51 protein-coding genes, 1 tRNA gene and 1 pseudogene (2 of these 53 running past the window's edge) are annotated in these 57,671 nt (G+C 42.8%); 30 read left to right on the plus strand and 23 right to left on the minus strand.

Features of this window, described 5'->3' with window-relative positions; all coding sequences use genetic code 11:
• From hisC to AY605_RS12050, 5 genes are all read left to right on the plus strand, one after another.
• A protein-coding gene (hisC, locus tag AY605_RS12030) for a histidinol-phosphate transaminase (protein WP_064096621.1) crosses the window boundary here: on the plus strand, positions 1-570 show its 3' portion. The gene continues 522 nt to the left of window position 1, outside the view; 570 of the gene's 1,092 nt are visible here — the last part of the coding sequence; the start codon falls outside the window, past its left edge; the stop codon is at positions 568-570.
• A 3-nt stretch (positions 571-573) separates the two neighbouring features.
• Positions 574-2,820 (plus strand): bifunctional prephenate dehydrogenase/3-phosphoshikimate 1-carboxyvinyltransferase, encoded by a 2,247-nt coding sequence (locus AY605_RS12035; RefSeq protein ID WP_064096622.1) that lies wholly within the window; start codon positions 574-576, stop codon positions 2,818-2,820.
• A 99-nt stretch (positions 2,821-2,919) separates the two neighbouring features.
• Positions 2,920-3,282, plus strand: a complete 363-nt coding sequence (locus AY605_RS12040; protein ID WP_064096623.1) for a hypothetical protein — start codon at positions 2,920-2,922, stop codon at positions 3,280-3,282.
• 871 nt (positions 3,283-4,153) lie between these two features.
• Positions 4,154-6,973, plus strand: coding sequence for an autotransporter domain-containing protein (locus AY605_RS12045; protein WP_064096624.1), 2,820 nt, complete (start codon positions 4,154-4,156; stop codon positions 6,971-6,973).
• 151 nt (positions 6,974-7,124) lie between these two features.
• The gene (locus tag AY605_RS12050; RefSeq protein WP_064096676.1) at positions 7,125-7,658 is read left to right on the plus strand and encodes a GNAT family N-acetyltransferase; all 534 of its coding nucleotides are present in this window, start codon (positions 7,125-7,127) and stop codon (positions 7,656-7,658) included.
• A gap of 30 nt (positions 7,659-7,688) precedes the next feature.
• Here the strand turns inward: AY605_RS12050 and AY605_RS12055 are convergent, their stop codons facing one another.
• Positions 7,689-8,321 (minus strand): alpha/beta hydrolase, encoded by a 633-nt coding sequence (locus tag AY605_RS12055; protein ID WP_064096625.1) that lies wholly within the window; start codon positions 8,319-8,321, stop codon positions 7,689-7,691.
• Positions 8,322-8,444: 123 nt separating this feature from the next.
• Between AY605_RS12055 and yaaA the strand changes: the two genes are divergently transcribed.
• From yaaA to AY605_RS12075, 4 genes are all read left to right on the plus strand, one after another.
• On the plus strand, positions 8,445-9,227 hold the full coding sequence (yaaA, locus tag AY605_RS12060; protein ID WP_064096626.1) for a peroxide stress protein YaaA: 783 nt from the start codon (positions 8,445-8,447) through the stop codon (positions 9,225-9,227).
• Between the two features lie 1,199 nt (positions 9,228-10,426).
• Positions 10,427-11,749 (plus strand): NCS2 family permease, encoded by a 1,323-nt coding sequence (locus tag AY605_RS12065; RefSeq protein WP_064096627.1) that lies wholly within the window; start codon positions 10,427-10,429, stop codon positions 11,747-11,749.
• 77 nt (positions 11,750-11,826) lie between these two features.
• Complete coding sequence (locus tag AY605_RS12070) at positions 11,827-12,828, plus strand: adenosine deaminase (protein ID WP_064096628.1); 1,002 nt, start codon at positions 11,827-11,829, stop codon at positions 12,826-12,828.
• 45 nt (positions 12,829-12,873) lie between these two features.
• Entirely contained in the window at positions 12,874-13,227 is a 354-nt protein-coding gene (locus AY605_RS12075) for a hypothetical protein (RefSeq protein ID WP_081406371.1), read from the plus strand.
• A gap of 43 nt (positions 13,228-13,270) precedes the next feature.
• Here the strand turns inward: AY605_RS12075 and AY605_RS12080 are convergent.
• Positions 13,271-13,835: pseudogene (locus AY605_RS12080) on the minus strand (cytochrome b).
• Positions 13,836-14,052: 217 nt separating this feature from the next.
• Here AY605_RS12080 and AY605_RS12085 point away from each other — a divergent pair.
• On the plus strand, positions 14,053-14,424 hold the full coding sequence (locus AY605_RS12085) for a hypothetical protein (protein ID WP_064096629.1): 372 nt from the start codon (positions 14,053-14,055) through the stop codon (positions 14,422-14,424).
• 22 nt (positions 14,425-14,446) lie between these two features.
• Complete coding sequence (gene rnhB / locus AY605_RS12090; RefSeq protein WP_265732886.1) at positions 14,447-15,070, plus strand: ribonuclease HII; 624 nt, start codon at positions 14,447-14,449, stop codon at positions 15,068-15,070.
• A 94-nt stretch (positions 15,071-15,164) separates the two neighbouring features.
• Here rnhB and csrA read toward each other — a convergent pair whose 3' ends face one another.
• From csrA to alaS, 3 genes are all read right to left on the minus strand, one after another.
• Positions 15,165-15,419: a carbon storage regulator CsrA gene (gene csrA / locus AY605_RS12095; protein ID WP_064096631.1), complete on the minus strand. Its 255-nt coding sequence runs from the start codon at positions 15,417-15,419 to the stop codon at positions 15,165-15,167.
• A gap of 250 nt (positions 15,420-15,669) precedes the next feature.
• Positions 15,670-16,950: an aspartate kinase gene (locus AY605_RS12100; protein ID WP_064096632.1), complete on the minus strand. Its 1,281-nt coding sequence runs from the start codon at positions 16,948-16,950 to the stop codon at positions 15,670-15,672.
• A gap of 64 nt (positions 16,951-17,014) precedes the next feature.
• Entirely contained in the window at positions 17,015-19,708 is a 2,694-nt protein-coding gene (gene alaS, locus AY605_RS12105) for an alanine--tRNA ligase (RefSeq protein ID WP_171254969.1), read from the minus strand.
• Positions 19,709-20,097: 389 nt separating this feature from the next.
• On the opposite strand from alaS, the gene AY605_RS12110 reads away from it, so the two are divergent.
• The 6 genes from AY605_RS12110 to AY605_RS12135 all read left to right on the plus strand — a co-directional run bounded on the left by AY605_RS12110 (position 20,098) and on the right by AY605_RS12135 (position 26,012).
• Entirely contained in the window at positions 20,098-21,120 is a 1,023-nt protein-coding gene (locus AY605_RS12110) for a type I glyceraldehyde-3-phosphate dehydrogenase (protein WP_064096634.1), read from the plus strand.
• A 192-nt stretch (positions 21,121-21,312) separates the two neighbouring features.
• Positions 21,313-21,624, plus strand: a complete 312-nt coding sequence (locus AY605_RS12115; protein WP_064096635.1) for a hypothetical protein — start codon at positions 21,313-21,315, stop codon at positions 21,622-21,624.
• A 483-nt stretch (positions 21,625-22,107) separates the two neighbouring features.
• Positions 22,108-23,274, plus strand: coding sequence for an ATP phosphoribosyltransferase regulatory subunit (locus tag AY605_RS12120; protein WP_064096636.1), 1,167 nt, complete (start codon positions 22,108-22,110; stop codon positions 23,272-23,274).
• A 70-nt stretch (positions 23,275-23,344) separates the two neighbouring features.
• Positions 23,345-24,664, plus strand: coding sequence for an adenylosuccinate synthase (locus tag AY605_RS12125; protein WP_064096637.1), 1,320 nt, complete (start codon positions 23,345-23,347; stop codon positions 24,662-24,664).
• 153 nt (positions 24,665-24,817) lie between these two features.
• The gene (locus tag AY605_RS12130; RefSeq protein ID WP_064096638.1) at positions 24,818-25,126 is read left to right on the plus strand and encodes a hypothetical protein; all 309 of its coding nucleotides are present in this window, start codon (positions 24,818-24,820) and stop codon (positions 25,124-25,126) included.
• Positions 25,127-25,238: 112 nt separating this feature from the next.
• Complete coding sequence (locus tag AY605_RS12135) at positions 25,239-26,012, plus strand: M48 family metallopeptidase (RefSeq protein ID WP_064096639.1); 774 nt, start codon at positions 25,239-25,241, stop codon at positions 26,010-26,012.
• A 170-nt stretch (positions 26,013-26,182) separates the two neighbouring features.
• Here the strand turns inward: AY605_RS12135 and slyD are convergent, their stop codons facing one another.
• The 3 genes from slyD to AY605_RS12150 form a co-directional block, all read right to left on the minus strand.
• On the minus strand, positions 26,183-26,665 hold the full coding sequence (gene slyD / locus AY605_RS12140) for a peptidylprolyl isomerase (RefSeq protein WP_064096640.1): 483 nt from the start codon (positions 26,663-26,665) through the stop codon (positions 26,183-26,185).
• Positions 26,666-26,801: 136 nt separating this feature from the next.
• Positions 26,802-28,088, minus strand: coding sequence for an NAD(P)/FAD-dependent oxidoreductase (locus AY605_RS12145; protein WP_064096641.1), 1,287 nt, complete (start codon positions 28,086-28,088; stop codon positions 26,802-26,804).
• Between the two features lie 243 nt (positions 28,089-28,331).
• Entirely contained in the window at positions 28,332-29,645 is a 1,314-nt protein-coding gene (locus tag AY605_RS12150; protein ID WP_064096642.1) for a D-alanyl-D-alanine carboxypeptidase family protein, read from the minus strand.
• Positions 29,646-29,820: 175 nt separating this feature from the next.
• Here AY605_RS12150 and AY605_RS12155 point away from each other — a divergent pair, with 175 nt between their 5' ends.
• On the plus strand, positions 29,821-31,524 hold the full coding sequence (locus AY605_RS12155) for a M61 family metallopeptidase (RefSeq protein ID WP_064096643.1): 1,704 nt from the start codon (positions 29,821-29,823) through the stop codon (positions 31,522-31,524).
• Between the two features lie 383 nt (positions 31,525-31,907).
• On the opposite strand, the gene uraH is transcribed toward AY605_RS12155, so the two are convergent.
• Together uraH and AY605_RS12165 are read right to left on the minus strand one after the other, a co-directional pair.
• Positions 31,908-32,306 carry a hydroxyisourate hydrolase gene (gene uraH, locus AY605_RS12160; RefSeq protein WP_064096644.1) on the minus strand — a complete coding sequence of 133 codons (399 nt, stop codon included), beginning with the start codon at positions 32,304-32,306 and terminating at the stop codon, positions 31,908-31,910.
• A gap of 71 nt (positions 32,307-32,377) precedes the next feature.
• On the minus strand, positions 32,378-32,875 hold the full coding sequence (locus AY605_RS12165) for a GlcG/HbpS family heme-binding protein (protein ID WP_064096645.1): 498 nt from the start codon (positions 32,873-32,875) through the stop codon (positions 32,378-32,380).
• A 120-nt stretch (positions 32,876-32,995) separates the two neighbouring features.
• On the opposite strand from AY605_RS12165, the gene AY605_RS12170 reads away from it, so the two are divergent.
• Complete coding sequence (locus AY605_RS12170) at positions 32,996-33,667, plus strand: heavy metal response regulator transcription factor (protein ID WP_064096646.1); 672 nt, start codon at positions 32,996-32,998, stop codon at positions 33,665-33,667.
• The gene (locus tag AY605_RS12175; protein ID WP_064096647.1) at positions 33,664-35,037 is read left to right on the plus strand and encodes a heavy metal sensor histidine kinase; all 1,374 of its coding nucleotides are present in this window, start codon (positions 33,664-33,666) and stop codon (positions 35,035-35,037) included. Before AY605_RS12170 ends, AY605_RS12175 begins: the two co-directional genes overlap by 4 nt.
• 8 nt (positions 35,038-35,045) lie before the next feature.
• Here AY605_RS12175 and AY605_RS12180 read toward each other — a convergent pair whose 3' ends face one another.
• Positions 35,046-35,834 (minus strand): rRNA large subunit pseudouridine synthase E, encoded by a 789-nt coding sequence (locus tag AY605_RS12180; protein WP_064096648.1) that lies wholly within the window; start codon positions 35,832-35,834, stop codon positions 35,046-35,048.
• 194 nt (positions 35,835-36,028) lie between these two features.
• Between AY605_RS12180 and icd the strand changes: the two genes are divergently transcribed.
• The 3 genes from icd (at position 36,029) to AY605_RS12190 (ending at position 38,404) form a co-directional block, all read left to right on the plus strand.
• Complete coding sequence (gene icd / locus AY605_RS12185) at positions 36,029-37,285, plus strand: NADP-dependent isocitrate dehydrogenase (protein ID WP_064096649.1); 1,257 nt, start codon at positions 36,029-36,031, stop codon at positions 37,283-37,285.
• 292 nt (positions 37,286-37,577) lie between these two features.
• Complete coding sequence (locus AY605_RS15345) at positions 37,578-37,703, plus strand: hypothetical protein (protein ID WP_263600643.1); 126 nt, start codon at positions 37,578-37,580, stop codon at positions 37,701-37,703.
• Between the two features lie 143 nt (positions 37,704-37,846).
• The gene (locus tag AY605_RS12190; RefSeq protein ID WP_064096650.1) at positions 37,847-38,404 is read left to right on the plus strand and encodes a M23 family metallopeptidase; all 558 of its coding nucleotides are present in this window, start codon (positions 37,847-37,849) and stop codon (positions 38,402-38,404) included.
• Here AY605_RS12190 and AY605_RS12195 read toward each other — a convergent pair.
• Positions 38,383-39,594: a YbfB/YjiJ family MFS transporter gene (locus AY605_RS12195; RefSeq protein WP_064096651.1), complete on the minus strand. Its 1,212-nt coding sequence runs from the start codon at positions 39,592-39,594 to the stop codon at positions 38,383-38,385. The genes AY605_RS12190 and AY605_RS12195 overlap by 22 nt on opposite strands.
• 213 nt (positions 39,595-39,807) lie before the next feature.
• On the minus strand, positions 39,808-41,238 hold the full coding sequence (locus AY605_RS12200; protein ID WP_064096652.1) for a pyridoxal phosphate-dependent aminotransferase: 1,431 nt from the start codon (positions 41,236-41,238) through the stop codon (positions 39,808-39,810).
• Positions 41,239-41,466: 228 nt separating this feature from the next.
• Between AY605_RS12200 and msrB the strand changes: the two genes are divergently transcribed.
• Both msrB and AY605_RS12210 read left to right on the plus strand, forming a co-directional pair.
• The gene (gene msrB / locus AY605_RS12205) at positions 41,467-41,886 is read left to right on the plus strand and encodes a peptide-methionine (R)-S-oxide reductase MsrB (protein WP_064096653.1); all 420 of its coding nucleotides are present in this window, start codon (positions 41,467-41,469) and stop codon (positions 41,884-41,886) included.
• A complete protein-coding gene (locus tag AY605_RS12210; protein WP_064096654.1) occupies positions 41,883-42,359 on the plus strand; it encodes a glutathione peroxidase in 477 nt (158 codons plus the stop codon). The genes msrB and AY605_RS12210 overlap by 4 nt, the downstream gene beginning before the upstream one ends.
• 102 nt (positions 42,360-42,461) lie before the next feature.
• Here AY605_RS12210 and dapC read toward each other — a convergent pair whose 3' ends face one another.
• From dapC to AY605_RS12240, 6 genes are all read right to left on the minus strand, one after another.
• Positions 42,462-43,631: a succinyldiaminopimelate transaminase gene (dapC, locus tag AY605_RS12215; RefSeq protein WP_064096655.1), complete on the minus strand. Its 1,170-nt coding sequence runs from the start codon at positions 43,629-43,631 to the stop codon at positions 42,462-42,464.
• A 22-nt stretch (positions 43,632-43,653) separates the two neighbouring features.
• The gene (glnD, locus tag AY605_RS12220) at positions 43,654-46,320 is read right to left on the minus strand and encodes a [protein-PII] uridylyltransferase (RefSeq protein ID WP_064096656.1); all 2,667 of its coding nucleotides are present in this window, start codon (positions 46,318-46,320) and stop codon (positions 43,654-43,656) included.
• A gap of 26 nt (positions 46,321-46,346) precedes the next feature.
• Complete coding sequence (purT, locus tag AY605_RS12225) at positions 46,347-47,561, minus strand: formate-dependent phosphoribosylglycinamide formyltransferase (RefSeq protein ID WP_171254970.1); 1,215 nt, start codon at positions 47,559-47,561, stop codon at positions 46,347-46,349.
• A 91-nt stretch (positions 47,562-47,652) separates the two neighbouring features.
• Positions 47,653-48,303, minus strand: a complete 651-nt coding sequence (locus AY605_RS12230) for a hypothetical protein (RefSeq protein WP_064096658.1) — start codon at positions 48,301-48,303, stop codon at positions 47,653-47,655.
• Between the two features lie 93 nt (positions 48,304-48,396).
• Entirely contained in the window at positions 48,397-48,744 is a 348-nt protein-coding gene (ygaH, locus tag AY605_RS12235) for an L-valine transporter subunit YgaH (protein ID WP_064096659.1), read from the minus strand.
• Complete coding sequence (locus tag AY605_RS12240) at positions 48,741-49,493, minus strand: AzlC family ABC transporter permease (protein ID WP_064096660.1); 753 nt, start codon at positions 49,491-49,493, stop codon at positions 48,741-48,743. The genes ygaH and AY605_RS12240 overlap by 4 nt, the downstream gene beginning before the upstream one ends.
• Before the next feature lie 102 nt (positions 49,494-49,595).
• Here AY605_RS12240 and AY605_RS12245 point away from each other — a divergent pair, with 102 nt between their 5' ends.
• Positions 49,596-50,093: a hypothetical protein gene (locus AY605_RS12245; protein ID WP_064096661.1), complete on the plus strand. Its 498-nt coding sequence runs from the start codon at positions 49,596-49,598 to the stop codon at positions 50,091-50,093.
• Positions 50,094-50,687: 594 nt separating this feature from the next.
• Here AY605_RS12245 and ychF read toward each other — a convergent pair.
• Positions 50,688-51,779 (minus strand): redox-regulated ATPase YchF, encoded by a 1,092-nt coding sequence (gene ychF, locus AY605_RS12250; protein WP_064096662.1) that lies wholly within the window; start codon positions 51,777-51,779, stop codon positions 50,688-50,690.
• 296 nt (positions 51,780-52,075) lie between these two features.
• On the opposite strand from ychF, the gene AY605_RS12255 reads away from it, so the two are divergent.
• Both AY605_RS12255 and AY605_RS12260 read left to right on the plus strand, forming a co-directional pair.
• Positions 52,076-52,840: a glutathione S-transferase family protein gene (locus AY605_RS12255; protein ID WP_064096663.1), complete on the plus strand. Its 765-nt coding sequence runs from the start codon at positions 52,076-52,078 to the stop codon at positions 52,838-52,840.
• A 553-nt stretch (positions 52,841-53,393) separates the two neighbouring features.
• A complete protein-coding gene (locus tag AY605_RS12260; RefSeq protein ID WP_004645518.1) occupies positions 53,394-53,864 on the plus strand; it encodes an Lrp/AsnC family transcriptional regulator in 471 nt (156 codons plus the stop codon).
• 68 nt (positions 53,865-53,932) lie between these two features.
• On the opposite strand, the gene AY605_RS12265 is transcribed toward AY605_RS12260, so the two are convergent.
• Positions 53,933-54,682, minus strand: a complete 750-nt coding sequence (locus tag AY605_RS12265) for a YebC/PmpR family DNA-binding transcriptional regulator (RefSeq protein ID WP_004731522.1) — start codon at positions 54,680-54,682, stop codon at positions 53,933-53,935.
• 248 nt (positions 54,683-54,930) lie between these two features.
• Positions 54,931-55,485 (minus strand): 1-acyl-sn-glycerol-3-phosphate acyltransferase, encoded by a 555-nt coding sequence (locus tag AY605_RS12270; RefSeq protein ID WP_064096678.1) that lies wholly within the window; start codon positions 55,483-55,485, stop codon positions 54,931-54,933.
• Positions 55,486-56,284: 799 nt separating this feature from the next.
• Here AY605_RS12270 and AY605_RS12275 point away from each other — a divergent pair.
• Positions 56,285-56,361: transfer RNA gene (locus tag AY605_RS12275), tRNA-Ile, on the plus strand.
• Between the two features lie 191 nt (positions 56,362-56,552).
• The gene (locus AY605_RS12280) at positions 56,553-57,209 is read left to right on the plus strand and encodes a tyrosine-type recombinase/integrase (protein ID WP_064096664.1); all 657 of its coding nucleotides are present in this window, start codon (positions 56,553-56,555) and stop codon (positions 57,207-57,209) included.
• Here the strand turns inward: AY605_RS12280 and AY605_RS12285 are convergent.
• Positions 57,196-57,671 (minus strand): IS3 family transposase gene (locus AY605_RS12285; protein WP_228138656.1) (it continues 675 nt past the right edge of the window). Within the gene, positions 57,196-57,671 belong to an annotated coding region that runs on past the window's edge; the region does not span the whole gene. The two genes, AY605_RS12280 and AY605_RS12285, sit on opposite strands and share 14 nt — an antisense overlap.

The following is a 57,671-nucleotide window of genomic DNA, read 5'->3' on the forward strand; positions in this document are numbered from 1 at the left end:
GAATTTGAAGCTTTCATGCAGAAAGTACCGGCCAATGTCATCGTGGTGCTAGATGAAGCTTATGTGGAATATTTCCCGGAAAACTTCAATAGCCTGAAATTCCTGAAGCAGTATCCAAACCTGATTGTCAGCCGTACATTATCTAAGTGTTATGGTCTGGCTGCACTGCGCGTTGGTTTCGCATTGTCGTCTGTTGAAGTGACTGATTACCTGAACCGTATCCGTCAGCCATTCAATGTGAACCATTTAGCGATGGTGGCTGCGGTTGCTGCACTGAAAGATGAAGCATTTATCGAGAAATCTCGTGAAGTGAACAAAGCGGGTATGGCTCAACTTGAAGCAGGCTTTAAAGCTTTAGGCCTGAACTATGTGCCTTCACGCGCCAACTTCATTCTGGTCGATGTACAGGCTGATCCGGCGGAAACATTTAACAAATTGCTGAAAGAAGGCGTAATTGTTCGTCCAGTGGGTATTCCGAACCATCTGCGCGTATCAATTGGTACTGAAGCTGAAAATGCCAAATTCCTTGCTGCACTCGGTAAAGTACTCGGCTTAGAGGCGAAAGCTTAAGTTATGTCGCAGCCACTGTTTGAAAAAGTTGCCTTCATCGGACTTGGGCTGATTGGTTCAAGTCTGGCACGTGTGATTAAGGCCGAGCATTTAGCCAATGACATCGTGGCATCGACACGCTCACAAAAAACGCTGGAAGATGCCAAAGCCTTGGGATTAATTTCCCGAGGCTATGCAGATCCTGTGGAAGCGGTCAAAGGTGCAGATCTGATTGTCCTGGCTTTGCCGGTACGTGCCACGCAAAAGGTATTGGAAACCATTAAGCCCTATCTGGCTGAAGGTACTATTATTACGGATGTCGGTAGTACCAAAGGCAATGTAGTGGATGCAGCCAAAGCAGTATTTGGTGATGCATTACCAGCAGGTTTTGTGCCCGGACATCCGATTGCTGGTGCCGAGCATACCGGGGTGCATGCCGGTAAGGTCGATCTATTCGCCAATCATAAGGTGATTTTGACGCCATTACCGACCAGTGCAGCATGGGCAGTCGATAAACTGATTCAACTGTGGCAGGCAGCAAAAGCGGAAGTGATCTGTATGGATGTAGAAAAGCACGATGAAGTGCTGGCCCATACCAGTCATCTTCCGCACTTGATGGCGTTTAACCTGGTCGAACAACTGGCCAAGCGCGAAGATAATCTGGATATTTTTCGTTATGCTGCCGGTGGCTTTCGTGACTTTTCGCGTATTGCGGCCAGTGATCCACAAATGTGGCATGACATCTTTTTTGCCAACAAAAAAGCAATTCTCAATGCCGTGGATGGCTTTGAGGCCCAGCTGGCAATTATCCGCAAACTGATTGAAGATGAAGATTCCCAAGCATTAATGGGCTTACTGGGACATGCACAGGCAGCACGCCAGCATTTCAACCATATGCTCGCCAAGAAACCTTTCATGGAGAAAAATAACGTGACACAACAATTTACCATTCAGCCGGGTGCCAAGAAATTCCAGGGCAAATTTACCGTGCCAGGTGACAAATCTGTGTCACACCGTTCCATCATGTTTGGTGCGATTGCTGAAGGCACTACACATGTCACCGGTTTCCTTGAAGGTGAAGATGCTTTAGCGACTCTGCAAGCTTTCCGTGATATGGGTGTTAGCATTGAAGGCCCTAAAAATGGTGAAGTGACTATTCACGGTGTTGGCATGCATGGTCTTAAAGCACCGCAGTCTGCGCTATATATGGGTAACTCGGGCACTTCGATGCGTTTGCTATCCGGTATGCTGGCAGCGCAGAAATTTGACTCAGTGATGACCGGTGATGCTTCATTGTCCAAGCGTCCAATGGAACGTATTGCCAAGCCTTTACGTGAAATGGGGGCACAGATTCAAACCACAGGTGAGCGTGGTACGCCACCGGTATCAATTACTGGAAATCAAAATTTAAAAGGAATCCAGTACGATTTGCCAATGGCATCTGCACAGGTAAAATCTGGTATTTTACTTGCAGGTTTATGGGCAGAAGGTGAAACTTCAGTGACCGAGCCTGAACCCACCCGTGACCATACCGAACGCATGTTACGTGCTTTTGGTTATGAGGTAAAAACTGAAGGCAACCGTATTTCACTGCAAGGTGGCGGTAAGTTAGTGGGTACCAATATTCAGGTTCCATCTGATATTTCATCTGCTGCTTTCTTTATGGTTGGGGCTGCGATTACCGAAAACTCGGATGTGACTTTAGAAGCTGTAGGTATCAACCCCACCCGTACCGGTGTGATCGAAATCCTGAAACAGATGGGTGCGGACATTACGGTTGAAAATGAGCGTATTGCAGGTGGTGAACCGATTGCAGACATTCGTATTCGCGGTACACGTACCTTAAAAGGCATTCATATGCCGGAAGATCAGGTGCCATTGGCGATTGATGAATTCCCGGCACTGTTCATTGCCGCTGCATGTGCGGAAGGTCAAACCATTCTGACCGGCGCGGCTGAACTGCGTGTCAAAGAATCTGACCGGATTCAGGTGATGGCTGATGGCCTGAAAACCATGGGCATTGATTGTACACCAACAGAAGATGGCATCATCATTGAAGGTAAAGGTAAAGCAGGTGACTGGTCACCAATCTTTAGCGGTGGTGAAATCGAGTCACATCATGATCACCGAATTGCCATGAGTTTCTCAATCGCAGGCTTACGTAATTCTGAAGAAATTCGTATTGTGGGAACGGAAACAGTAGCGACGAGCTTTCCAACCTTTACTGAACTGACTTCACAGGCCGGTCTGACGATTGAAGTCACAGAATAATTCTTAAATTTATGTGAAACAGCCAAGCTTTTGCTTGGCTGTTTTGTTTATATTGCTTATGCTAAACCCATATAAGAAAAAAGCCATTTGGAAGTAGCGATGCGAAAATTAAAATTCATGGCCAATACCCAAAGCCAGCAACCACGGGATGGTCAAGAAACTCAGGAATACGTAGCACATTTACTTGCTGAGGAATTAGGTAAATACGGTTTTCAGACCTTAAGTCAAAGTGGTGCACAAGTGGCAGTAAGCGTAGATGAGCATGAGCTGCCATTATCGGTAAGTTGTGAAACCAGAGATGAACAGGGCCATCTGGTCTGTGAAATTGCTTCATATCCGGATGAAGAACAGGACTGGCTGGATCGGATTACCGAGCAAAGCTTGTTAAACCAGCTGGCACAGGCTGTTGAAGCATCGCTTAAAAAACAGGAGAGTTTTAGTGAGTTTGAATGGAAGAATTAGGAACTGTTAATATTTCCTAATAGCCATCAGACAAAGTACAAGCTGGAGCATATGAACTTCAAAAGTTCTACTCTAGCTTGTTAGCTTATATTGCAATACTGCAAGGTTATTTCATCCATGCACATATATTTTCAGCTAAGTGACTGACCTTCCATCAGTGCCAGTTCACACGTGTATCGTGGGATTTTGAATGATGTTTTTTGGAAATATCAACTTGAGTTTGGTTCTCCTCTATTCTTCTTTGGGTGATTCTAAATCCTGGCTTTTATCCATATACAATACCTTCGTTCCAGCCAAGTTCGAGTGATTAAGTCAATCACCTCAGATCCCGCAAATTTTACCTTCATTAATCACAGAGCCCCAATGGTTTTTATGTGACTGATTTGCTATGTGTATTTAGTACTATTTCGAGCTATCCACTGCGAAATTGCTTGAATCTTAATTGTTATCATATCTTGATGTGCCACGTATGGCTGAGAAGAGTATGGTTTTACTCAAGACCAGTTTCATTCATTAACAATTTAAATATATTTACTCACTTACTAAACTTAAATTTTCGATTAAATTTTTTGATCAGAGAGTCTGATTTTTCAAAATATTTTTGGTAAACCCAGTCAAAGGCGGTGAAGTCGAATTTAGTAGAAAATAACCCAATAAAAATTCTTAAATTAGGTTCGAACTAAATATCAAAATTATAAAAAATAGTTTTTAGCTTTGCGTAATGTTGACCTGTGAGTAATAGATAAAACTTTGCGGAGAAGGAAAGAAGTCTGGAGACTAAATTCTACTTTATCTTCATTTTTAGGCAGCAAATTTCGACATACTCTCATCAATCTATAAGACCATAATAAATATAATAATAGGCGTAAGTATGTACATCAAAACAGTTCCAACGGCTCTTGCATTCGCCGTCGTTAGCCTCATACTAACTGGATGTGGTGGATCTAAATCTTTGCCCAATGTAACTTCTCAGCCACTTGACAATGATCTAGATAATGGAAATGGTGCAACACCAACACCAACACCAACACCAACACCAACACCAACACCAACATCTTACACTTATGATAAATCCAAGTTTGATGTTGTTGATATTGCGAAAGGTAATAATAAGATCGCAATTGGTGTAGCGGATACGGGTGTCCAGAAAAATACTTATTTGCAGGATTCTGTTGAGAAAGTATTAAAATACATTAATGATTATCAGGCGGGTACTTTTACGGTTGAAGATTTAACGACAGCCGGCATTTCTGTACAAGACACAAGCCCTAGTCTGCATGGGACATTGGTTGCTCAAATCATAGCGGGCAAGATTCCGGATCAATCTAATTTTATGGAAAAAGCCATGACAGAAGGGCTGGCAAAAGATATTTCACAAATATATGGTATCCAGTCTGCCGATCGTGAATTGGGTTATGCAACAACTGCAGGTCATCTTCAGGCCATGAATGACCTGAATAAAAAATATGCTGTGAAGTTATTTAATGCTTCTTTTGCGACGATGTTTGCATCTGGCGATTATAAACAGCGTCTGGTTGATTACACTGTCGAACTAGTCAGGGGGGATGCTCTGGTGGTGTTTGCTACAGGTAATGACGGGTTTGCCAATCCTTCGGTTGAATCATTGCTACCAGCGGGCAATGAAGCTGTTGAAAAAGGTGTGATAAGTGTGACGGGTCTAGATGAAACAGGTCAAAAACTTTTCCGTAATGCTGATGGTAAGGGGGCGAATGCCTGCGGGGATTCTGCTCGCTGGTGTTTGGCTGCGGATTTCAGGTTCGGCCCTTTGTATAGCAATAAACTGCAAGGGTTGGTGTATTTTTCAGGAACTTCAGCTGCAGCGCCTCAAGTGACTACAACTGCAGCATTGGTATGGTCTAAATATCCCTGGCTAAATGCTGATCAGGTACGTCAAGTATTGTTGACCAATGCTGATTATCTGGATGATGGTTCAGAGGAGAACAAGCTTTATAACAGCACTACTGGATGGGGACGTTTAGATCTTGAAGGCTCGTTGAAAGGGATTAGGTTATTCAGCAAAGAGTTTGGTGATAATTTTGATGCCAATGTGATCGGTACCAGTGTCTTTTCCAACAATATTGGGGGTGATGCAGGCCTGACCAAAAAAGGTAATGGCATTCTGGTTCTGTCAGGCGCTAATACCTACCAGGGTTCAACCAGTGTCGAAAATGGCAAGCTGCGTGTTACAGGTTCAATCACCAGTCCAGTAAGTGTCACTAAGGCGGGTGTACTTTCGGGTAATGGTACAGTGGGGTCAGTGGTCAACAGCGGTAAGGTAACGACTGCCGATGGTCGTCTGACAGTAAATGGCAACTATACCCAAAATGCATCAGGTATCTTGAACTATAATCTGCATCACTACCTCACTATTAAAGGTAATGCTGCATTGGCGGGTTCGCTTGACGTGTCTGCTGCCAGTCGTAATATCTTGACCAAAGGCGAGCATACCGTTTTAACTGCCAACAAGGTTACTGGCACATTCGAGCAGTATAAATCGGTTTCGCCATTCCTTGCGGTATCAGGCTTGGAGCATCATGCCAATAAGGTGACAGTTGATGTGGATTATGCCAACGCGGTTGCTGCGGGTACGGTATCAAGTGGTATCTCTGTGGTATCGGGCAAGCTTTTAAATGACCTGATGGACAAGGCAAATACCCAGGCCTTAAATGGTCAGGTGACTGATCTGACCAAGTATGTGGGAACAATCCAGTCCGTTCAAAGCCGTGAAGCGGCTCAGGCAATCCTGAATTCCAATTCAGGTGCGGTGTTTGTTGAAACTCCATCTGTACTGCTACGCAATGATTCACTGGTGAATGCTCAGATTGCACAGCGTTCACATCAGTTGTTGTATGCGGGACAAGGCGGGGTTTGGGCGAATGCCAGTTACCTGAACAACCAGAATTCTGCAAACGGTTGGGATGATGTTGAATCTCATGTCAGTGTGCTGAGTGTGGGCGCGGATACGATGGTTCGGGATGACTTGGCGGTAGGCGCTTATATAAGCGAGTATCAGGACAAGTCTGATTTTGAGCAAACCAAAGCATCTGCTGATGCTGATGTCACTAACCTGGGTGCCTACCTGAAATGGCAAGCTGCTGACAATCTGTATGTTGCGGGTAATATGCAGTTTGGTTGGGGGGATGTGGAATTCAAGCGTGTGCTTACCGATGCTGTGGCATCTGTAGATTCCCGATCAAAAGCTGATCTGAGCAAATACGGTGTATATGGCGAGATCGGTTATGATTACTTCACCGAGCAATTGAGTGTAAGTCCTTATCTGGCACTGAGCTATAACACTGTTGATCTCGATGGGGTTAAAGAAGTAAATGTGTTGGGTGTGGCGGTGAGTGATGTGAGTATCGCTGAAACCAAAGCTCATGTCGGGGTGCGACTGGATTATCAGCTTACTCCAAACGTGGTGCTGACTGGTTATGGTGAATATGCCAATGCATTTAACCGTGATTATGATAAGGTTGCGCTGTCAATGAATATGGATAGCACTCGCAATATCCTGTTCACACCACCGAGCTTTGATAAAGACTATCTGTTGTATGGTATAGGCTTTAATTATCAAAGTGGTCAGAACTGGAACATCTTTGGAGATGCCAATGGCAATGCTCTGGATTCTGGTGACTACTATTTGCAGCTTGGTTTGAAGTACAGTTTTTAAAAGGTGAATAAAAAATATACTATTTAAGGAGTTTTAGCTCCTACAGGATTAATAATGATAAGGGATCTTAAGCTGCTTTTATTTATACGAATTTTATACTGTTATGAGTCGTTTTCAAGGTGGCACTGATATGGTCAATAAGTTCATTCCTATGTATCACTCTAATAAAATTCGCCCTCAACTCGAAAGTGAACGTCTGATCCTGAATTATTTTAAACCGGTTGATGCCGTAGAAGCTTATGCTTCGATCACACCGAGTCTGACACGTTTTATGGCGTGGGATGTACCAGAATCTGAACAGGGTTTTGCAGCAATCTGGCAAAACTGGCTGGAAAATATGGCCGATCATAAAGAATTTGTATTTGTGATCCGTCATCTAGAAACACAAGAATTTATCGGACTGTGTGGTTTACATCGACTTCATGACGAAATACCTGAAGTTGGAATTTGGATCCGTGAAACTGCGCATGGTCATCATTATGGACACGAGGCAGTGCGTTGTATTGTAGAATATGCTTTCAATACATTAGATATTAAAGGCTTAAGCTATCAAGTAGCCGAAGAAAACTGGGCGAGCCGGAAAATTGCAGAGCGCTTGCGCGGAAAAATTACCAGTTATCTGGATAAGCCCAAATATCGGGCAGTGATTTATGCAATTCTTGCAGAAAATTTTGTCTCTGAATAAAAAAACCCATCAGATGATGGGTTTTTTTATTCAGCCAAGCGCTAGGTACCGGGTCATTGCAATTCGCAATTGCTTTAAGTAGCCGGTAAAGAAATGGTTGGCACCAGGTAATACGGTCACTAGATGACGCTGTGGTTTTGCCCATTCAATCATATCTGACAGCAAAGTTACTTCATCGGCTTCCCCATGAATGAACAGAATGTCGCCTTTAATTGCCGGTGTAATATAATGGCGAATACCGGCAACAGTAGCGGTCGGTAGTCCACATAAAATGGTTTGCTTCGGTTGTAGTTCTATTGGCAAAGCTGCGTAGCTCTTCGCCATAACATGCGCACCAAAACTAAAACCGCCTGCATAAAAAGGCAGGGCAATATGTTGAGTACGGGCGAACCGGATGACTTCCAATACATCATCAGTCTCACCGAAGCCCTCGTCGTGTATACCTTCACTTTGACCAGAACCACGGAAACTTGGACGATATACAATACAATCACGTTCCAGATACATTTGTGCCAGTAAAACCGGAACCTTGTGTTGTGGTGTTCCACCTTGCAATGGATGAGGGTGACAAACTACCGCGAATCCTTTCACTTCACCCTGAGGATAATCCACAAAAACTTCAATCTGACCTGCAGGTCCTTGAAGAAAAATTTGCTCGGACATATAAAAACCGATGATTAACAGGAGAATTTCGCATTTTAACGATTATGGTGAATAAAAACATGAATTGGAATTAAAATAAGTCTACTGATATAGTTTGATTAATCATTTTTTGACCAGGTTGCCATGCTCGCTTTAATTTCTCCAGCTAAAACTCTTGATTACAATACCCCACTACCAACTGACCAATTTACTCAAGCGAGATTATTACAGCATTCGCAGGATTTGATTAAAGTTTGTCGCACACTTTCTGCATCAGAAATTTCAAGCTTAATGAGTGTCAGTGAAAAAATTGCCAGTTTAAATGCTGCACGTTTTAATGACTGGCAACCAGATTTTAATTTGGCCAATGCCCGTCAGGCGATTTTTGCATTCAAAGGTGATGTCTATACAGGTCTTGATGCTTATAATTTGAAGAATGAAGATCTGCATTTTGCCCAAGACCATTTGCGGATGCTGTCCGGTCTATATGGGCTCTTGCGTCCCCTGGATCTGATGATGCCTTACCGCCTGGAAATGGGTACTAAATTGGCCAATATCCGGGGGCATAACTTATATGATTTCTGGGCTCATCATATCACTGATCTGATTAATCAAGACTTGGCAGCAGCAAAGTCTGAAATTCTGGTCAATATCGCGTCAGATGAATATTATAAATCGGTTAACGAGCGAAAAATTCAGGCAAATATTATCAAGCCGGTATTTCTAGATCAGAAAAATGGCAAATATAAAGTGATTAGTTTTTATGCTAAAAAAGCACGCGGCCTCATGGCACGTTTTATAATTGAAAATAAAATTGATCGGATTGAAGGGCTAAAAGCTTTTAATATCGATGGTTATTACTTCGATGCAGACAGTTCAATCAAGGAAGAACTGGTGTTTAAGCGCGATGAACAACTAAGTGCATAAATAAACGATTTCCCATATCCAGCATGAGTACAAATATGCTGGATATGAGAGCTCTATTATAAGGTACATGTATAATCTTTAATGATTTGACTTTGTGAGGCAGATAAAGGACAGATGCACAGAATTAGCGAAAAGCACCATTGAGCTTTCAAGAATAGCCTGCAGAGTTTCCTAAGAATAAAATTGTCGCTACACACATCTAAATAACTCGAAAAATATCATTTATTTAACGTTTTTTTCTCAAAAAATAAAGATGAGGTCTTTGGGGAAAACCCTATGAAATTATGCAAAATACTCTTCATGAAATGCGTGATATTTCATTTATCAGAATAGTCCTACTTCAAAATTATTTTTCTAAATTATTTAAAAAAATTTTTAATTACAGATACTTATTATTAATTTGAAAGAGCTTTATGAAAAAAAAGTTTAAAAAAAAGAATTACAAGTTAATTAAGTAATAGTAAATAAAAATACAGAAAAGTATTGGTTTAAGGCTTTAAAACTGCCTTTCATCGGGTTAAATGTAAAGTATGTCACAAGTTTGTTATGTTTTTTGTTAGCATAATTTCATAATGTTACAAAGCGGCATAATAAGAATGAAAATATATGCTATTCCTGTCTTTGCCTTAATAATCAGTTTATTGGGATTTTGCGTCCATAAACATTCAGAAATAAGGAAATATGAAAAGATCCGTCATGTCTTGAGTGAGGGGCGTGATTCAAACAAATTATTGGAATCCAACCGGCATCGGCATTAATCCAGCTTACTTAGCTTCAGGGTTTAAAATTTAAATAAAATAATAAAATTAAATTAATAATAAATATAATGAATTTTTGAAGTATTCGCTTAGAATATATTAATTTCTAATAAACTGTAAAAATCTAAGAAGCAATAAGAAATCAGTGTGTTATAATTTGCCCACAATCAAGATGAAGCAGATATCATCTTGTTAACCATTTGATTTAAATCTTGAAATTAAGCTGCATAAAAATTATGCAGCTTTTTTGTTTAGATTTTTTGGGTTTTTATAGCATAGCCCTGGGTGGGCTGTAAGCTGTTCCAACATTTTAACCCGTCAAATGGCTATGCTGGCATATTCGTTGCTAACACATCCTTAAAATTGATGAATTTTTTTATAAAATTTCATTTATTTGACAGCATGCTTAAAGCATAAAGTTTACTCAATAGGGGCTAGGTCATGACGACTCCTAATCCATCTTCAGAAAGTATGCTTGAACGTCTGTTCAAACTGAGTGAAAACAAAACCAGTTTCCGTACAGAAGTTCTGGCAGGTGTAACCACGTTCTTAACGATGTGTTACATCATTATTGTCAATCCAATGATTTTGTCCGAAACGGGGATGGATCATGGGGCTGTCTTTGTTGCCACTTGTCTTGCAGCAGCAATTGGCTGTTTGGTCATGGGTTTGATTGCGAATTATCCAATTGCCCTAGCACCAGGTATGGGCTTGAATGCCTTCTTTACCTATTCTGTATGTTTGGGAATGGGAGTGCCTTGGCAAACCGCATTAGGCGCAGTTTTTGTGTCAGGTCTGGTTTTTATTGCGATCAGCATGTTCAAAATACGTGAGGCTATTGTCAATGCTATTCCGATGTCGCTAAAGCTCGCGATTGGAGGAGGTATTGGATTATTCCTGGCGCTGGTTGCGTTAAAAAATGCCGGTATTATTGTGGATAATCCGGCTACTTTAGTCGGCTTGGGCGATCTGAAACAACCCTCGGTATTACTGGCACTTTTAGGATTTTTGCTTGTGGTGGTAATGCACCAGTTCAAAGTCCGTGGTGCAATTATCATTAGTATTCTGGTGGTGACGGCTATTGCAACTGCACTAGGTTATAATGAATTTCAGGGTGTAGTGGGTGCAATTCCATCACTTGCTCCAACATTCATGCAAATGAATTTTGAAGGTCTATTCACTGCCAGTTTAATTGGCGTGATTTTTGTCTTCTTCCTGGTCGATCTATTTGATTCCACCGGTACACTCGTAGGTGTTTCGCACCGTGCAGGCTTGTTAAAAGATGGCAAACTGCCACGTTTGAAAAAAGCACTTTTTGCTGACTCTACTGCAATTGTTGCAGGTGCAGCTCTAGGGACTTCATCGACGACACCATACATTGAATCTTCTGCAGGTGTAGCAGCTGGTGGGCGTACAGGTCTAACCGCTGTAGTCGTCGGTATCCTGTTTGTTGCCTGTTTGTTCCTTGCGCCATTGGCACAGTCTGTACCAAGCTTTGCAACAGCCCCAGCGTTGTTATTTGTTGGTGTCTTAATGATTCAGGGTATCGTACATATTGATTGGGAAGATATTACAGAAGCAGTTCCTGCATTTTTAACCATTGTATTTATGCCATTTACCTATTCGATTGCGGATGGTATAGCAATGGGCTTTATTAGCTATGCATTGATCAAGTTGCTGACTGGTAAAGCAGCAACTGTGCCGTATATGGTCTGGATTATTGCACTACTATGGACGCTTAAATTCGCACTATTTGGCGGCTAATTTTTCTGGATTTGGAAAGGGTGTAGACTCAGTTTGCACCCTTTTTTTATTATTTAAGGGTTTCACGAGGAGAAATGATGAACCGTCTCGAGTTGATTCGAGCTTTGCCAAAAGCAGAACTTCATGTGCATATTGAAGGCACCTTTGAGCCTGAGTTAATGTTTGCAATCGCTCAGCGTAATCAGATTGCTATCCCGTATAAATCTGTCGAGGAAGTTAAACAGGCGTATAACTTTCATAATCTTCAGTCGTTCCTTGATATTTATTATGCTGGTGCTGCTGTACTGATTCATGAACAGGATTTTTATGATCTGGCATGGGCGTATTTTGAAAAATGTGCTGAAGACCGGGTCGTGCATACTGAAATGTTCTTTGATCCACAAACCCATACTGATCGTGGCGTTGCTTTTGCAACCATGATCAACGGCTTGCAAAAAGCCTGTGATGATGCCAAAACTAAACTGGGTATCAGTTCACATCTGATCATGTGCTTCTTGCGTCATTTAAGTGAAGATGCTGCTTTTGCAACACTGGAACAGGCCTTGCCTTATAAAGACCAGATTATTGCAGTCGGTCTGGATTCAAGTGAAGTCGGGCATCCACCGTCAAAGTTTGAACGTGTTTTTGCTAAAGCACGAGATGAAGGCTTCTTAGTGGTTGCGCATGCAGGAGAAGAAGGCCCGGCAGCCTATGTCTGGGAGGCGCTGGATTTGCTCAAAGTCAATCGTATCGATCATGGAGTTCGTTCGGAAGAAGATTCTGAATTAATGCGACGCCTGATTGCAGAAAAGATGCCATTGACCGTTTGTCCATTGTCAAACCTGAAACTTTGCGTCGTGGATGACATGCAGCAGCATAATATCCATCGCCTCTTGCAGCAGGGCGTGCATGTTACGGTCAATTCAGATGATCCATCCTATTTTGGCGGTTATATGAATGACAATTTTATTGCCATTGCTGAAGCGCTGGACTTAAGTAATGAGGAACTCAAGCAGTTGGCCATCAACTCATTTGAAGCCTCTTTTATTACCGATGCTGCTAAAGAACAATGGATCAACCAGATCCGTGCTCTGGTTTAAGTTTTCAAATAAAAGGCAGGGTACGCTCTGCCTTTGTTTTTATAGATGGATATGAAATTGAAATATGTAATTCTACTCATCAGTAGCGTGTTGATATCTGCCTGCTCAAATGCGGATATGACTTTGACACAACGTACCTTAAAACCCGTGATTGAATACCAATGTGGAAAAGAGCTGAAAGCATCTAAATTCTGGACCGCCTCGACTTATTTTATACAGGATAAAAACAAAGCTGAACTTGAACAGAATGTGTGTTCCTGTGTGGGTGAGCATGCGCTTAAAGATATTCCAGCCAGCACTTTGCTTAAAGCAACTCTCGATGAAGAAGTAAAGTCAAAGCTTACTCAACAAGCAATTGCAAACAGTCTGAAAGGCTGCATGACCGAGTTCTTGAAATAAAATCAGCTTTCCAATGAAAGCTAATTGAATGTGGTTTTGCAGTTTATTTTTTAGAAGATTCAGATTGTCGCGTCATGCTGGTGAGTACGTGATCCTTATCGAGAAAATGATGTTTCAGTGCTGCGGCAATATGTCCGGTTAAAAGGAGTCCCACCGCCTAGGAAAGCCAGATATGCAGAGGTTTTGCGATGGCGGTCACAGCCGGATTTTCTGCAATCAGTGCCGGAAGCTTAAATAAATACAGCACCGGTGCTGGGTAGCCCAGACTCCAGCTATATAAACAGCCGGTGACAGGTAGGGCAATCAGCATGAAATACAAAGCCAGATGACCTGCATGTGCTAAAGTTTTCATCCGGGATGACATGGGTGTCAGGTAGTTCGGGGGCAGGATGGGTGTAGCGCCAGAAAATTCGTACAACCAGCAGGAAAATAATGGTGGTAGCGATATTTTTATGCAGGGTGATAATATCGCCTTTAACGCTGACATCAACCTCATAACTTAAAAAATTCCCACTATAAAAACCAATCAGCCACGCTGCAATAAAGATAATCGCCATGATCCAGTGCAGCCATTGTGCCGTGCGTGTGTAATATTGTACTTTTTCCATGTGATTTTCTGTGGCCCTCAAAGATGGATGCACCTTAGCAAGGGGCAAATCAGCTCAGCAATTCCAAATCTGCAACGCTATGGTGGCTTTCATGCAACATCCATTGAAATGGCTGGGTGCAGATTAAACATTCAGGATGATTTTTAGATTTCTTATTCAGGTGAATTTCGGCACAATAGCGTCACGCTTCATATATGAATAAACAAGGAACAGATCTGTGAAAAAATTATTGATTGCACTTGCTCCAATTGCTTTGGTTTTATCGGCTTGTGCAACAACAGGCAGTCCTGAGACCCAAACCACGACTCAGCAACTGGGTGGGGCTGCGCTTAAAATCGCGATCAATGCAAAATGTACGACTGAGCTGAATAATATTCCGGCATGGCAAACAGCAACACGTCTCATGACTACAACACAAAAACAGGATATCCAGACTGAAATTTGCGGCTGTGTCAGTGAAAAAGCACCACAGAACGTAACGGCGGTAGATCTGGCAACTGCAGCAATTGACCCGGCAGCACGTGCGACGATTGTCGGCAATGTGGTGGCAAAAACCATTAACGCTTGTGTAGCTGAAGCTGTAAACTAAGCCAAGATTAAATTGAAATAGGCTGACCGGTTCAGCCTATTTTTTATGGAAGAAAGACATGAAAATTGCTGGTGTAGATGAAGCAGGGCGTGGGCCATTAGTGGGTTCGGTTGTCGCTGCGGCAGTTATTTTGGATCCGAATAACCCGATTGAGGGTTTAAATGATTCTAAAAAGCTTACTGAAAAGAAGCGTGAAAAGCTTTTTATCGAAATTCGGGAAAAAGCCCTAGCATGGGCTATTGCTGAGGCTTCTGCAGCAGAGATTGATGAGCATAATATTTTACAGGCCTCTTTGCTGGCGATGCGTCGCGCTGTGGAAGCTTTGCCAGTTCAGCCTGAGCATGTGCTGGTCGATGGCAACAAGATTCCACAGGGCCTTGCGATGAGCTGTGATGCTGTAGTTGGGGGTGATGCGCTGCATGCTGAAATTTCAGCAGCCAGTATTCTGGCTAAAGTAACCCGAGATCACCAGATGATCGAGATGGATCAGAAGCATCCGCAATTTGGGTTTGCCAAGCATAAAGGTTATCCAACCAAGGCGCATTTTGAAGCGATTGCCCTGCACGGTGTCATTGATGAACATCGCCGCAGTTTTGGACCGGTAAAAAAAGTGATCGCAGCATTGCAGCAAGAGGTAAAATTTTAGACTTTATTAAATTTTTTAATTATTTAGAGTACTGATATAACATGCAGAGAAATTTAAAGCGGCTAAAAAAGCCGCTTTATGATTTACACAAAAATTAACGGTTAAAGTTATTTTGTGTCTGATTATCATCTTCAAAAGAAGGCTGGTAATCTTGATCGATATGTTGAAGATGTTCATGCATTGCGCGTTCATGCTGGATACGCTGGTAGATCTCTTCACGGTGCACAGAGACTTCTTTAGGAGCATTCACCCCAATACGAACCTGATTACCTTTTACACCAAGTACAGTCACGCTGACTTGGTCACCAATCATTAAAGTTTCCCCGACGCGTCGAGTCAGAATCAGCATGTTTTTCTCCTTGCAAAATGCAAAACCTGCAATCTATTGAATGTAAAATAAAAAGCACAACCAAAAATTATAAAATAATATCTGGATAGAAATTCTGTCACCTGAATGAAAGACTTTAATCTATCTCAGTTGGTTAAAAATCCTCATGCTTAATATAACAGAGCCACTATAAAAAAAACTATAGCGGCTCTGCATTTTTGTAGAGTTTTATAAAATAGTGTCAAACAATGACAATATTTTGTTTTTTCGCTTAAGCGCGTGCGCTAGATTCGCCTTGTTCACGGTCTAGACCAAATGCGGTATGCAATGAACGTACAGCAAGTTCAAGATAATTCTCTTCAATGATGACTGAAATCTTGATTTCAGAAGTCGAGATCATCAGGATGTTAATACCTTCGTCAGCCAGGGCGGTGAACATTTTGCTCGCTACACCTGCATGAGAACGCATGCCTACACCTACGATCGATACTTTTACGATATCATCACGAGTCGCAACTTCACGTGCGCCAATTTCTTTAGCGGTTGCTTCAAGAATTGCTTTTGCTTTTGCAAGTTCGCCACGGTTTACAGTGAATGTGAAGTCAGTCGTACCATCTTCTTCAACGTTTTGGATGATCATATCGACTTCGATATTCGCAGCGCCAATCGGTGCTAAGATTTTAGATGCAATACCTGGAATATCAGGCACACCTAGGATAGTCAGTTTAGCTTCGTCACGGTTGAACGCGATACCAGAGATAATTGGCTGTTCCATGTTGTCTTCCAATTCAGTCGTAATAAGTGTGCCAACGTTGTTTTTAAATTCTTCGTCAAACGCGCCATCATTGTCATTGTCAAAGCTTGAAAGTACGCGTAAAGGTACTTGGTATTTACCCGCAAATTCAACAGAGCGAATTTGTAGAACTTTTGAACCAAGTGATGCCATTTCCAGCATTTCTTCAAACGAAATACGATCGACTTTTTTCGCTTTTGGTGCAACGCGAGGGTCAGTGGTATATACGCCATCAACGTCAGTATAGATTTGGCATTCGTCAGCTTTGAGTGCAGCAGCCAGTGCCACACCTGAAGTATCAGAACCGCCACGACCTAAAGTTGTTGTGTTGCCGTCAGCATCAAAGCCCTGGAAGCCGGCAACTACAATTACACGACCCGCGTCCAGATTTTTAGTCAATACGTCAGTATCAATCGACTCGATACGGGCTTTGGTAAATGCGCTGTCAGTCTTAATGCCAACCTGGCGTCCAGTCAAAGATTTAGCTTCAACCCCGATCGAATTCAACGCCATTGCAAGCATGGAAATCGTTACCTGTTCACCCGTAGAAACCATTTGGTCTAGTTCACGCGGATCAGGGGTTTCGGTAATGGCTTTCGCTAAAGCAAGCAGACGATTGGTCTCGCCACTCATTGCCGATACAACCACCACTACCTTGTGGCCGTGGTCATGCCAGCGCTTTACACGACGAGCAACATTTAAAATGCGCTCTGGAGTACCCATAGAGGTACCGCCATATTTTTGAACGATTAATGCCATAGTTGTTCCATATAAACCATGACCCTGATATTCCTATCAGGGTCAGTTACACAAAATGAAGTTTTTATTTTGCTGCAAGCCAAGCTGGTAAATCAGCCATCACTGAAGCAAACTTCTCGTTAAGTGGTGCGCCACCTTGTGCCAAGTCAGGTTTACCACCACCTTTACCACCGAGCTCAGTTGCCAAGTGTTTGATGATGTCACCTGCTTTAATAGAAGCAGTAAAGTCTTTTGCAACAGATGCGATCAAGCTCACCTTGTCACCCTCTACACCTGCAAGAACAATAACTGCATTTTCTAATTTAGATTTCACGCCGTCATGGAGGTTACGCAGTGATTTCGCATCCATACCCTGAACCGTTGTGATGAGTGTTTGACGACCTGCAATTTTTTGAACCTGGCCTAAAAGTTCACCGGCTTGCAGGCTTGCCAATTTTTGATTGAGTTGTTCAATCTGTTTTTGCAAGCTTGATGCTGTATCAACCAGTGCTTCAACTTTCTCAATCGTTTGATCTTTTTGAGCTTTTAATAGACCGTTGATGGTGTTGATATCACGATCTGCTTTTTGAGCTACTTCAACTGCTTTGGTACCAGTCACTGCTTCGATACGACGTACACCCGCTGCCACACCACCTTCAGAAGTGATCTTAAACAGACCGATATCGCCAGTGCGTTTTACGTGAATACCGCCACACAGTTCGATTGAGAAATTTTTCTCATCAATCACTGAACCCATAGTAAGTACGCGAACTTCGTCACCGTATTTTTCGCCGAACAGCATCATCGCACCTTTGGCTTTCGCAGATTCGATGTCTAGCAGTTCAGTCGTTACTTCAGTATTTGCGATGACTTCAGCATTCACAAGACGTTCAATTTCTTGAAGCTGCTCAAAAGTCACCGGTTGGTCATTGGCAAAGTCGAAACGTAAAATGTCAGATGCAACCAATGAGCCTTTTTGCTGGACGTGTGCACCCAGGATTTGACGAAGGGCAGCGTGCAAAAGGTGAGTCGCAGAATGGTTGCGCGCAGTTGCTGCACGGATATCTGCTTTTACTGTTGCTTCTACATTTTGAGTAACTTTCAGGTTACCCATGGTCACGATACCTTGGTGTACAAACGCGCCACCAGATTTCTTGGTATCTTGAACTTCGAAAATACCAGTATCGTTTTTGAAGAGTCCTGTATCACCGATTTGACCACCGCTTTCTGCATAGAAAGGAGTCTGGTTCAATACGATCAGTGCTTCGTCGCCTTCAACCACTTCGTCAACTTGCTCGCCATCTTTATAGATTGCGATGATTTGACCTTCACTCGCAGTTGCATCGTAACCTTCAAACTGAGTTTCACCTTCAACTTTCACAACAGAGTTATAGTCGATTGCGAATTTGCCTGCATCACGAGCGCGTTGACGTTGTGCAGCCATTTCAGTTTCGAAACCAGCTTCGTCAATCGTTAAATCACGTTCACGTGCGATGTCAGCGGTTAAGTCAGTCGGGAAACCGTAAGTATCGTAAAGCTTAAATACCACTTCACCTGGAATCACAGAACCTTTCAGGTTTGCTAGTTCGCCTTCAAGCAATTTCAAACCTTGCTCAAGTGTTTTGGCAAACTGTTCTTCTTCTTTCAGAAGTTGTGCTTCGATGCGTGCTTTGTTGGCTTCCAGTTCAGGATATGCTTCGCCCATTACTTCAATCAAAGGCTGTAACATCTTATAGAAGAATGAACCTGTCGCACCCAGTTTATTACCGTGACGAACTGCACGACGGATGATACGACGCAATACATAACCACGGCCTTCATTAGACGGGTTTACACCGTCAGCAATCAGGAAGCAGCATGAACGTGCATGGTCGGCAACCACTTTTAAAGATGCAGGATAATCCACGGGCTTGCCTTCAGCCTGTGCTTTCGCTTCAAGTTCAGAAGTGTCTAAACCGATGATTTCAGCAGCAGCTTTTAACAAGTGCTGGAACAGGTCGATTTCATAATTTGAGTTAACGTGTTGTAAAACTGCAGAAATACGCTCCAAGCCCATACCTGTATCCACAGAAGGCGCTGGAAGAGGGTGTAATACACCATCTGCAGTACGGTTAAACTGCATGAAAACGTTGTTCCAGATTTCGATGAAGCGGTCACCGTCTTCTTCAGGCGTGCCTGGCAGGCCACCCCAGATATGATCACCGTGGTCAAAGAAAATTTCAGAACAAGGACCGCAAGGACCGGTATCGCCCATTGCCCAGAAGTTGTCTGATGCGTATTGACCGCCTTTGTTGTCGCCAATGCGGATAATACGGCTGGCATCTAGACCGATTTCTTTGTTCCAGATATCAAATGCTTCGTCATCAGTGTGGTACACAGTGGCATAGAGTTTATCTTTAGGTAGTGCTAACCATTCATCGCTCGTTAAGAATTCCCAGGCAAATTTGATCGCATCACGCTTGAAGTAGTCACCAAACGAGAAGTTACCTAGCATTTCAAAGAAAGTATGATGACGGGCGGTATAACCCACATTGTCCAAGTCGTTGTGTTTACCACCTGCGCGTACGCATTTCTGTGATGATACGGCACGGACATAATCGCGTTTTTCTAGACCTAAGAAGCAATCTTTAAACTGGTTCATACCCGCATTGGTGAACAGCAAAGTTGGGTCATTGGCGGGTACTAGAGAACTCGACGCGACACGTGTATGCCCTTGCGATTCAAAGTAACGCAAAAATGCTTCACGAATTTCAGCTGATGTCATAAAACGAGTACTCACAACCAAGTCACTCCATAATTTCCGATTTGGCAAAAACACCACAGTCTGACAAGCATACAAAAGCTCTGCTGCAATGTGGGGCTTAAAAATTTAAAACGCCAAATTATAACGGAAAAAGCAGTACGCACCAATCATTTTAAAACCAATTGCTAAGGATTTATGTGCTTAGGTTTTTTGCTAAATAGTTAAATTGAATCTTTCTAAGGGCAAAATTCCGATAATTTCATCTCTTGAAAAATAACTGGAATTTTAAATGATGCAGAGAGAACCTGATCTATCAGAAAGAAAATAATCGAAAATCAGTATTTTCACTGAAGTTTTTTAATGTACGGCGCAAGAAATCCTTTAACATAGAAGAGTTCTAAAATAGGCATATTAAAGGTTGAGTCATGCAACGAGTGGCAATCAATGGATTTGGGCGTATTGGACGGAATGTACTACGTGCATGGTTTGAAAATCCGAAAGATTTTAACTTTGAAATCGTAGCCATTAACGATATTGCCGATGTTGAAACCCTGATTCATCTGTTTAAATATGACTCAACCCATGGCCGTTTTTCAGGGCAGGTAGATCTTAGCTATGATGCTGAACATATTTATCTGCATATCAGCTATAAAGATGCCGCTTTAAAAGTACAGGTTTTGTGTGAAGCCGAGCCGGCAAAACTGCCTTGGCAAAATCTGGCTGTAGATGTGGTGCTGGAATGTACCGGGCTGTTCCGTTCCCGTGAAGCCGCGACCCAGCATATTCAGGCAGGGGCGAAACGTGTGATTATCGGTGCCGCACCTTTTGATACGGTGGATGCTGCGATTGTCTATGGTGTCAATCATCATGAAGTCAAAGCATCGGATCAGATCATTTCCAGTGTTTCTTGTACTACACAGGCTTTGGTACCACTGGTCAAAATTGTCGATGATGCATTTGGTATCAATAGCGCCCTGATGACCGAAATCCATGCTGTTACGGCGGATCAATCGGTACTGGATCATGCACATCGTGATTTGCGTCGTGCACGTGCCTCGGGCCATAACATCATTCCTACGACTTCGAGCGCACTGGGTGCCTTAAAGCGGGTAATGCCGAAAATGGAAGATCGTATCGATGGTTATTCGATTCGGGTGCCGACTATTAATGTCGCTGCAATTGATTTGACCTTTGTTTCTCAGTCACCGATTACCGATCACAAGCTGAATGAAGTTCTGATCAAGGCTGCCCGGCAGGACTTCGCAGAAATCATGGCGGTAACAGATGAGCCTTTGGTATCCAGTGATTTTAATCATTCTCCATATTCACTGATTGTGGATTTGACTCAGACGCTGGTGGTTGGACACCAAGCTAAAGTTTTTGCCTGGTATGATAATGAATGGGGCTATGCCAACCGTTTATTAGATTTATGTGAATCATTTCATTAAGTTCGAGTTATTTAAATCCCTAAAGCACCGAAGATAAGGTGCTTTTTTCATGTCCAGAATATTTTGCCAGCCAATTTTTAGGAGAATTTGGCTGTAATTGATCGAAAATCAGTATTTGAAGCTGAATTAGTTAGATTATCTGCAGTATTTTTCGTTAAGATAAAAACAATAAAATGAAATAAGAGCAAGCACATGATGATGGTTTGGGGTTTTATTATACTGCTGACTTTGGCGGTGATTTTTCTGATCTGGCTGCAGTTTAATCAGAATGATGAGCCACGTACCGAGCAAGGTGTGCCAGTTGAAGAAAAAGTCGCGCATCTTGAAGAAAACTTAAAAAAGACTCTGGAAATTATGCAGGATCTGGCCAAAAAAATGCATGTCCAACAGGAAGTACTGGATCAGACCACAACAAAGCTTCAGCAGGTTGAGTTGCAAAATGCGGAGCTGGTCAGTTTACTGACTAAAGTGGTTGATCCCCAGAAATCATCCCACCCCCTTTAAAGATCATTTGAAAGGGGGCAGTACCAGACTATAGAGAGCATTCAGCCAGATAAAACCATTTTGCATAAACTGTGAAATGGAGGGGATAAAGTCAAGTACTGGCACAGCTGATAGACCCAATTCTCATTTGATTACGCGCGATTGTTTTTCAGACGCGGATGAGCAGATCTGGTTTCTGATAATAAGTTCCAGATGCATTATTTAACTTAAATTCTCTGCCGTCACGGGATAAAACTGAAATCTCAGTGTAAACGGTAAAAATTATGATAGGACTATCCTTGGTTTAATGCTGGGTTTTGTGTTTTTAAGATGCAATAAAATGCTGATAGTTGACACAATTGTTGATCCTTTCATCAGGTGGCGAAAATTATAAAATTTGCGATGCACAGCCAAAACTATCGTGCTAGACTAGGAGAAATCGGGTGTGCTCCCGATTTTTTTATGCGGATTCGTTCCGCGCTGACAAGAATTTAGGTTTACAACATGCCCATTTCAGAGACATGGTTATTACCTGATGGTGTAGCTGATGTATTACCAGAACAAGCGCAAGTCATTGAAAGCCTGCGCCGTAAATCACTGGATTTCCTTGCATCTCGAGGTTATCAGCTGGTGTACACGCCATTCATTGAATACATCGAATCTCTATCTTCTCTCTCAGAATCGAATCAAGATTTAGACTTAGCCACTTTCAAGGTGATCGATCAGCTTTCTGGTCGTTTACTTGGTGTGCGTGCCGATATGACACCACAAGTGGCTCGTATTGATGCGCATGTACATCCAGTGGAAGGTGTTGCACGGTACTGTTATGCAGGAACCGTCCTGCATACCAAACCTCGCGGCTTTAATACCTCGCGTGCGCCACTACAGTTGGGTGCAGAGCTATTTGGTTCAGACAGCATCGATGCCGATGTTGAAATGGTCGACTTGATGATCAGTCTGATTCAGGAGGCAGGCCAGGCAGATGGTATTCATCTGGACTTAGGTCATGTCGGTTTATTCCGCAGTCTGGTGGCTCAAGCAGGCCTGAACAAAGTTGCTGAGCAGCAATTATCTGATTTATACCAACGCAAGGCTTTACCGGAATTAGAAGAATTCACGGCAGAGCTGAAATTTGGTCAGGATTTTTATGCACTTGGGCGCTATGCCAGTGACCTGGATGCATTGCAAGCAAATCTAAGCGCCGAAGTGCTGGCAAATCCGGCATTCAAGCAAGCTTTTGAGGCACTACAAATCACCAGGGATGAAGTTCAGACCCGTTGGCCAAACTTGAGCATTGGTATTGATGTAGTTGAATTGCGTTCGTACCATTATCATACTGGTCTGATGTATGCCGTGTATGCGCCGAACCGTGCAGCTGCACTGGCACAAGGCGGCCGTTATGATGGCATTGGTGAGCATTTTGGGCGTGCCCGTCCTGCAACTGGCTTCTCGTGTGACTTATATGCTTTAAGTGCAGGCCAGTTTGATACGATACAGGTGGTAGTTGCACCTAAAGGCAACGATGCAGATCTTCTGAAGGCAATTCAGAACCTCCGTGCACAAGGCTTGAGTGTAATTCAGTTACTGGGTAATGATGATTTAAGCTCTGTACCATATGCGACGCACCAGCTGGTGCGTGTAGATGGCGAGTGGACAGTCAAAACGATTTAATTGCTTGGCTCAGTGTTCATGTCACTGAGTGGGGCTTTCAACTTTAACAGCATGATGTAATGAGGCTATTATGGGCAAGAATGTTGTGGTACTTGGTACCCAATGGGGCGACGAAGGTAAAGGTAAAATCGTCGACCTGCTCACAGATCAAGCGGCAGCGGTAGTTCGTTATCAAGGCGGACATAACGCAGGTCACACTCTTGTGGTTGGTGGTAAGAAAACTGTCTTACACCTCATTCCATCAGGTATTTTACGTGAAAACGTATTGTGCTTAATTGGTAACGGTGTGGTTCTTTCTCCTGAAGCGCTCATCAAAGAGATGGACATTCTTGAAAAAGAAGGCGTTCCTGTTAAAGAACGTTTACGCATTTCTCCAAACTGTCCACTTATCCTGCCAAACCACATCGCACTTGATCAGGCGCGTGAGAAAAAACGTGGTAATGCGAAGATTGGTACGACAGGTCGTGGTATCGGTCCTGCATACGAAGATAAAGTGGCACGTCGTGCAGTACGTGTTGCTGACCTGGTACGTGGTGGTGAACATCTTACAGCTCAGCTGACTGAACTACTGGACTACCATAACTTCCAGTTAACTCAATACTACGGTGTTGAAGCAGTTAAACTAGAAGATGTGCTGGCACTGTGTGACGAATGGCGTAAGGTTGTTGCTCCCCTGGTTGTGGACGTAACTACTGAGTTGCATAACTACCGTAAAAACGGTGACAACATCATGTTCGAAGGCGCGCAAGGTTCACTTCTTGACGTTGACCACGGTACATATCCGTATGTAACTTCTTCGAATACAACTGCTGGTGGCGTAAGCTCTGGTTCAGGTCTGGGTCCATTGCATCTTGATTATGTACTGGGTATTACCAAAGCGTACACAACCCGTGTAGGTGCAGGTCCATTCCCAACTGAGTTGGTGTATGACGCTGCAAATGACACAGGTGATGCGATTGGTAAACACCTCGGTACGATTGGTAATGAATTTGGTGCCTCTACTGGCCGTCAACGTCGTTGTGGCTGGTTCGATGCTGAAATTCTACGCCGTTCAGTCGATGTAAACTCACTTTCTGGTATTTGCCTGACTAAACTTGACGTTCTAGACGGTTTGGAAGAAGTGAAAATCTGTGTAGGCTATGAAGCTGCAGATTCTGGTTGTGTCGGTTCTTCTGATGCGCTTGCATTCGAAACTTTAAAACCGATTTACGAAACTATGCCAGGCTGGTCTGAGTCAACTTTTGGTGCGAAATCACTGGATCAGTTGCCACAAGCTGCATTGAACTATGTAAAACGTCTTGAGCAATTGATTGAATGTCCAATCGACATCATTTCAACGGGTCCAGACCGTGAAGAAACCATCATTCTTCGCCATCCATTCGATGCTTAATTTGTTTTAAGCTTCAATAAAAAAACCCATCTTCGGATGGGTTTTTTTATAGGTTGAAATTATGTAGTTATTTCAAGACTAAAGTTGCATCGGTAATCCGGCGTGATGTGCTTTAACATATCGATATATAAAGAAAGAAAAATGAGCATCAGGATGCAAAAAAATATATCGGCGACCATGTTTTATTCATTATTATTCGCGATGGGCGGGGCACCAACAATTGCCATGATGATTATTCGTGCGCAAACCCAAAATCCTGAGATTATTTATACTGCACTCATTGGTCTCAGCGTCATTATTGCCTGCATTCTGGTGCCTGTTATCTTGCTACAAAATGCTTTTTTATATTTCAAACGTAAAGATGAAATACTTGAACAGAAAATAAAACCTCTCAGTCAGGTGTATCTGGGCTTAAATATTATTTGTCTGATTTACTGGTTAGCGATACAGTACTTGGCTTAAAAATTACATAATTTATAAGAAGATGGAGTAATTATACGTTTAGCTACTGCATGCTTTCCCTTATAATTTTTACAATGTAAATTAAGCTTGAGCTAAGGTAGAGTTAATTATAATGAAGAATAAACTTTTATTAAGTATGGCCACTGCCACAGTGGTGACATTGTCGGGTTGTACTACCATTGCCGATATTGCCGGGGCGGATACTGCGACTTTAAATGCATCTGCCAGCCAAAGCTATAATGCCATGGTGAATGATGCGCGCAATAAAGGTCAGCTGGATACCAGTTCAGCCACATATAAACGTATTAATACCGTGTTTAATCGCTTGAAGCCGATTGCTAACCAAATGAATCAAACCGGTACGCCATTCCAGTGGCAACTGGCTGTACTTAAATCTGACCAGGTCAATGCCTTTGTTGCCCCGGGTGGTAAAGTCGTATTCTACACTGGTATTGTGAATAAACTGAATCTGACTGATGCTGAAATTGCAGCAATTATGGGTCATGAAATGGTACATGCCTTAGAAGAGCACTCTAAGCAGAAAATCGGCGCGCAGGCCCTCACTGACCTGGCCTTGGGAATTGGCCTGAGTGCAGCAGGTGTAGGTCAGGGCGGCGCTGCAGCTGCACAGCTGGGTAGTCAGATCGGGATTGGTTTGCCGTACTCGCGTAATCTGGAAAGTCGTGCTGACCAAGGCGGTTTGATGCTGATGGCGCGTGCAGGCTATAACCCGAATGCAGCCATTACCCTGTGGGAAAAAATGAATAAATTAGAAGGTGGGGGCGGAGTCGCTTTCCTGTCTACGCATCCATCGAATAGCCAGCGTATTGGACAGATGCGTCAACAGTTGCCAGCAGCAATGCAGATTTATAACCAAAACAAATAATCCAATGATTATTCTTTGAAAAAAGATCTTGATGGGATTAAAAGGGCAGGGTATTGATCCTGCCTTTTTTATGGCTCATTTTTTGATGGACATTGTTTGAGTTATTTTTCTTGGCAACAAAAAAGGGCAAAGTTTGCACTTTGCCCTTTATCACACCCGATCAGAAGATCTTAGTGTTGGTGACCACCTGCACCATGTACATGGCCGTGATCTAATTCTTCTTGAGAAGCTTCACGAACAGATACGATTTCAACTTCAAAAGTCAGATCTTGACCAGCAAGTGGGAAGTTAGCATCAACAACAACATTGTCGCCTTCAACTGCTTTAACAGTTACGATTTGCACGCCGTCATCAGTTTGAGCCTGGAACTGCATACCTGCTTGAATATTGTCTACGCCTTGGAACATTTGCGCAGGAACTTCTTGAACTAGGTCTGGATTGTATTCGCCATAACCTTCAGCAGCTGGAACGTTTACAGTGAATTTATCACCTACAGTTTTACCTTCTAGCGCGTTTTCTAATCCTGGGATGATATTACCTGCACCGTGCAAATAGGCAAGTGGTTCACCTTGAGATTGATCGAGAGTTTCACCCTCTGCGTTAGTCAATGTGTAGTGGAAAGAAACCACGTGGTTATTTGCAATAGCAGTCATGTTAATTGATCCATTCAATTTTTTAAGGGTACATCATAAAGTGAAATTGCGTTTTTGTAGACTAAAATTAGCAAAAAAACGCAATTCGACAATTTTATTGACGATTTTTTCATTGATTGGGTCAAATTCTGGAATTTCAATGCAATTTCAGCTTTGGAGATATTTTCCGTGTAACAAAATCTTTTGCGGTTAGAATGCCCGCATGCGCATACCCATGAATGGTTGCCTGATGAATCCGGTACAAGGACACATACATTGATTTGGCGACAAAGCCTTGCACATTGACCTGACCGAGTAATTCCCCAACGGCTTTATTCTGACTTAGGGAAATGAGTGAACCCTTGTCAGAAAATTTAAACATGGGCAAATAGTTTTCCTCATTGATCCGGGCTTTTAAGGCATTGGCCAGAAAGTTGGCCTGCTGGCTGGCGACTTGTGCACGTGGACCCAATACCGGTTCATCTGCTGCAGGTTGGCAATGTGCACAGTCACCAAAAGCAAAGATGTCTGGATCAGATTTGGTTTGCAGGGTGGAATAGACTTTCAATCGGTGAATATTGTCCTTTTCCATATCTTGTAGTTGCACTAAGACTTCAGGTGCTTTGATACCGGCGGCCCAGACTTTAATCTCGGCATCCAGACTTGAACCATCTGCAAAATAAATCTTGTCTTCATCGACCTTGGCCACCCGATGACCGGTCAAGACTTCAATGCCAAACTTTTCCATTTGTTGCATGGTGTGTTCAGCAACTCTAGGTGAGAGTGCCGTCAGAATGCGATCCGCCGCTTCAATTAAGGTGATTTTTACTTTTTTCGGGTCAACCTTGTTTAAACCATATTTAAAGAAATTATGTTTGGCTTCTACCAGCTCCGCTGCCAGTTCTACTCCGGTTGCTCCGGCACCAATAATCGCGATATTCAGTTCACGATTCGAAGCTTCATGCTGTGCGTTCAGATAGAGATGCAACATGTCCTGCTGAAAAACATCCGCCTGTTTACGGCTGTCGAGAAAATGACAGAACTGTCTTACCCCTTCGGTATTAAAATCATTCGAGGTAGAACCCAAGGCCAGTACCAGTGTGTCATAGGAAATATGCTGGTTTTTCTTGGATTGGGCTGTTTTGGAGAAATATTCTGTTTCGACCAGAATCTGTTTGGCTTCACGATCTAGTCCTGTGAATGTACCCAAGACAAATTCATAATGATGTGCTGCTGAATGAGCAAAATAATTGGTTTCTTCTTGATGTGGATTTAAGGTACCTGCAGCCACTTCATGCAGCAGCGGTTTCCAGATATGTGTCAGTTTTTGATCGACCAGAATAATCTGGGCCTTACCGCTTTTACCCAAGCTATCACCCAACTGAGTCGCCAGTTCCAGACCACCGGCACCGCCACCCACAATCACGATTTTATGTGCTGTCATATATGATTAACCTGTTTATTTTTTTAATAAAAATAAGAGAAATAGAAAGAAAATATACTATGGCATGGGCCAGATCGCGTCTTGGTTAAAATTGTTATACACATTACAAAACGTAGCAATTCTGTGAGGGCAGGTAAGTTTCCCTGTCTTGAGGGTGTGAGGCAGGGAGAAAGGAAAATCTGCCAGAAGATCAGCGAAAAAATCTTCTGGCTTAAAGAACAGTTAACTTGACAGCTAGCGCTATTATTTATTTAGAGGATAAAGCTTTACGCTTGGTGTAGAGTCTGAAAAGAAAGTAAATAAACCTTGCAGCCAGCTAAAGAATTTCTGAAACAGGTTAGCTTCTTCAATTTCGACATGATCTTCAATCAGGATAGTACGGATTAACTGGTTATTTTGATAGACCTGAATGGTTGCCAGAGGCATGATAGTCGCCAAGGGCGCAATGAGCTCAGATGCCTTTACTTCCACACTGATATGGGTCTGGGTTTCTTGTAAGGGTTCGATACTTCTTAAAATGCCATCACCTGTATTCAGCATAATACGTTGATTGGTCTGGTCGAATTGATTCAGGTCGATACTATATCCCTGATCATATAAAGAAGTGGTAATAATCTGCGGTTGCTTGGTCTGCACCTTAAACATTTTTAAGGTTGATTTGATTACAGGCAGCTCAGCCAGTAGCTGTTTATCTTTGATCGCTACTTCATTACGGGTATAGGTATAGGCCAGATTCATCAGCTTATGCGATACTTCAGCACGTTTTGCCGCACTTTTAGTACCCAGTACTACCACAATCAGACGTCGGTTCGGCATTTCAATATCTGCCATGACACGATTGGCCGTCAGCGCCAGATTGTAGCCTGCTGCACGGGTAAAACCGGTTTTTAAACCATCCACGGTAGGATCTACTTGAAGCACACGGTTGGTTGCGCGATGAAAATGTCGGTTATAGGTAAAGCTTGGCTGTTTGGAATAATACAGATAATCCGGAGTTTGATTGACGACTGCCATAGATAGTCTGGCCAAATCTGCGGCAGTAGAATAATGTTCAGGCATGGTAATACCTGCCGGATTTTGGAAATTGGTATGCTGCATGCCCAGCGCTTTGGCTTCCTGATTCATGCGTTCAACAAACTGCGGAATACCACCCGAAATTTTCTCAGCCAGCGTGACTGCAGCATCATTGGCAGACATGATAATTAAGCCCGCCAGAAGCTGATCGACTGAAATCTGATCACCTTCTTTCAGGTACATCTGTGACTCATCCCACATCACATTTTTCACCACAGAAGTCGCGGTTAAAACTTCATTTTTATTTAATTTTCCGGCCTCAATTTCCTTCAAGGCAATATAAGCCACCATCATTTTAGTTAGCGAGGCCGGAGCCCGCTGAACATCAGCATTATGCTCGGCAATAACTTGACCAGATTGTGAATCCAGAATGGTCCAGGCTTCAGCTTCAACGCTTTCAGGCACAATATTGAGTAGGGCAGCATGGGAAAATGCAGAAATAAATAAACTGAAAACCGCAATCAGTGAGATGATGTATTTCAATGGTGTTCCTTGATAACCCGCTGGGTGTTGAACGATTTAATTTTCACGCATGCTATGCCTTTTTTATACAGATAGCTAGTCGTAAATGTAGACAAATAAGACAGCTAAACCATCTTGGCTTAAAAAATGCTAAGCTAAGCTATATCTCATTTATTTTAATTTTATATCGTCTATTATGTTGCATTATCAAATCGAATTTGACGATTATCGTCAGCATCTTATTCACGTAACTGTTCGCTTTCTTGCTGATCCGACGCAAGTCTTGTCATTGCCGACCTGGATTCCAGGAAGCTATCTGATCCGGGAATTTTCCAAACATATTGAAGCGGTCAAGGCTTATGATGAAGATGGGCGCCAGCTACAAATCCAGAAGTTTGAAAAGAATAAATGGCGTTTATTCAACACCGATCATGAGCTGATTACGGTGGAATATGATGTCTATGCCTATGACCTGTCCGTTCGTGGTGCATACGTGGATCAAAATCGTCTCTACGTGAACCCGGCTTGTGCATGTCTGGGGCTGGAAGGTCAGGAAAATAAAGAAATTGAACTGGAAATCTTCCTGCCAGATGAATTAAAGCATTTCCAATTGGCAACCGGCATGCAGGCCAAAAGTCTGGTCAAAGGCCGTTTCACGCTGAAAGCTAAAAACTATGCCGAACTGATTGATGCGCCATTTGAGCTGGCAGAACAAACCCGTTTCAGTTTTGAAGCAAATGGTATTCCACATGAATTTGTAGTGTCCGGTAAACACGCCATGAATGCTACGCGTATGCAGCAGGACATTGAAAAAATCTGTCGTACAGAAATTTCCATGTTTGGTTCAGCACCGTTTGCGGACTATACTTTTATGACGATGGCAACCGGCAACAGCTATGGGGGGCTGGAACATCCGAACTCGACCAGCCTGATTACACCACGCGATGACTTGCCGAAAGCCAATGAACCTGAAGAACCTTCAAAAGATTATCAGCGTTTCCTCGGCTTATGTAGCCATGAATATTTCCATTCATGGTTGGTGAAGTTTATTCGACCTGAAAACTTCGTGAACTATGATCTAAACAGAGAAGGCTATACGTCTTTGCTGTGGATATTTGAAGGCTTTACTTCCTATTACGATGATTTGATTTTGCTGCGTAGCGGCGTGATTAATCAGGAATCGTATATTGCTTTGTTAAAAGCACAGATTGACCGTTATTTGCAAAATCCGGGACGTGCGATTCAGTCAGTGTCTGAATCCAGTTTTGATGCCTGGGTGAAATTCTACCGTCAGGATGAAAACTCCACTAATGCCGGAACCAGCTATTACAACAAAGGTTGTCTGGTAGCGCTATGTCTGGACTTGGGACTGCGTTTACGTGGTTCAAGTCTGGATGCCTTAATGCGCCGTTTGTATGAAAATGCGCAAAATGGTATTCAGGTGCACGAACGGACAATCTTTGAATTATGCAAAGAACTGACAGGTGATGATTGGTCAGAACAGATTAATCACTTGATCAATACGACAGATGAACTGCCGCTGGATCAGCTCTTACCTGAGTTTGGTATTGGTTATAGCCTGAAAAATGACAAGTCTTTGCCATTCGGCTTAAAGCTGGCAGATAAGCCGGAAGGTGTACTGGTTCAATCTGCTCGTCGTGATGCTGTGGCTGTACAGGCCGGTCTTTCTGCCAATGACATGATTATTGCGATTGACGGTCTAAAAGCCACGACCAAGCTTCTCGAAAGCTATGCAAAACAGAATGGTAGTTTTACAGTATATGCGTTCCGTCGAGATGAGCTGATGACTTTTGAAGTTCAGGCAGGCGGTTCTGAACTGACTGAAGTTGAATTGAAAGTTGAAGATCAGGCCAAAGCTGAAAAGTGGCTTAAAGCTTAATTCAATTTCAAACTTTAAAACCGATGCTTAGGCATCGGTTTTTTTATTGACTAAATATCAACATGATATTTATTTAATGAGCGGTCAGGAAGTTCCATTGAATTTAGCTGTGATTTAATGATGCTGATTCCTCATTTGAATATCATAAAATGCTAGTACGACCATTATTGGTTTTGCGTTTTGCTTATAGCAGTCAATGTATCGCAAAGACCTCTTGGTCCTGATTAAACATCTGGTTAACTTGCTAATCCAATGCAAAGCTCCTTTTTTGAATACATTTTATTTTTTAGATCATTAAATATGAATCGTAAATGGCATTTTAATAAAAGAATAATAAGAAAAAAAAGGAAGGCCCAAAGAGGGTGGGCCTTAAGTGGGAGAGCTTAGTTGCCGCGATAGGTTGAATAACCATAGGGGCTTAATAGCAGCGGGATATGATAGTGATTGACTGAGCCATCTACTTCAAAAATCACCGGTACTTCCGGGAAAAAGCTGTTTTGCTTTTGGGTTTTAAACCAGTCACCAGTTTTAAAAGTCACTTTGTAGGTTCCTTTATCAAAGGTTTTATTCTCTGGGTATAGTGCTGTGATACGACCCTGAGGATTAGTCCTTGCTTGTGAAAGCTGTACCCATTTGCCATTTTTCTGTGTTTCCAGCGTCACTTCTACATTTGGAGAAGGCAAGCCATTTTCCAGATTCAGCACGTGCACACTCAGCGGGTTCTGGGCAAAAGAAAGAGTTGCTGCAGTAGTGGCAAGAGTCGCGATTAAGATTTTTTTCATATTGTGTTCCTCGGTGGAATGACGGAATAATGTTTAATCAAAGGAATAAAAAAATTACTAATTAAAAGACATCAAAGCTGCTTTAAGGTGATTTGAATGCCGCTATTGGCACATTGATGATCCTGTACTGAGCCGCCTGCACCTGCGACGCCTACAGCGCCTACAATCTGGTTTTGGTAAATGACAGGGACACCACCACCCAGTAATAGCAATTCAGGCAAGCTATTCAGATTCTGTGCATCCGGATTTTTCTGGGCATTGCGCATAAAATCCAGTGTGCTGGTTTTAGTTGAATACGCGGTGAAAGCTTTCCGTTCCGCTGCAATCAGGTTGTGAATGCCGACAGATTCATGGCGCTGGCTGGCCAGCAGGTTGCCACCCTGATCCAGAATAACGACTGCCGCCGGCTTGGCCTGTTTCTGGCAAGCAAGCATGACGTTGCTGGCCATGAGCTTTGCTACTTCTAGCGACATGACTGGTGCCGTTTTAAATTCTGCATGCGCCAGTGAGCTGAGTAGTAATACGCTGCTGAGCAAGGGCAGGGTTGTGTTGGCGATTGAAATTTTCATGGTTATCTTTCATGCAATTGGCTACTGGGGCTATCTTAGAAAAAAATCCACCAGTACAGCATGACAATCAGATTACCAATTTGTAATCTAGAACTAGCTAAAAACAGCTAAACTACTGACATGCATATTTTAATTGTAGAAGATGAAGTCAAGATTGCTGAATATCTGGCAAAAGGACTGAATGAGTCAGGTTATAGTACGGCCATCGCAGAAAATGGCGTGCGTGCATTATCGTGTTTGCAGCAACAGTCTTTTGATCTGGTGCTGCTTGATGTGATGCTGCCGGACCTGGACGGCTGGCAGGTATTACACACCCTGCGAACTTTTAGCCAGATTCCGGTATTAATGCTCACTGCACGTGATCATGTGCTAGATCGGGTTAAAGGACTGGAGTTTGGTGCCGATGATTATCTGACCAAGCCTTTTTCCTATATTGAATTACTGGCCCGAATCAAAAGTCTGTTGCGCCGTGTGCCGCGTCTGGAGCAGGAGGCCTATCAGGTTTCAGATCTGGTATTGAACCGCTTAAAGCATGAGGTTTCCCGTAACGGACAAAAGATCGACTTGAGCCAGAAAGAATTTGCGCTGTTGCAATTGTTAATGGAGCATCAGGGACAGGTGATGACCCGGAGCCAGATTGCGTCCATGGTCTGGAATATCAATTTTAATACTGATACTAATGTAGTCGATGTGGCTATTCGCAGGCTGCGTAGCAAAATTGATGATCATTACACGCCAAAACTGATCCATACTGTACGTGGCATGGGTTATAAGCTAGATGAATGTCCATGAAAAACCCAGTGTTATTGCCGTTGGCAACACGTTTAAGTATTGCATTTGCACTGGTGTCTTGCGTGGTGTTTCTGAGTGTGGCGTTGCTGTCTTATCAAAATATGCAACAGATGATTCAGACCCAGCAGGATCAGGCGCTGGCCGCTCGTATTTCCCGGATTGAGATTTTTCTTGAAGATGCTCAGAGTTTCAAACTTCTGGTCCAGCATCCCAAATTATATGAAAATATGCTGGGACAGGAAGATAATTTACTGCTGCTGCAGTATCAGAATAGTCGTCTGATCGAAATCAATCCTTTGCAGGTTCATATTCCGACATTGCATTATTCCTCCAAATTACAGTTTCAGAATAATCAGGCTGAACATCCTTCAACACGTCTGGCTTTTAAACAGGTGCAGTTTGATGGTCGCAGCTACCAGCTAGTAGCGGGTAAACAGTTGGCAGAAGGACAAAGGGCACTGGCAACCTATTTATCAAAACTGGTGCTCTATAGTCTGCTTGGTATATTGCTCTCGACCTTTATGGCCTGGTTGGCTGGACGCTATATTCTCAAGTCAATGCGTCAGCTGATGCTGGCGACAGCACAGGTCAATATTCAGCAGCCCAATCAGCACATTGATGTTCAGAGTAATACGCTTGAGGTGCAAGAGCTGAGTCAGGCCATGAACGATATGCTCGGTAATATTCAGTCTGCATATCAGCAGTTGGCACGTTTTTCTGAGGATATTTCGCACGAACTTCGCACGCCATTAAACAATTTAATCGGGCAGACACAGATTCTGTTATCGCGGCCGCGCGAGCCTGCTGAACTGGAAAATCTGCTCTATTCCAACCTGGAAGAATATGAACGCCTAAGCCAGATGATTGAAAGCATGCTGTTTATCGCGCGGGTAGAGCATGGTGGATTTACGGTTGAAAAACAGCATTTCAATCTGAATGAGATGCTGCAAGAATTACTTGAGTACTTCAGTTTTCTGGCTGAAGAAAAGCAGATGCGTTTAAAAATTAATGTTGCAGCAGATTTAAGTCTGACTGCCAGCACCGCATTATTACAGCGCGCAGTTGCCAATCTGATCAGCAATGCCATTACTTATGGTCAGCCGGGGAGTGAGATTAGTGTGTCGGCACAGCGACTGAATCATCGCATCAAAATATCGGTGCTGACGCCAGAGGTATGGGTTGCAGATGAGCATCATCCGCATTTATTTGACCGTTTTTATCAGATAGATGACAGCCGACATGAAAAAGCCCAGACGGGTGGTCTGGGCCTTGCCATTGTGCAGTCGATTATGCAGCTCCATCAGGGGGGAACAACTGTAGAAAATACGCCGTCTGGCGTGATGTTTAGCCTGTCACTACCTGATGAATAGGCTGGGCTTTAACCACGACCCCGGCCACGACCACGTGGTGCCTTGGTATTTGGACGAGTAGTACCATTGGTGCGACGTTTCGGCTTTTCGCTTTCGTCCATTTGCCAGATGCGTTTGGTGCCAGACTTTTTCACGGAACCATCTTTGTTCTTGCGAACGATTGGTTTGCCACCCGTACCCCCCGGCTTCTTCACATAAGAACGTGAACGATATGGTTCTTCAGCAGGGATATTCTGGAAGTCAGGGTAAAGTAATGGCTCAATTTCTCTGGTCTCACCCGGCTGCAATCCCATACGAACCAAATCAATCTCACCAATTTTGGTACGGATCAAACGTAAGGTCGGGAAGCCGACAGCAGAAGTCATGCGACGAACCTGACGGTTACGACCTTCACAGATGGAAATCTCCACCCAAGACGTCGGAACAGAGGCACGGAAACGAACAGGAGGATTACGCTCCCACAACCATTCCGGTTCAGACACTTTTTCAGCACGTGCAGAAAGCGTCATGCCATCTTTCAGTTCAACACCTTTACGAAGCTGTTCAAGGGCCTCGTCAGTGATATCACCTTCAACCTGCACCATATAAGTTTTAAACTTTTTATTGGCAGGATTGGTGATATATTGGTTGAGACCACCGTGATCGGTGAGAAAAACCAGACCTTCTGAGTCCATGTCCAAACGGCCAGCAAGGCGCAGATCTTTGTCGTTGACGAAATCGGCCATGGTAGGATGCTTTTCATCCGGACGGAATTGGGAGAGGACGTCATAAGGTTTGTTTAGAATGACGATTTTCATAGGAAATAACTTCTATAATTACATTAATTTAAAAAATGTAGAGGTTTATTTAAAAGGGAAACTTTGTTATTTCCCGTATAAATCTCAAAAACAACAAATCTGGATTAGAATATTATGCGTTAAGAACAGCTGAAAGTATTGCCTAATTGGCAATTATTTAAGATTTGTCAGCGGCATTAGGGAGAATACTAATAATGGGATATCAAAAAATCGTAGTACCTGTGGATGGTACCAAAATTACCGTAAATGCAGACCTTTCACTCAACGTACCAAATAATCCAATTATCCCATTTATTGAAGGGGATGGAATTGGTGTTGATATTACACCAACAATGCAGGCTGTGGTAGATGCTGCTGTGCAAAAAGCATACGCCGGGAAGCGTTCCATCGAATGGATGGAAGTCTACTGCGGTGAAAAAGCTAATAAAATTTATGGCATTTATATGCCTGAAGAAACTCTGGAAGCGCTGCGAGATTATGTAATATCTATTAAGGGTCCACTGACTACGCCAGTCGGTGGGGGTATTCGTTCCCTGAACGTGGCATTACGCCAGGAACTGGATTTATATGTCTGTGTGCGTCCGGTACGCTGGTTTGAAGGTGTTCCGTCACCGGTACATCATCCGGAACTGACCGACATGGTCATTTTTCGTGAGAATTCAGAAGATATTTATGCCGGAATTGAATGGAAAGCAGATTCTCCCGAAGCAAAAAAAGTGATCAAGTTTCTGAAACAAGAAATGGGTGTAACCAACATTCGCTTTGAAGACAATTGCGGGATCGGGATCAAGCCTGTCTCTAAAGAGGGTAGCCAGCGTCTGGTGCGTAAAGCTATCCAGTTTGCTATTGAGAATGACAAGCCGAGTGTGACCTTGGTACACAAAGGCAATATCATGAAATACACTGAAGGGGCGTTTAAAGAATGGGGCTATGAAGTTGCGCTAGAACGTTTTGGTGGAGAGCTTTTAGATGGTGGGCCGTGGGTTAAAATCAAAAATCCGAGAACAGGTAAAGACATTATTATTAAGGATGTCATTGCCGATGCTTTCTTGCAGCAAATTTTGATGCGTCCGGCAGATTATTCCGTGATTGCCACACTGAACTTAAATGGTGACTATATTTCTGATGCGCTTGCTGCGGAGGTCGGGGGAATCGGGATTGCACCGGGTGCCAATATTGGCGGTTCGATTGCGGTCTATGAAGCGACCCACGGGACAGCGCCTAAATATGCCGGACAAGATAAGGTGAATCCGGGCTCGATTATTCTGTCTGCAGAAATGATGCTGCGTGATATGGGCTGGACAGAAGCTGCTGACCTGATCATTAAGGGGATTTCAGGGGCAATTGCGGCAAAAACGGTGACTTATGATTTCGAGCGCCTGATGCCAGGTGCGACTTTACTTCGTTGTTCTGAGTTTGGTCAGGCCATCATTGACAACATGGATGCTTAAAACTGCAATTTATGAATCAAAACCTGCATTAACTGCGGGTTTTTTTATAGGCGCCTTTTCACTAAAAGTTTAAGTGATTTCAGCTCAAAGTTAAAATGGGTATCAGGCTGCAAATTTATGTAAGAAGTGTAATAAGGCCCAAAATGATTCGCTCATAGCTGAATGACTTAGGGAAATTTGTATTACATTAACGTATTTGGATACAGCTCAGCGATTGGCTTATTTTGTATACAAGGTACAGTAATGAATGGAACTTCCAGTGATTAGAGAAGGTTCTCTAAAGGAGTATATAATGGCGAAAACTAGAGCGAAGCATAAGCAGGTCCAGCAAAAAGACAAGCAGAACAATGCTCAGAACGAAGAGCAACAACAACAGCAACAACCATCGAAACCATCTCGCGCAAAAAAACGCAGGTAATCTCTTTTTTAACTTAAATAACAAAACCCTCATGTGAGGGTTTTGTTATTTAAAAGCTTATATAAAATCATCACTAAAAATAACAGGATTATGATTTTAAATTAGGCGGTTGTGATTAAGATAAAAGTCATTTATTTAATTAGATGCGAATATTGGTGAAATTTCTTTGGATTATAAGCTTACTGTTGTCTATGGGGTTTTTACTGACGGCCTGTCAGCCACCGCCGTCAGGTCAGGCAGCGGGATGGAAAAGCCCATATCTATATTGGCAATTACAAAGAACCGAGTTAGAAGCGCCGCTACAGATTCCGGTGGAAGGGGTTACAGTCGGCCAAATCAATGATACCTGGGGGGCAGCACGTAGTGCCGGTCGTAAACATGAAGGTACAGATATTTTTGCCAAACGTGGTACACCTGTATTTAGTGCGACTCAAGGTATTGTACGGAAGATTGGGACCAATAATCTGGGTGGAAAAATCATCTGGGTGACCGGTCCAAATATGAGCCAACATTATTATGCGCATCTGGACGATTATGCAGAACATATTCAGGAAGGTGACTGGGTTGAGGCAGGTGAAGTTATTGCTTATGTGGGCAATACGGGTAATGCCAAAAATACCCCGCCGCATTTACATTATGGGATTTATTTAGGTGGGCAAGGGCCCACGAACCCGTATCCTTATTTGGTACCTTCTTTTTGAGTAGAATCTGGCTGAAAGTGTTTGTTGGTTTTGAGTCCGGTGAAACCTGTATGCCAGAATAGTTGCAGGGTTCCCAATAAAAGGACAAATGCAGCCAATATAAACTGCTGATGGTAGCTTAATCCCAGATACTGTAGGGTACTGAAACTGAGGCCACCGATCAGCTGAACAGTGGCAAAACATAAGGTGGCAATACTCCAGAGTTTTTTATAAGCCAATCCATACAGTTGCAAAATGGTATAAGAGGTCAGGAAGACCACAGCGGGATTTAGCATCCCGGTAAAAAAGGAAGAGCTAAAAGTGAGTAAGGGATAGGCATCTAGAGTCGCAATAAAAATGGCCATAATATAAAGGCTATAAAGAATTTTCAGTGCAGCAAAATTACCCCATTTTCTGGCCAGTGCATAAGCACTCAAGGCACCTAAGGCACTGCCTAGTCCATACAGAATCCAGTTGAAATTAATCCAGAACAAGCTCAATCCCAACTGCTGGCTTAAATAATCAATCCAGAAGAGTGAATGCGGTATATAGGCGAATGCACTACAGGCGTATACCGTCAATAAACTATAAAAAATACTATTCAGAGGGAGATGAGCGGTAACAGCAGGTGCCTGTAGAGAAAGATAGGGTTTAAACTGCTGTAGTAGTAAGCTTAAAACAGTAGACATAAGTAGGGCAAAGCCCCACAAGATCAGCCATGCAGTCTGGACGGAAATTTGATCCAGATAGGGCAGAAACAGGGTTGCAACTAAAACACCTACTCCAATTCCGCTAAAACCAATAAAGTTGATTTTAAGACGGTCTTGAAGTTCACAGCACTGCGCGACCACACTCGGCGATAAGATCATCATTAATCCACCGCTGATCCCGGAAATAATCCGCCAAGCGATATACCATGCTTCAGAAAAACCAGAAAATGCACAGCACATCAGGCTGAACATGCCGGCAAAGGCTGAAATTTGAATATAAGTGCTCATACTCCGGTCTTGAGGCAGGCGCATGGCGGTAAATGCGCCGATCAAATAGCCCAGCAAATTGGCACTGCCCAAGAGACTGGCAAAATCTGTACTCCAGCCAAAGGCTTCGCGTGTACCAGGTAACAGGGCGGTATAAGAAAAACGAAGAATACCAATACCTAAGCACATGCTAAGACAGAGGAGCAGGCTGAGTTTTATTGTATTTGAGGACATCCGTGTACTCATAGAATTTTATATTTGGTCAAAAAATAACATGAATTTTTATGGTTGAGGAGGAATTGCCCGTTAAGAAACCCTGGAGTACAGAAATTTGTGCAAGAAAACCGCCAGGCTTTTTATAATGTATAAGTTAAAACCTGAATTTTTCAGAAAAGTAAAAAACCGCATTTAAAAATGCGGTTTTTTTTATATCGTCTGGTGCCGGAATTAACGCATCTTGGCCAGGAAACGGCCAACACGCGTAATAGCTTCACGCAGTTCATTTTCAGCCGGCAGGAATACTACACGGAAATGATCCGGTGTCGGCCAGTTAAAGCCTGTACCTTGAACCAGAAGTACTTTCTCTGCACGTAACAAATCCAGCATCAGTTTTTCATCGTCCTGAATTGGATACACATTCGGATCCAGTTTCGGGAAGCAGTACATGGCACCTTCAGGCTTGACACAAGATACTCCAGGGATCTCGTTCAGCATTTCCCAGGCAATATTACGCTGTTCATATAAACGCCCACCCGGACGAATCAGGTCGTTAATTGACTGATAACCGCCCAGCGCAGTCTGAATCGCATATTGTGCCTGATGATTGGCGCACAGGCGCATCGACGCCAGCATATCCAGACCTTCGATATAATCTGCTGCACGAGACTTGTCACCAGTGATTGCCATCCAGCCCGAACGGTAACCGGCAATACGATACGCTTTAGACAAGCCGTTAAATGATACGCAAAGTTGATTACCTGCCAAGGCAGCTACAGCAACATGCTCGATCCCATCGTAGACAATTTTGTCATAGATTTCGTCAGCAAATAAAATCAGGTCATATTTCTTGGCCAAGTCGACGATTTGTTGCAAGACATGACGTGGGTAAACCGAGCCAGTCGGGTTATTCGGGTTAATAATCACAATGCCGCGGGTATTCGGCGTGATTTTGCTTTCCATGTCGGCAATATCTGGATACCAGTGATTTTCTTCATCACATTTATAGTGAATCGCTGTACCGCCAGACAGATTCACTGCTGCCGTCCAGAGCGGATAATCTGGCATCGGAATCAGCATTTCATCGCCATCATCCAGAAGGCCTTGCATGGCCATTACGATCAGTTCCGATACCCCATTACCGACATAGACGTCATTGACGTGCATATCCAGAATACCTTTTTGCTGGTAATACTGGCAGATGGCCTTACGCGCCGGGAAAATCCCTTTGGAATCGGTATAGCCAATCGCATTTGGCAGGTTTAAAGCTACATCATTGATAATTTCTTGCGGCGCTTCAAAGCCGAATGGGGCAGGGTTACCAATATTTAATTTAATGATTTTATGGCCTGCTTCTTCCATCTCTATGGCCGCTCGTAACACAGGTCCGCGAATGTCGTAGCAAACATGATCAAGCTTGGATGATTTCTTGATTTCGCGAGGGGATTGGATAGTGTTCGGCATTTTGATGTTCTCGGATGGAATGGAGGTCACTTTTGCATAACGATATAAATAACTTTTAAATGTCTCAGTTGTGACTAGATCGAGATGGTGATCATCGCGGAGTAGTGCAACAATTTTCTCATGCGTAAATCCAAGCTGTTGATACTGTTTGATCACAGGCAGCAGATTTTTAAAAATTACGCTCTTTTTTTGCGACATTTTTTAATCCTGAGCAAATTTAAAACTAAGGATATCACTAAATTTGCTCACATAGAATCATTTAATACATAAATTGCTTACTTATATATTTTGCATTTGCTCACTTTTTGCTTTTATGGGCATTATTATCTTTTGTAAAATATTGAATAAAGACTAGAATTTTTAAAATGAATCACGTAAATATAGGATTATCCTATTTTAAATAGCAAGATAAAAAGGTGCGTAAGCATGGGAAAACTCAATAAAACAGACCGTGAGTGGCAAAGAGAGTTATCACCTGAGGAATTTCGCATTACCCGCGAGAAAGGCACAGAGCCGGCATTTACTGGAAAATACTGGAATACTAAGCAAGATGGAACCTATGTTTGCCGTTGCTGTGGCACCCCGCTGTTCTCATCAGAGACCAAGTATGACAGCGGCTGTGGCTGGCCAAGCTTCTACCGTCCTATCAGCAATTCAGTAGTAGAAGAATTACCTGATACTTCACATGGAATGGTCAGAACCGAAATTGTTTGTCATCATTGTGACGCACATTTAGGGCATGTTTTTCCGGATGGTCCGGAACCGACAGGCTTACGTTATTGTGTCAACTCGGCTTCTCTAGATCTAGAAACACAAGAAAAAAATGATGAGGAAACCTATCCATGACTAACATTTATCAGTTTGAAGCTGAATTGTTAAATGGCAAAAGCAAGGCGCTTGCGGATTATGAAGGCAAGGTACTTTTGATTGTCAATACAGCGAGTAAGTGTGGTTTTACCCCCCAGTTTTCAGGATTGGAAAAACTCTACGAAAAATATAAAGATCAAGGTCTGGAAATTTTAGGCTTTCCATGTAACCAGTTTGGTGGTCAAGATCCAGGTTCTAATGAACAGATTGGTGAATTTTGCCAGAAAAATTACGGCGTATCTTTCCCGATGTTTTCCAAGGTGGACGTCAAAGGCCCTGAGGCACATGCTATTTTTCGCTATTTGACCAATAATTCCAAAGGTATTTTAGGCAATGGGATTAAATGGAATTTTACCAAGTTCCTGATCGGACGTGATGGCAAGGTATTGAACCGTTTTGCTCCGACCACCAAGCCTGAAGATCTTGAAGATGAAATTGCCAAAGTATTGTAATGATTAGCGTCATCTTCTCATTATGAGATAAAAATAGAACTCATCTGATTTCAATTAAAAAACCCACTTTAAACTAGTGGGTTTTTTAGTTTTGGTCAAAACTTAGAGAATGGCTTTCAGGCGTTGAATAACCTCTTCACATTGTGCCAGATCGGCTACGAGTGCCAGACGGACATGATGCTCACCTGGATTACCCTGTTCGGTATCGCGAGATAAATAGCGACCCGGAAGAACTTTAATATGTGCTTCTTCCATCAGGCGTTTGGCAAAGGCTTCATCGTTGTCAACTTTTAACCAGTAGTAGAAGCCCGCATCCGGCTTTTTCAATGGCAATAAATGTCCGAGTTCCTGCTGAAATAAATCAAACTTGGCACGGTATTGCACCCGGTTTTCTTCCACATGCGCTTCATCATCCCAGGCAGCAATTGACGCCAGTTGATGTTGAACCGGCATCGCCGCACCGTGATAAGTACGATATTGCAAATAAGGTTTTAACAGGCTGGCATCACCAGCAACAAAACCTGAACGCATGCCCGGGAGGTTAGAACGTTTAGACAGTGAATGGAACACCACACAGTTTTTATAGTCATCCCGGCCGATTTCAGCACAAACTTCCAGTAAACCTACAGGTGCCTGATCAAACCACAGTTCCGAATAGCATTCGTCTGAAGCAATCACAAAGTTGTATTGATCCGACAGGGCAATCAGTTTTTTAAACTGTTCTTTCGATAGCACTGCACCGGTTGGATTGCCCGGGGTACAGACAAATAATAGCGCGGTCTTTTCCCAGACTTCTGCCGGAACCGCATCAAAATCACCAAGGTAATTGTTCTCCTCAGTACAGTTGATGAAATAAGGTTTGGCACCTGCGAGCAGTGTTGCACCTTCATAAATCTGGTAAAACGGATTCGGCATGACCACATAAGGTGCCTCTTCACGATTCACCAAAGCCTGTACAAACGAGAAAATCGCTTCACGCGTACCGGAAACAGGCAGGATATTGCTGTCTGCACTGATGCTATTTAGCTGAAAACGGCGCGTCAGCCATTGGGCAATACTTTCACGTAGCTCCGGCAAGCCTTTGCTGTTTGGATACGTCGACAAATGCTTAAAATTATCAATAATGGCTTGTTTCACAAACTCCGGTGCAGGATGCTTTGGTTCCCCAATCGACAGCGGAATTAATGGCATATTAGCAGGCTGGATATCCGCAAAAAGCTGATTTAACTTTTCAAACGGATAAGGATGCAGTAGAGACAAGCTAGAGTTCATGAATGTGTTACCGAGCAAAATGTTAGTGTTGGCCGCTGACCTGATGTGAAGCCTCATCCAGGGCAGCTTTGAGCGCAGCTGCAAATTCCTGAGACTCCGTTGGGGTCATTGGTATACCATTCTTTTTGGTGACAAAGAATATATCTTCGGCACGTTCGCCAAGTGTGGCAATTTTGGCAGAGTGGATATCCAGGCCTTGCATCATAAATAAACCACCGATTTTGGCAAGTAAACCAGGGTGATCGAGGGTGGCAATTTCAACCATATTTTGATTCAAGGCAGGATTGATACTGATATCGACTGTATTTTCAATATCGAAATGACGTAATTGACGTGGGATCCGGCGCTGCATCAAGCCCGGATATTCATCTGAATGACTTAAGGCATCTTTTAGCGCTTCAATGACTGTGGCTTCGCGTTCCGGATCGGTCAATAAGGTACCAAAACGGTCGAGTACCACATAGGTGTCCAGACTGAAGGCTTTGGTGGCAGTAATAATCCGCGCGTCTTGTACATCCAGGTTCATACGATCCAGAATAGCCACCGTGGTGGCAAACAGGTTGGGTTGATCCTGCGTATAAATAAAGATCTGTACCGCATCCTGGGCGTAATTACGATGTGCTCGCATCAGCACCAGTGGGGCAGGATTATCACCGTGCTGTAAAATGGCACGGGTATGCCAAGCAATTTCATCTGATGTTTCTTTGAGGAAATAGTCATCACCAAGTTCCTGCCAGACTTTTTCGACCTCATCCAGTGAGAAGTCCTGAACCAGAAGTTCACTGGCTGCAAATTTGGTATCTTCAATCAGCATTTGATAATCAACCGGACGGCCCAGACCAGAACGGATTACGTCACGTGCTTGAGTATATAGTTGACGCATTAACGAGGCGCGCCAGGTATTCCACAGCTTCGGATTGGTGGCATTAATATCGGCTACCGTCAGGGTGTATAAATAATCCAGATGCTCCATGTCGCCCATTTTTTCGGCGAACTCCTTGACCACATCCGGATCGGAAATATCTTTTTTCTGGGCGGTGACAGACATTACCAGATGATTCTGGATCAGCCAGGCCACCAGGTTACTTTCGCGTTCGGTAAAGCCGTGACTACGGCAGAACTTGATCGCATCGCTGGCGCCGAGTTCACTGTGATCACCACCGCGACCTTTGGCAATATCATGAAAAATTGCTGCCAGATAGACGATGTCACGACGGGTCAGACGCTGGAATACTGAACTGACCACCGTGAATTCTTTGGCAAATTCAGGTTCTTTAAAGCGGTTTAAATTACGTAGCAACAATAAAGTATGCGCATCGACCGTATAGATGTGGAACAGATCATATTGCATCAGCCCCATAATCTGACCAAAGGCCGGAATATAATTTCCGAGCACACCGTAACGCTTCATGGCGACCATGGTGTCGTACAGCCGATGCGGTGAGCGGATAATTGCCATGAACAGCGCTTGATGCACTGGATTATCACGAAAATCCTGATCAATACGTTTTCCAGCCAACGTTAGCAGGCGTAAGGTACGCGCACGTATGCCTTCGATCTCGGGACGATTGGCCAACAGATAGAAAATTTCCAGAATTGCGCTTGGATTTTCTGAGAAAATCTTGTGATGCTGGACAGCCAGTTTGCCATCGACCAGTTTGAAATTTTCATTAATTTCTTCAATCTGGCGTTCATATTGCGGCAAACGCGGGGTAATCACCGATTCGTTGAAATAAGCCAGCAACATTTCGTTCAGCGTCGATACCTGCTGTGCAGTGCGATAATAACGCTTCATGAACTGTTCGATAGGATAATTTGGGTGATGGTCTTCTTCACGCACATAGCCGAACTTGGCTGCAATATCACGTTGATAATCAAATAATAAGCGGTTTTCATCGCGCTTGGTCAAGCGGTGCAGATGATGGCGGATTTCCCAGAGGAAACTTTCTGCTTCCTCAAGCACACCGAGTTCAAATTCTGAAATAAAACCGAGATGTACCAGATCATAAATCCGGTTGACGCGGAAATGCCGTTTGGCAATCCAGCCAATCTGGTTAATGTCACGGATACCGCCTGGTGCATTTTTAATATCCGGTTCCAGATTGCTTTCAGTATTGTTGTGCTGGGCATAACGCTTGTGCTGCTCATCCATCTTGGCATCAAAAAAGGTTTTGTCGGTCCATGTACGTGACACGATGCGACGTGGCCATTTGCAAAGATTTTCATTGCCAGTTATCAGGCGTGCTTCGATGAGGGTAGTGGCTACACTCAAGTCACTACTGGCCTGATTGACACATTCATTGATGGTACGGACACTGATACCCGGTTTGAAATTCCCAACATCCCATAGCGATGAAATAAATATAGAAATCAGCTGTTCCTGTTCTGGGCTAATGTCATCTTCTGACAAGATCATGATATCGACATCAGAATAAGGCAGCATTTCACGGCGACCATAGCCCCCAACAGCAAACAGGGCCAAATCGGTTTGATCCAGTTCAGCATGCTGCCAGAGAAACTGCAGGGCTTCATCGATCAGATTGGAGCGCGCCAGAATAATATCCCGAATCGACTGGCCATTTTCAAAACTTTCCTGAAGCTGATTTTCGACATCACTGCGCCATTGATTGATGGCTTTAATGTCATGGTTGCTTTTAGCGTAATTCAGCAGTGGATGGGTGTTGATCATGTACAGTCGTCCGTTGGTATTTCAGTTTAGTTCTGGTTGACACTAACCTGGCTTGCTGCCTGTAGTGCCAGTTCACGTGCCTGTTCGATAGTTTCTGCACGTGCAGTGGCGACACCCATGCGGCGACGTTTAAAGCCTTCCGGTTTGCCAAACAGGCGCAAATCAGTGTTGCCGTCTGCTAAAGCAAGATCCAGGCCAGAAAAGGAAAGATTGCGTCCATCGACTCCGGCATAAATCACCGCGCTGGCAGCTGTACTATGTCGTGCAGTATTCACCGGCAAGCCTAAGATAGCACGTGCATGCAGCTCAAATTCACTTTGGAATTGTGAAGCTAAAGTCACCAGTCCGGTATCGTGCGGACGAGGGGAAACCTCACTAAACCATACCTTGTCACCTTTTACAAAGAGTTCCACACCAAAGATTCCGCAACCACCGAGTGCTGCAGTAACCTTATTGGCAATGCGCTTGGACTCTTCCAGCGCGGCCGGATTCATCGGCTGAGGTTGCCAGCTTTCCACATAGTCGCCCGAGTCCTGACGATGTCCGATTGGGTCGCAGTAAGACGTTTCGATTTCGCCGGTTTCTGGGTTTTTGGCACGAACAGTCAATAAGGTAATTTCAAAATCAAAGTCAATCTGTGATTCTACAATGACGGTACCCTGATTGACCCGACCTCCAGTTTGTGCATATTCCCAAGCCGCATCGACTTCATCAAAGCAGGTGACACGAGACTGGCCTTTGCCTGAAGATGACATGACTGGTTTAACAAAGTTTGGATAGCCGACATCGTCGCAGGCTGCACGGAAAGACTCTAAACTGTCGGCAAAACGGTAATCTGAAGTGGGCAGACCGAGTTCTTCCGCAGCCAGACGACGAATACCTTCACGGTTCATGGTCAGATTGACGGCTTTAGCAGAAGGAATGACCGTAGCAATGTTCTCGGCTTCAATCTCAAGCAGAACTTCGGTTGCAATCGCTTCAATTTCAGGCACGATTAAATGTGGCTGGATTTGATTGATCAGTTGTTTGAGTTCTACAGCATCTGCCATATTCAAGGTATAGGAATAATGCGCAACCTGCATGGCAGGGGCATGATCATAACGGTCAGCAGCATGAACTTCGACTCCAAGACGTTGCAGGGAAATCACCACTTCCTTGCCCAGTTCACCAGAACCCAATAATAGAACTTTGTAGGCAGAAGATTGAAGTGGAGTACCAATAGTCACGCTCATGTGTGTCATCCATGCTTGATTTTATGGACTTTTAGCATAGCAGAACTGAGCCGGCAGTTAAGCCAAGATTCATATAAAATTGTGATATTGCCTAACAATTTTATTTATAAAGTTTTCTAATATTATCCGGGCTTGAAATTGAGGTATTGGTGAGTGACTCAACTGGTTTTGCTAAAGGATAAATCCGGCTTGGTGGATTTAATTTTTCCATGTCCAGAAGATGCGCTGAGCTTAGAGGGAATAGGTGTAGCAGTTCCTGGGTTTGTGCTTGCCGATGACGGTAAAATATCAACATTGGTAATCCGACCAAAATCGATGCTAACAATAAACCTCCAAAGCTAAAGAGAGTTGCATCCTGCACGGCACGTTCAAAACTTGCGCTAACCAGAAAGAAAAAGCCCGTCAGCAAAATCAGGGAAATAGCTATAGTTTTGATTAAATTAGGAATGACCCGATGCATCCAGCTCCATCGACTAAAAATGATGGTGCTGGGATACAAATGTAAAACTTGCTGAGTGTGATTCCACATGGCTATGATTTTATTCTGGCCATTTTTCTGTATGTAAACAACACGGACTTCATCAGCAGGTTGGCAGTGCACGTTAACAAAATGTCCGGTAAAATTTTGAGCATTGATAAAACATTCAAAATACTGTCTCGGTAATTCATATCGATGAAACACGGTTAACATTTCATCGCGCTGATGATGAATAAAGATTTTGCCTTCAATCACCTGTTTGACTTCAAACATGCGCATCCTTCCTTGTTTTTATTGTTATATAAAAAAAGACCTATGCTATGAGTTTGCATAAGCCTTTGTCTTGATTGATCAATTGTTTAAGGCCTAAAAAGGCATGGGGACATAAGTATAAACCAGACCATAGGTCAGCGCTGCGGTTAGGGTCGCCATCACGATCCGTTTAAACTTGAAGTACAAAACCGTGAGCACAATAAAGCCGACCAGCATCGCAAAACTTTTATTCGGTGTTTCTAATAAAGGTGGCAGGGTAGCAACCACCAGCATGGAGCTGATCGCAGCAATACCAATTGAGCCCAAAGCAATTTTTAGCCACAATGCTCCACGTTTTTGCGAACCTTGCTGAAATTTCTGAATCACAAAAAAAGGTCCGAAACGGGAAGCGAAATTGGCAATGCCGACGATAATTCCCACCAGAATAATCTCTAGATTCATGCTTGATCTCCTGCGTGTTCAGGATCTGGCTGTTTTAGAATATAGTGCTTGAACAGGCCGGCAAAAATACCCGAACTAATCCCGATAAAAATCGCGGCAGACAAGTCGATAAAGTAACAGGCAATCGCAGACACCAGAATTGTGACGGCTACTACAAAAGTATGTTTCTTTTCAAAGGCTGCCAACAAGAAACTCAGGAATAGTGCAGGTAACAGGAAGTCTAGTGCAGCCTGCAAGAACTGTGGCAAGTTGCTGACCTGATCGGCAAATAAGCCACCGAGGAAAGATCCGAGAGCCCAGGACATCCAGCTAAACAGGCTTAAACCCAGCATCCATGATTCCGACCACTTTTGACGCCGTTGCGAGAGCTTGATCATGCCAGAGGCAAAGACTTCATCGGTCAGACCCCAAGACCAGATTGCTGTTTTCTTTAAATTGAGCCGGTCTTGAATCAGGTTTTGCAGCGCCGGCCCATAAAGCAGATGGCGAATATCTAAAGCTATCACCGTTAATGCCGTCATCCAGATAGATGTTCCACTGCCTAAGAGAGCGACCACCAAAAACTGGCTGGCACCTGCATACATCGAGCAGGACAGGAACAAGGCTTCCCAGGCGGTAAAGCCAAACTGGGTGGCTGAAACACCAAACGCAAACGACACTGGTAAATAAGTGAAGATAATTGCTTGGCTGTCTTTTGCACCTTGCCAGAAGCCAGCAGGTTGGGTAGTGAGTTGATTCGGTTCAGACACGACACACCTTGAAGAAGAGTGGAACGATGGGTCAAATGGAGATTGTGTATTCTACGTGAATTTAATAGCATAGGCCGAAATGTTTAAATTGGCGAGCCTGATATGTGGATGTTCAAGACACGCACAATGCTGACTGCTGCTTTAATAGGCACGGCAATGTTATTACAAGCGTGTGGGAATGACAGTCAATCGACTGAAAAGCCAGAAATTAAACCGGCACCTAAACTGAGCAATGATGCGACGACTTATGCCAAGGCTGCCTGGCAGCTGATCAATGAAGTGGACCCACTGGTTTATCATAAAGAAGTGGATCAGCTGGAAAGTCAGGTACGTCAACCGGTACGTAAACTGAGTACAGAGTGGCGCATTAATGTCAAAATGACAGATTCGGTGACTGAAGGGAAATATGCCCTGTGCCGTAAAGCCTTGACCAGTCTGGATATCTGGGCGCGCACTATCATCGAAAATGGTAATGGCCTGTCACAAAAGCAGGCAGATTATGAACGGGATAAATTGCAATGCCAGAATGCGATTGCCAATCCTGCACTGGGAAATACTGATCCTAAACAGAAGGGTACAGCGATTGCCAATATGCAATAAATCCCTATTTGTTCAAATTTGCCCAAAAAAGCCAGTCATTCAGCCTGGCTTTTTAGCAAAATAAACTCTAAAAATAGGGCATCCACACTTGTTCTAATAAAAGCCGAATACATCACAGATCAGGAGTGTGCTGCCAATCATGTATTGTATCAGCGTGCGTGTAAACATGGCCGATCTCCTCAAAGATTTAAAGTATGTTCAACGCTTTCAGATAACGATAATTTACTGCTTCTCATTTTGTGCCTGCTGTACCTGCATGGATATTATTGATAGAAGTTTGATGAGGCTTACTTATAATAAATAATAAATTGCCATGGTCTTGCTATTGATATGAAGTTCTAGCACATTTATAGGCATCATAAGGCAATGCAGGCGGGAGATAGCTCATCGTCAGGTTTCTTTGCGTAAAATAAAGCTGGGTTAATTTTCATAAGATTTAAGATACGCTTTAATTAAACCTTTATATATGCGAATAATTATTATTGTTAATGCGTGTTGATATTGTGCGCTGACAGCAAGGTGGTTATATGTATGTCCCCTCTTTTAAAAGCAATAAAAAAGCCCCAAGAAAGGGCTTTTTTAAACAGTAAATACTTAAACGTTAAAACGGAAGTGTAAAACGTCACCATCCTGAACGATGTAAGTTTTACCTTCTAGACGCCATTTACCGGCTTCTTTCGCTCCAGCTTCGCCGTTGTACTGCACGAAATCATCATAAGCGATACATTCTGCACGGATAAAGCCTTTTTCAAAGTCGGTATGAATCACACCAGCTGCCTGTGGTGCAGTTGCGCCAACTTTCACGGTCCAGGCGCGAACTTCTTGCACGCCAGCGGTGAAATAAGTTTGTAGGCCAAGCAGTGAATAACCTGCACGAATGACCACGTTTAAACCCGGCTCTTCCATACCCATCGCTTCCAGGAATTCAGCACGGTCTTCATCTTCAAGCAATGAAATTTCAGCTTCAATCTGGTTGCAAAGTGGAACTACAATCGCATTTTCTTCAGCAGCTAATTTTCTTACTGCATCTAAATGCGGGTTGTTTTCAAAACCGTCTTCAGCAACATTGGCAATATACATGGTTGGTTTAAGCGTCATTAAACCAAAACCACGTACCAGCTTGCGTTCGTCATCATCCAAATTCGCTGCGCGTGCCGGTTTACCTTCATTCAGTAAAGGCAGGATCTTTTCCAGCACTGCTTTAGTGGCAATCGCTTCTTTGTCACCACCCTTGGCAGATTTGGTTAAACGGGTTACAGCTTTCTCAACAGTGTCTAGGTCTGCAAGCGCAAGTTCGGTATTGATCGTTGCGATGTCATCTAGTGGATCAATACGACCATTCACATGAATGACGTTTTCATCTTCAAAACAGCGCACAACATGAGCAATCGCATCAGTTTCGCGAATGTTTGCCAGGAACTGGTTGCCTAAGCCTTCGCCTTTAGATGCGCCTGCGACCAGACCTGCGATATCTACAAATTCCATAGTAGTTGGAATAATACGTTGCGGTTTAACAATTTCTGCCAATTTGTCTAAACGTGGATCAGGAACAGGCACAATCCCGGTGTTTGGTTCGATCGTACAGAAAGGGAAGTTTTCTGCAGCAATAGCAGCTTTGGTTAAGGCATTGAAAAGTGTAGATTTACCAACGTTCGGCAAGCCGACAATACCGCAATTAAAACCCATGAAATAACTCACAAAAGCGTTATATAAAAATTGCCCCCGATTTTACATGAAAGCACGGCTAAAGTCAGGTCATGCGCTTGCGGTTTATTGCAATCAAATACTTCTGGCTGCCTGATATGGGCTGTCAGGCTTAGCAGAATTTGTCATGAGTCCGTTAAATATGGAGATATAATCACCCAGTATTTTACTTTTGAATAAAAATCACATTGTTTTTCTAAAATTGAGTGACTAAAGTATCTGAATAAAACAGTGGCTTACATATGCCCTAATCCAATAATCATAAACATGGAGTATACATGCGAACTTTATACCAGTTTCCGTTATCTCACTTTTGCGAAAAAGCACGTTGGATGCTGGACCATAAAGAGCTGAATTATGTTGCTCACAATCTGATTCCCGGAGTACATCGCGCTTTTGCCCGCTTGAAAACCGGTCAGAATCGTCTGCCTATTTTGCGCGATCAGGACCGCTGGGTCGCAGATTCCACCCAGATTGCTTTATATCTGGATGATACTTATCCAGAGCACCGTTTATTGTATACAGAAGGACATTTTCGAAATAAAGCTTTAGAAATTAATGAAATTACACTGGAGTTGGGTCGCCATGTCCGCCGCTGGATGCTCTCTCAAGCGCTGACTTCTGATCATGAGTCTCTGGATATCTTAATTGGGGAGCAGGGCTATCTGCGCCAGTTTGAAAAATTTTCCAAACCTTTATTGAAAGCAATGGTTGCCAAGGGGTATGCCTTGAATGAAGAAACCGTAGCAGAATCCAAACAGCATATTGAGGTAGCTGTACAGCGACTGAACCAGATGCTGGTCAGTCAAGGTGGGCATTATTTTGTCGGAAATCGTTTAGGTCTGGCAGATATTGCGGTTTGTTCCATGTTGGCACCGCTTTTGGCGATTCCAGGTACACCGTGGGAAAAAGAGAATTTTGAAAGCTTGTCTGAAGAATATCGTGACTATCAGCAGTACTTGAATCAGCTGCCACTAGGTGAATATATTTGCCGTACTTACCGCACTGAACGTAATGCACGGGTAGACTGGCGCGGTGTATAGGTTTAATGCTATTTTCAAAATTAAAAAACGCGCATGAAATGTGCTTTTTAAGGCGATGATTAATTGAAAGGATTATTCTGAGAAAATTTCTCAGGAAGCAACCAAAATTAAAGCCAGATAAGATTTATCCAGTCAAAGTCATTTAAAATAGTGAAAATACCGTCGATCATGCTCGCATATCCAGATTGACCCAGGTAGCAGAATCACGCGCGATTTTTCACCTGCCCATCCGCTAACTCAATCGATAATAGCCACATCGATCATAACCACCGAAATTATAATTATCGATTGCATTGATAATCTTAAATCGCTGAAAAATTTAGATGATTATCTATTTTAAGCCTCTTTGTGTGAATCTATTTTCATATGCTTGAAAGATGCCAGTTGAGTCAGGCGAATGATAGTAGGATCTGCGAAGCTATTATAATAGCGTCTACAATTTGAAAAATATTTTCAGAATATTAAATTTTTGTGAAAAATAAATAATTGTTGTATAACAGAGAAAGTGCAAAAATTTCTGCATTTACTGTTTATTGATATATAGAGTACAAAAATGGAACTGGATCGTTTCGATAAACATATTCTGGAAATATTGACGCATGAAGATGTCAATTTGAATGAGCTGTCCGAGCGGGTAAATTTATCTGTCAGTTCGGTGCATCGCAGGATCAAACACTTAATAGATCATAATATTATTAGTGGCTTAAAGCGTGAAATCAATTACCAGAAATTGGGTTTCAGCCTGCATGTACTGTTACAGGTATCTTTAAGCAAACATGATAGCGACACTTTTGCCAAATTTCTGGAAGAGCTGGAAAGTATTCCTGAAGTGATTAATGCCTTTTTGGTCACTGGTCAGTCGGCAGATTTTATTGTCGAAGTGGTGGCACGTGATATGGAAAATTATAGTGAAATCCTGCTCAAACGGATTGGGAAAATTGAACATGTGGTTGCGCTGCATTCGAGCTTTGTCATTAAAGAATATAATGTTTTTAACTGTAGCGGATTACTCAATAAGGTTTAATCCCAGATGAGCATGGCAGATAGCAATAAAAAACGCACCCAGGGGTGCGTTTTTTGAATCAGTGATAGTTAAGCATCCAGTTCTGCTAAAACGGCATCTGAGAATTCAACGTTGGTATATACGTTCTGGACATCATCCAAGTCTTCAAGCATATCAATCATTTTCATGATTTTTTTCGCTTGATCGATGTCTGTGATTTCTGCTTTGGTTGAAGGGCTCATCACCACTTCAGCGTTATCGGATTTTAAACCTGCAGCAGTTAGAGCATCTTGAACATCACCGAAAGCTTCAGGTGTGGTAATGACCAGAATTTCATCTTCAGTGACTTCAATATCTTCAGCACCTGCTTCTAATGCCACTTCCATGATTTGATCTTCCAAAGACACATCTTCAAAAGTGATCTCGCCACGTTTAGTGAACAGGAAGGCAACCGAGCCGTTGGTGCCTAGGTTACCGTCAGTTTTAGAGAAGCAATGACGTACGTCAGGTACGGTACGGTTCAAGTTGTCAGTCATGGTTTCAACAATAACCGCAACACCACCTACACCATAACCTTCGTAGGTCACTTCTTTCAGGTCGTCGTTATCTTCGCCACCAGCACCACGTTGAATGGCACGGTTGATCACGTCACGTGTCATATTCACTGATAATGCTTTTTCAACCACAGCACGTAGACGAGGGTTGCTTGCAGTATCTGGACCACCAAGCTTTGCAGCAGTGGTTAATTCACGAATGTATTTGGTAAAAACTTTACCACGACTCGCATCTTGTTTTGCTTTGCGATGCTTAATATTGGCCCACTTGGAATGACCCGCCATGCGAACTATGCTCCTTGTAGATTGGCTGTATGCCTATCAGAATGCCGAAATTCTACCATAAGCGTTTTTTTAAAAAAAAGTGCCTGGATTTGAGATTTCAGGATAAAAACAAAAAAAGTGCAATATCGAGAAAAATATTCTAAAGAGGATAAGGGGATTTATAATTCTATTTATGCATTTATATAGACAGATGACCAAGGCATAACAGCAAAATTGCTGTTTATGCCCGTACTTTTCTTTTAAAAAGCTTATTCAGGAATAACGATATCCAGACCAACTTTGTCTTTATAAAGTTGCTTGATCAAAGCCAGGTCATGCGCAAGGTCTGTTGGATAGATCTTGCCCAGAATGCCACCTTGCTTAGTTTTGGAGTTGGCATATAACAGCACGATCGGTACATTGGCAGCCTTGGCAATATGCCAGAAACCGGTGCGAATCGGTTTGCGCGCTTCACCCTGTTTGGCCCGTGTTGCTTCTGGTGCAATCACCAGATTAAACTTTTCATTGTTCTGAAAATGTTCCACCATCTGGGTCACGATATCTTTATTGGCCTTGCGGTCAACTGGAATACCCCCTACAGCTTTTAATAGCGGTTTGAATGGACCTTTAAATAATTCTTTTTTAATTAGGGTGTGAATTTTGAGGTCATAAATCTGGAACAGTGCAATTGACAACACAGCATCCATCATTGAAGTATGTTCAAATCCAATAATGACCTGTTTGTCTTCAAGCACATCTGGTTCGACATGATATTGCCAACCTGCAAGTTTAAATGCAGATTCGCCAAGGAATTTATTTAGCATAAGTACAGAGAAGTAAAAACCGTATGAAGAGAACTGCATAATTTCATCCTGTTCGATGATACAGTCAATAGGCTTTCCAATAAAATCGGTGAATAATGTAAAAATCTATGATTTATTCATTTTTTTTAAATTAAAAATTAAGAGTTAAAATATATAAGAAAAATCACACTAATATTTTATGAGTATTACTGAATATAAAAAAAGTCTTAAAATGGTGAAAAAATGACTATTCAGAACACATTTTAATTATTAGACTTTTGTCGAAGAAGAGACCCTATACAGGTCTTTTCTATTTTCGTATTCTTTCTACGCTGAGATTGAAAAGTATGACTTACATTGCAGCCTTTATAGTGTCTATGCTGATTTTGGCACTCATAATTGTATGGTCTTTAATCGAAATCAAACAGGATTTGCGTAAAGACGAAGAAATGAAGTCTGAATTCTAGTGCTTTCCTCTATTTCGGCTAAATGCTTTTTTCTCTAAATCTCTGTTCATCTAATAAAGAATTTTGATACCTTATAGATATACTAAGACGTTAAATCTATCAATTTAAGGATGAGATTGATAAGATGAGGTTGAAATTCAGAGGTTCATTTGTTTTGAATTGCCTGTTATTTTCTCAAGCCTGAGAAGGCTCTTATACTGAAGTCTTAAATAGCCGATATTCTGGTTTAGACAACTCACTCATAATTGCTGCCTAAATGTTCAAGTGGTCATAAAATTACTTGTCTTTCCAAAAAATCTTAGCTAGTATTCATGACGCCTGAACTTATTGATAAATAAAGTTTTCAGCATTTAGGGCCTATAGCTCAGTTGGTTAGAGCAGCGGACTCATAATCCGTTGGTCGACAGTTCAAGTCTGTCTGGGCCCACCATATTTTATATTTATATAGCTTTATATAAGATCTAAACCCTTAATTCTAAAAGAGTTAAGGGTTTTTTATTGCTTTGTTTAACTTCATATAACTTCATATGGGAACGCGCTCTGTGTATCCTTGTTTGTATCCAGTTTTCAAATTATAACTCAGGGATACACAGTCGAAAAATTGAGGTTAAACCTGCAGTTATGCAAAATTTCAAAGATGATCTAGATACCTGTTCTGAAGAAAAAGGTCAGCAAAAAGTACGGCGCAAAAAAAGCCCAGAAGACCGTTTCAAAAATTTAAAACCACGCGATAAAGAATACAGGGAGCCTACAGAGATAGCAGGCCTATATTGTCGCGTTCAGCCGAATGGGAAAAAGTCTTGGCAGTATCGTTATAAGAATACGAAAGGCAAGTGGGGATGGGTTGGCTTAGGTAGCTATCCGAAGATTGGATATTTACAAGCTCGTGAAAAAGCTGAAAGAATGTCAAATGGAGATATTGAAGTAAAAACACAGGCCGAGCTTAATCAAATTAAAGTAGAGGAGGAGCAGGCTCTATTTTCACATCTTATCTATGAATGGCTTGATATTAAGAAAGATGAGTGGAAACCAGAGACTTTCAAGAAAGAGAAGCAATCAATTGAAAAGCATCTGATGCCAATTTTTGGCCATCGTCAATATAAAAAGATAACTCCAAAAGAATGGTTGGATTTCTTTAGAGATATACAGGCAACAAAAAGAATATACAATCGAGTTGAGAAGTTGGTCTCATGCTGTATAGGAGCTTATAATTTAGCAAAATTTAAGGGGACTATTGAATATAATCTGAATAGCCACCAAAATTCTAGACACACATAACCATCTTTTGATGGGCCTTTTCATAATCTAATGGAGAACGTTGTCCATTGGAACCATGTCTTCGTTTTGAGTTATAAAACATTTCAATATATTCAAATATATCCGCTCGAGCATCTGATCTCGATACGTAAATTTTCTTCTTAATACGCTCCCGCTTCAGCAACTGAAAGAAGCTCTCAGCAACAGCATTATCATGAGAGTTTCCTCTGCGACTCATACTACATTCCAGATTGTGTTGTTTAATGAATGCTTGCCATTCATGGCTGGTGTATTGGCTGCCTTGGTCAGAGTGGATCAGAACTTTATTCTGTGGTTTTCTCCGCCATAGTGCCATCAATAATGCATCTAAAACCAGATCTGTAGTCATTCTCGATTTCATAGACCAACCAACAACAAGACGTGAAAATAAATCAATTACCACAGCAAGATATAACCAACCTTCATGTGTGCGAATATAAGTAA

Source organism: Acinetobacter sp. SFD (assembly GCF_001647575.1).
Lineage (GTDB): Bacteria > Pseudomonadota > Gammaproteobacteria > Pseudomonadales > Moraxellaceae > Acinetobacter > Acinetobacter pecorum.

Excerpts from the sequence above, each read along its gene's own strand:
- glnD (WP_064096656.1), bottom strand. The coding sequence starts at position 46,320 with ATGATCAACACCCATCCACTGCTGAATTACGCTAAAAGCAACCATGAC.
- AY605_RS12255 (WP_064096663.1), top strand. The coding sequence starts at position 52,076 with ATGCGAACTTTATACCAGTTTCCGTTATCTCACTTTTGCGAAAAAGCA.
- AY605_RS12125 (WP_064096637.1), top strand. The coding sequence starts at position 23,345 with ATGGGCAAGAATGTTGTGGTACTTGGTACCCAATGGGGCGACGAAGGT.
- AY605_RS12110 (WP_064096634.1), top strand. The coding sequence starts at position 20,098 with ATGCAACGAGTGGCAATCAATGGATTTGGGCGTATTGGACGGAATGTA.
- AY605_RS12190 (WP_064096650.1), top strand. The coding sequence starts at position 37,847 with ATGCGAATATTGGTGAAATTTCTTTGGATTATAAGCTTACTGTTGTCT.
- AY605_RS12145 (WP_064096641.1), bottom strand. The coding sequence starts at position 28,088 with ATGACAGCACATAAAATCGTGATTGTGGGTGGCGGTGCCGGTGGTCTG.
- AY605_RS12180 (WP_064096648.1), bottom strand. The coding sequence starts at position 35,834 with ATGAAAATCGTCATTCTAAACAAACCTTATGACGTCCTCTCCCAATTC.
- AY605_RS12260 (WP_004645518.1), top strand. The coding sequence starts at position 53,394 with ATGGAACTGGATCGTTTCGATAAACATATTCTGGAAATATTGACGCAT.
- AY605_RS12115 (WP_064096635.1), top strand. The coding sequence starts at position 21,313 with ATGATGATGGTTTGGGGTTTTATTATACTGCTGACTTTGGCGGTGATT.
- AY605_RS12270 (WP_064096678.1), bottom strand. The coding sequence starts at position 55,485 with ATGCTAAATAAATTCCTTGGCGAATCTGCATTTAAACTTGCAGGTTGG.
- AY605_RS15345 (WP_263600643.1), top strand. The coding sequence starts at position 37,578 with ATGGCGAAAACTAGAGCGAAGCATAAGCAGGTCCAGCAAAAAGACAAG.
- AY605_RS12035 (WP_064096622.1), top strand. The coding sequence starts at position 574 with ATGTCGCAGCCACTGTTTGAAAAAGTTGCCTTCATCGGACTTGGGCTG.
- AY605_RS12130 (WP_064096638.1), top strand. The coding sequence starts at position 24,818 with ATGCAAAAAAATATATCGGCGACCATGTTTTATTCATTATTATTCGCG.
- AY605_RS12135 (WP_064096639.1), top strand. The coding sequence starts at position 25,239 with ATGAAGAATAAACTTTTATTAAGTATGGCCACTGCCACAGTGGTGACA.
- AY605_RS12230 (WP_064096658.1), bottom strand. The coding sequence starts at position 48,303 with ATGTTTGAAGTCAAACAGGTGATTGAAGGCAAAATCTTTATTCATCAT.
- AY605_RS12040 (WP_064096623.1), top strand. The coding sequence starts at position 2,920 with ATGCGAAAATTAAAATTCATGGCCAATACCCAAAGCCAGCAACCACGG.
- AY605_RS12050 (WP_064096676.1), top strand. The coding sequence starts at position 7,125 with ATGTATCACTCTAATAAAATTCGCCCTCAACTCGAAAGTGAACGTCTG.
- ygaH (WP_064096659.1), bottom strand. The coding sequence starts at position 48,744 with ATGAATCTAGAGATTATTCTGGTGGGAATTATCGTCGGCATTGCCAAT.
- AY605_RS12200 (WP_064096652.1), bottom strand. The coding sequence starts at position 41,238 with ATGTCGCAAAAAAAGAGCGTAATTTTTAAAAATCTGCTGCCTGTGATC.
- AY605_RS12075 (WP_081406371.1), top strand. The coding sequence starts at position 12,874 with ATGGATATGAAATTGAAATATGTAATTCTACTCATCAGTAGCGTGTTG.
- AY605_RS12055 (WP_064096625.1), bottom strand. The coding sequence starts at position 8,321 with ATGTCCGAGCAAATTTTTCTTCAAGGACCTGCAGGTCAGATTGAAGTT.
- AY605_RS12070 (WP_064096628.1), top strand. The coding sequence starts at position 11,827 with ATGAACCGTCTCGAGTTGATTCGAGCTTTGCCAAAAGCAGAACTTCAT.
- uraH (WP_064096644.1), bottom strand. The coding sequence starts at position 32,306 with ATGAAAAAAATCTTAATCGCGACTCTTGCCACTACTGCAGCAACTCTT.
- icd (WP_064096649.1), top strand. The coding sequence starts at position 36,029 with ATGGGATATCAAAAAATCGTAGTACCTGTGGATGGTACCAAAATTACC.
- AY605_RS12175 (WP_064096647.1), top strand. The coding sequence starts at position 33,664 with ATGAAAAACCCAGTGTTATTGCCGTTGGCAACACGTTTAAGTATTGCA.
- msrB (WP_064096653.1), top strand. The coding sequence starts at position 41,467 with ATGGGAAAACTCAATAAAACAGACCGTGAGTGGCAAAGAGAGTTATCA.
- dapC (WP_064096655.1), bottom strand. The coding sequence starts at position 43,631 with ATGAACTCTAGCTTGTCTCTACTGCATCCTTATCCGTTTGAAAAGTTA.
- AY605_RS12170 (WP_064096646.1), top strand. The coding sequence starts at position 32,996 with ATGCATATTTTAATTGTAGAAGATGAAGTCAAGATTGCTGAATATCTG.
- purT (WP_171254970.1), bottom strand. The coding sequence starts at position 47,561 with ATGACACACATGAGCGTGACTATTGGTACTCCACTTCAATCTTCTGCC.
- AY605_RS12100 (WP_064096632.1), bottom strand. The coding sequence starts at position 16,950 with ATGGCATTAATCGTTCAAAAATATGGCGGTACCTCTATGGGTACTCCA.
- AY605_RS12165 (WP_064096645.1), bottom strand. The coding sequence starts at position 32,875 with ATGAAAATTTCAATCGCCAACACAACCCTGCCCTTGCTCAGCAGCGTA.
- AY605_RS12065 (WP_064096627.1), top strand. The coding sequence starts at position 10,427 with ATGACGACTCCTAATCCATCTTCAGAAAGTATGCTTGAACGTCTGTTC.
- yaaA (WP_064096626.1), top strand. The coding sequence starts at position 8,445 with ATGCTCGCTTTAATTTCTCCAGCTAAAACTCTTGATTACAATACCCCA.
- slyD (WP_064096640.1), bottom strand. The coding sequence starts at position 26,665 with ATGACTGCTATTGCAAATAACCACGTGGTTTCTTTCCACTACACATTG.
- AY605_RS12155 (WP_064096643.1), top strand. The coding sequence starts at position 29,821 with ATGTTGCATTATCAAATCGAATTTGACGATTATCGTCAGCATCTTATT.
- AY605_RS12195 (WP_064096651.1), bottom strand. The coding sequence starts at position 39,594 with ATGTCCTCAAATACAATAAAACTCAGCCTGCTCCTCTGTCTTAGCATG.
- AY605_RS12210 (WP_064096654.1), top strand. The coding sequence starts at position 41,883 with ATGACTAACATTTATCAGTTTGAAGCTGAATTGTTAAATGGCAAAAGC.
- AY605_RS12120 (WP_064096636.1), top strand. The coding sequence starts at position 22,108 with ATGCCCATTTCAGAGACATGGTTATTACCTGATGGTGTAGCTGATGTA.
- AY605_RS12280 (WP_064096664.1), top strand. The coding sequence starts at position 56,553 with ATGCAAAATTTCAAAGATGATCTAGATACCTGTTCTGAAGAAAAAGGT.
- ychF (WP_064096662.1), bottom strand. The coding sequence starts at position 51,779 with ATGGGTTTTAATTGCGGTATTGTCGGCTTGCCGAACGTTGGTAAATCT.
- AY605_RS12045 (WP_064096624.1), top strand. The coding sequence starts at position 4,154 with ATGTACATCAAAACAGTTCCAACGGCTCTTGCATTCGCCGTCGTTAGC.
- csrA (WP_064096631.1), bottom strand. The coding sequence starts at position 15,419 with ATGCTGATTCTGACTCGACGCGTCGGGGAAACTTTAATGATTGGTGAC.
- AY605_RS12245 (WP_064096661.1), top strand. The coding sequence starts at position 49,596 with ATGTGGATGTTCAAGACACGCACAATGCTGACTGCTGCTTTAATAGGC.
- AY605_RS12265 (WP_004731522.1), bottom strand. The coding sequence starts at position 54,682 with ATGGCGGGTCATTCCAAGTGGGCCAATATTAAGCATCGCAAAGCAAAA.